At 67.5% G+C, this 42500-nt stretch carries 33 protein-coding genes, 2 tRNA genes, 2 rRNA genes and 2 pseudogenes (1 of these 39 running past the window's edge); 9 read left to right on the forward strand and 30 right to left on the reverse strand.

Annotation, left to right across the window (positions count from 1 at the left end; genetic code table 11):
* Window positions 1–50 precede the first annotated feature (50 nt).
* From ribH to gltX, 7 genes are all read right to left on the reverse strand, one after another.
* Complete coding sequence (gene ribH, locus FBR43_RS14490) at window positions 51–470, reverse strand: 6,7-dimethyl-8-ribityllumazine synthase (protein WP_136943762.1); 420 nt, start codon at window positions 468–470, stop codon at window positions 51–53.
* Window positions 470–1615, reverse strand: a complete 1146-nt coding sequence (gene ribB / locus FBR43_RS14495) for a 3,4-dihydroxy-2-butanone-4-phosphate synthase (RefSeq protein ID WP_249276613.1) — start codon at window positions 1613–1615, stop codon at window positions 470–472. The genes ribH and ribB overlap by 1 nt, the downstream gene beginning before the upstream one ends.
* Window positions 1602–2213 carry a riboflavin synthase gene (locus tag FBR43_RS14500; RefSeq protein WP_136943764.1) on the reverse strand — a complete coding sequence of 204 codons (612 nt, stop codon included), beginning with the start codon at window positions 2211–2213 and terminating at the stop codon, window positions 1602–1604. Before FBR43_RS14500 ends, ribB begins: the two co-directional genes overlap by 14 nt.
* A complete protein-coding gene (ribD, locus tag FBR43_RS14505; RefSeq protein WP_249276614.1) occupies window positions 2213–3208 on the reverse strand; it encodes a bifunctional diaminohydroxyphosphoribosylaminopyrimidine deaminase/5-amino-6-(5-phosphoribosylamino)uracil reductase RibD in 996 nt (331 codons plus the stop codon). The genes FBR43_RS14500 and ribD overlap by 1 nt, the downstream gene beginning before the upstream one ends.
* A 142-nt stretch (window positions 3209–3350) precedes the next feature.
* A complete protein-coding gene (locus tag FBR43_RS14510) occupies window positions 3351–3734 on the reverse strand; it encodes a hypothetical protein (protein WP_249276615.1) in 384 nt (127 codons plus the stop codon).
* 32 nt (window positions 3735–3766) lie between these two features.
* Window positions 3767–4435, reverse strand: a complete 669-nt coding sequence (locus FBR43_RS14515) for an energy transducer TonB (protein ID WP_249276616.1) — start codon at window positions 4433–4435, stop codon at window positions 3767–3769.
* 86 nt (window positions 4436–4521) lie between these two features.
* The gene (gene gltX / locus FBR43_RS14520; protein ID WP_136943765.1) at window positions 4522–5856 is read right to left on the reverse strand and encodes a glutamate--tRNA ligase; all 1335 of its coding nucleotides are present in this window, start codon (window positions 5854–5856) and stop codon (window positions 4522–4524) included.
* Window positions 5857–5957: 101 nt separating this feature from the next.
* Between gltX and FBR43_RS14525 the strand changes: the two genes are divergently transcribed.
* Entirely contained in the window at window positions 5958–6893 is a 936-nt protein-coding gene (locus tag FBR43_RS14525; protein WP_136943766.1) for a ribose-phosphate pyrophosphokinase, read from the forward strand.
* Between the two features lie 45 nt (window positions 6894–6938).
* Here the strand turns inward: FBR43_RS14525 and FBR43_RS14530 are convergent, their stop codons facing one another.
* Genes FBR43_RS14530 through FBR43_RS14550 form a run of 5 tightly spaced genes read right to left on the reverse strand, consistent with a single transcriptional unit; the run spans window position 6939 to window position 12363 of the window.
* On the reverse strand, window positions 6939–7664 hold the full coding sequence (locus FBR43_RS14530) for an SDR family NAD(P)-dependent oxidoreductase (RefSeq protein ID WP_136943767.1): 726 nt from the start codon (window positions 7662–7664) through the stop codon (window positions 6939–6941).
* The gene (dgoD, locus tag FBR43_RS14535; RefSeq protein WP_136943768.1) at window positions 7658–8803 is read right to left on the reverse strand and encodes a galactonate dehydratase; all 1146 of its coding nucleotides are present in this window, start codon (window positions 8801–8803) and stop codon (window positions 7658–7660) included. Before dgoD ends, FBR43_RS14530 begins: the two co-directional genes overlap by 7 nt.
* The gene (gene araH / locus FBR43_RS14540; protein ID WP_136943769.1) at window positions 8796–9794 is read right to left on the reverse strand and encodes an L-arabinose ABC transporter permease AraH; all 999 of its coding nucleotides are present in this window, start codon (window positions 9792–9794) and stop codon (window positions 8796–8798) included. The genes dgoD and araH overlap by 8 nt, the downstream gene beginning before the upstream one ends.
* Window positions 9791–11314, reverse strand: a complete 1524-nt coding sequence (gene araG, locus FBR43_RS14545; RefSeq protein ID WP_136943770.1) for an L-arabinose ABC transporter ATP-binding protein AraG — start codon at window positions 11312–11314, stop codon at window positions 9791–9793. The genes araH and araG overlap by 4 nt, the downstream gene beginning before the upstream one ends.
* Window positions 11311–12363: a substrate-binding domain-containing protein gene (locus FBR43_RS14550; RefSeq protein ID WP_249276617.1), complete on the reverse strand. Its 1053-nt coding sequence runs from the start codon at window positions 12361–12363 to the stop codon at window positions 11311–11313. The genes araG and FBR43_RS14550 overlap by 4 nt, the downstream gene beginning before the upstream one ends.
* Window positions 12364–12398: 35 nt before the next feature.
* Here FBR43_RS14550 and FBR43_RS14555 point away from each other — a divergent pair, with 35 nt between their 5' ends.
* Both FBR43_RS14555 and FBR43_RS14560 read left to right on the forward strand, forming a co-directional pair.
* Window positions 12399–13259, forward strand: coding sequence for an SMP-30/gluconolactonase/LRE family protein (locus FBR43_RS14555; RefSeq protein WP_136943771.1), 861 nt, complete (start codon window positions 12399–12401; stop codon window positions 13257–13259).
* 46 nt (window positions 13260–13305) lie between these two features.
* Entirely contained in the window at window positions 13306–14052 is a 747-nt protein-coding gene (locus tag FBR43_RS14560) for a FadR/GntR family transcriptional regulator (protein ID WP_136943772.1), read from the forward strand.
* 10 nt (window positions 14053–14062) lie between these two features.
* Here the strand turns inward: FBR43_RS14560 and FBR43_RS14565 are convergent, their stop codons facing one another.
* Window positions 14063–15082, reverse strand: a complete 1020-nt coding sequence (locus tag FBR43_RS14565) for an aldose epimerase family protein (RefSeq protein WP_136943773.1) — start codon at window positions 15080–15082, stop codon at window positions 14063–14065.
* Window positions 15083–15154: 72 nt separating this feature from the next.
* Window positions 15155–17980 (reverse strand): TonB-dependent receptor, encoded by a 2826-nt coding sequence (locus FBR43_RS14570; protein WP_136943774.1) that lies wholly within the window; start codon window positions 17978–17980, stop codon window positions 15155–15157.
* 179 nt (window positions 17981–18159) lie between these two features.
* Here FBR43_RS14570 and FBR43_RS14575 point away from each other — a divergent pair, with 179 nt between their 5' ends.
* From FBR43_RS14575 to FBR43_RS14585, 3 genes are read left to right on the forward strand one after another with little or no spacing between them, the layout of a single operon-like run.
* Window positions 18160–20370 carry an alpha-galactosidase gene (locus FBR43_RS14575; RefSeq protein WP_249276618.1) on the forward strand — a complete coding sequence of 737 codons (2211 nt, stop codon included), beginning with the start codon at window positions 18160–18162 and terminating at the stop codon, window positions 20368–20370.
* Complete coding sequence (locus FBR43_RS14580; protein WP_136943775.1) at window positions 20367–21245, forward strand: 2-dehydro-3-deoxygalactonokinase; 879 nt, start codon at window positions 20367–20369, stop codon at window positions 21243–21245. The genes FBR43_RS14575 and FBR43_RS14580 overlap by 4 nt, the downstream gene beginning before the upstream one ends.
* Window positions 21242–21880, forward strand: a complete 639-nt coding sequence (locus tag FBR43_RS14585; protein WP_136943776.1) for a 2-dehydro-3-deoxy-6-phosphogalactonate aldolase — start codon at window positions 21242–21244, stop codon at window positions 21878–21880. The genes FBR43_RS14580 and FBR43_RS14585 overlap by 4 nt, the downstream gene beginning before the upstream one ends.
* 191 nt (window positions 21881–22071) lie before the next feature.
* On the opposite strand, the gene FBR43_RS14590 is transcribed toward FBR43_RS14585, so the two are convergent.
* Window positions 22072–23430, reverse strand: coding sequence for a M24 family metallopeptidase (locus tag FBR43_RS14590; RefSeq protein ID WP_136943777.1), 1359 nt, complete (start codon window positions 23428–23430; stop codon window positions 22072–22074).
* 88 nt (window positions 23431–23518) lie between these two features.
* Between FBR43_RS14590 and FBR43_RS14595 the strand changes: the two genes are divergently transcribed.
* The gene (locus FBR43_RS14595) at window positions 23519–25768 is read left to right on the forward strand and encodes a penicillin acylase family protein (protein WP_136943778.1); all 2250 of its coding nucleotides are present in this window, start codon (window positions 23519–23521) and stop codon (window positions 25766–25768) included.
* Between the two features lie 4 nt (window positions 25769–25772).
* Here the strand turns inward: FBR43_RS14595 and FBR43_RS14600 are convergent, their stop codons facing one another.
* The 3 genes from FBR43_RS14600 to FBR43_RS14610 are packed head-to-tail and all read right to left on the reverse strand — an operon-like array spanning window position 25773 to window position 27468.
* A complete protein-coding gene (locus FBR43_RS14600; protein ID WP_136943779.1) occupies window positions 25773–25970 on the reverse strand; it encodes a Trm112 family protein in 198 nt (65 codons plus the stop codon).
* Complete coding sequence (locus FBR43_RS14605) at window positions 25967–26575, reverse strand: LON peptidase substrate-binding domain-containing protein (protein ID WP_136943780.1); 609 nt, start codon at window positions 26573–26575, stop codon at window positions 25967–25969. The genes FBR43_RS14600 and FBR43_RS14605 overlap by 4 nt, the downstream gene beginning before the upstream one ends.
* Entirely contained in the window at window positions 26572–27468 is an 897-nt protein-coding gene (locus FBR43_RS14610; protein WP_136944259.1) for a tetratricopeptide repeat protein, read from the reverse strand. Before FBR43_RS14610 ends, FBR43_RS14605 begins: the two co-directional genes overlap by 4 nt.
* A 200-nt stretch (window positions 27469–27668) precedes the next feature.
* On the opposite strand from FBR43_RS14610, the gene FBR43_RS14615 reads away from it, so the two are divergent.
* Window positions 27669–27743, forward strand: a tRNA-Gly gene (locus tag FBR43_RS14615).
* A 392-nt stretch (window positions 27744–28135) separates the two neighbouring features.
* On the opposite strand, the gene FBR43_RS16240 is transcribed toward FBR43_RS14615, so the two are convergent.
* The 9 genes and pseudogenes from FBR43_RS16240 to FBR43_RS14645 form a co-directional block, all read right to left on the reverse strand.
* Window positions 28136–28378 (reverse strand): hypothetical protein, encoded by a 243-nt coding sequence (locus FBR43_RS16240; protein WP_169542626.1) that lies wholly within the window; start codon window positions 28376–28378, stop codon window positions 28136–28138.
* A gap of 123 nt (window positions 28379–28501) precedes the next feature.
* Window positions 28502–30562, reverse strand: coding sequence for a 3'-5' exonuclease (locus FBR43_RS14620; RefSeq protein WP_136943781.1), 2061 nt, complete (start codon window positions 30560–30562; stop codon window positions 28502–28504).
* On the reverse strand, window positions 30559–30984 hold the full coding sequence (locus FBR43_RS14625) for a hypothetical protein (RefSeq protein WP_136943782.1): 426 nt from the start codon (window positions 30982–30984) through the stop codon (window positions 30559–30561). Before FBR43_RS14625 ends, FBR43_RS14620 begins: the two co-directional genes overlap by 4 nt.
* A 4-nt stretch (window positions 30985–30988) precedes the next feature.
* A complete protein-coding gene (locus FBR43_RS16340; protein ID WP_212611930.1) occupies window positions 30989–31279 on the reverse strand; it encodes a hypothetical protein in 291 nt (96 codons plus the stop codon).
* A gap of 40 nt (window positions 31280–31319) precedes the next feature.
* Window positions 31320–31925, reverse strand: coding sequence for a hypothetical protein (locus FBR43_RS16345; RefSeq protein ID WP_212611931.1), 606 nt, complete (start codon window positions 31923–31925; stop codon window positions 31320–31322).
* Window positions 31926–32024: 99 nt separating this feature from the next.
* Window positions 32025–33779: a site-specific DNA-methyltransferase gene (locus FBR43_RS16350; protein WP_212611932.1), complete on the reverse strand. Its 1755-nt coding sequence runs from the start codon at window positions 33777–33779 to the stop codon at window positions 32025–32027.
* A 107-nt stretch (window positions 33780–33886) separates the two neighbouring features.
* Window positions 33887–34705 carry a hypothetical protein gene (locus FBR43_RS14635; protein ID WP_136943783.1) on the reverse strand — a complete coding sequence of 273 codons (819 nt, stop codon included), beginning with the start codon at window positions 34703–34705 and terminating at the stop codon, window positions 33887–33889.
* A gap of 201 nt (window positions 34706–34906) precedes the next feature.
* Window positions 34907–37917 (reverse strand): annotated as a pseudogene (locus FBR43_RS16635) (BPTD_3080 family restriction endonuclease).
* Window positions 37914–39026 carry a helix-turn-helix transcriptional regulator gene (locus FBR43_RS14645; protein ID WP_249276619.1) on the reverse strand — a complete coding sequence of 371 codons (1113 nt, stop codon included), beginning with the start codon at window positions 39024–39026 and terminating at the stop codon, window positions 37914–37916. Before FBR43_RS14645 ends, FBR43_RS16635 begins: the two are co-directional and overlap by 4 nt.
* A 223-nt stretch (window positions 39027–39249) precedes the next feature.
* Between FBR43_RS14645 and FBR43_RS16515 the strand changes: the two are divergent.
* Window positions 39250–39708: pseudogene (locus tag FBR43_RS16515) on the forward strand (integrase core domain-containing protein); the annotation flags it as partial.
* A 120-nt stretch (window positions 39709–39828) separates the two neighbouring features.
* Here the strand turns inward: FBR43_RS16515 and FBR43_RS14660 are convergent.
* The 3 genes from FBR43_RS14660 to FBR43_RS14670 form a co-directional block, all read right to left on the reverse strand.
* Window positions 39829–39905 (reverse strand) — tRNA-Met (locus FBR43_RS14660).
* A gap of 68 nt (window positions 39906–39973) precedes the next feature.
* A 5S ribosomal RNA gene (gene rrf, locus FBR43_RS14665) occupies window positions 39974–40088 on the reverse strand.
* Between the two features lie 101 nt (window positions 40089–40189).
* Window positions 40190–42500: ribosomal RNA gene (locus FBR43_RS14670) — 23S ribosomal RNA — on the reverse strand (it continues 479 nt past the right edge of the window).

Here is a 42500-nt window from a genome sequence, read left to right on the forward strand (position 1 = left end):
AGCGGGCCGGCACCGCTGGAACGCGCCGAAGGCGCGGTCCAAAAGGCGCCTCAGCCCCAGCGTTCGCGCAGCGCCAGCATCGCGAGCGCGGCTTTTGCCGCTTCGCCGCCCTTGTCCTTGCGTGCGGGATCGGCGCGTTCGAGCGCCTGCGCCTCGTTCTCGACCGTCAGGATGCCATTGCCGATGGCGAGGCCGTCCATCGCCAGTGCCATCAGTCCGCGCGCGCTTTCGCCCGCGACGATCTCGAAATGATAGGTCTCGCCGCGGATCACCACGCCGAGCCCGACATAGGCGTCGAAGCGATCGCTTTCGGACGCCAGCGCGACGGCGGCGGGGATTTCGAGCGCGCCGGGTACCGTCACCGTTTCGTGGCTGTGGCCCGCCGCCTCGATCGCGGCGCGCGTGCCCGCGAGCAGCAGGTCATTGAGATGCGCGTAGAAGCGCGCCTCGACGATCAGCACATGCGCCATCAGGCGTCTCCCTCGATGTCGATGGGCCGCTCGCCGACGATCGACAGGCCATAGCCGCCCAGCCCCACCAGCGTGTGATGCGTGTTGGTGAGTAGCACCATCTCCTCGACGCCGAGCTCGGTCAGGATCATCGCGCCGACGCCATAGTCGCGCAGCTCCTCCATGTCGGCGGGATCGAGCGTGCCCGATGCCTCGCGCAGCGCGACCGAGAAATTGTCGGGCCGCTGGCGATTGATGACGACGACGACGCCGGCACCTTCGGCGTCGATGATCTCCATCGAGCGGCGCAGCAGCCGCCCGCGCCCGCCCGCCGCCGCGCCGAACACGTCGGGCAGCAGCGACAGCGCGTGCATCCGCACCAGCGTGGGCTTGTCGGGATCGACCTTGCCCTTCACCAGCGCCACCTGCTCGCTGCCGGTGGCCTTGTTCCAGAAGGTGATCGCGCGCCAGTCGCCGCCCCACTGGCTGGTGAAGCTCGCCTCGGCGCGGCGCTCGACCAGATGGTCGTGGCGGCGGCGATAGGCGATGAGATCGCGGATCGTGCCGATCTTGAGGCGATGCGTCTCGGCGAAGCCGACGAGATCGTCAAGCCGCGCCATCGTGCCGTCGTCCTTCATGATCTCGCAGATCACGCCCGAGGGGTTGAGCCCGGCAAGCCGCGCGACGTCGACCGCGGCCTCGGTATGGCCCGCGCGCACCAGCACGCCGCCTTCCTTGGCGACGAGCGGGAACACATGGCCCGGCGTGGTGATGTGCTCGGGGCCTTTCGCGGCGTCGATGGCGACGGCGATGGTACGCGCACGATCGCCTGCCGAGATGCCCGTGGTGACACCCTCGCGCGCCTCGATCGAGACCGTGAAGGCAGTCTGGTGCCGCGTGCCGTTCGACTGCGACATCAAGGGTAGGCCGAGCTGCTCGACGCGCGCCTTGGTCATGGCGAGGCAGATGAGGCCGCGCCCGTGCGTCGCCATGAAGTTGATCGCCGCCGGCGTCGCCATCTGCGCGGGGATCACCAGATCGCCTTCGTTCTCGCGATCCTCGTCGTCGACGAGGATGAACATGCGGCCGTTGCGCGCCTCGTCGATGATCTCTTCGGGCGAGGCGAGGAAGGCGTGGCGCAAGCGCGCGAGTTCAGGCTTTTGCACGAAGCTGCTCCATGCGTTGCAGGTAGCGCGCCAGCACGTCGATCTCGAGATTGACGGCATCGCCGGCGGCGAGTGCACCCAGCGTCGTCACGGCCTGGGTATGCGGGATGAGGTTGATCGCGAAGCGCGTGGTGCCGTCGGGACGATCCTCGACGGTGTTGACCGTCAGCGACACGCCATCGATCGTGATCGACCCCTTGGGCGCGACGAAGGGCGCGATGCCGGCGTCGACCGCGAAGCCGATGCGCTTCGAATCGCCGTCGGGCGTTACGTCGGTCACGTGGCCGACGCCGTCGACATGGCCGGTGACGATGTGCCCGCCCAGCTCGTCGCCGAGCCGCAACGCGCGCTCGAGGTTGAGGCGGCGGCCCTCGGCCCACATGCCCTGCGCGGTGCGCGAGACGCTCTCGGCCGAGACGTCGAACGCGAGGCGGCCGGCGGTCTTGTCGACCACGGTGAGGCACACGCCCGAGCAGGCGACCGACGCGCCGAGATCGATCCGCGCGGTGTCGTAGGCGGTGGCGACATGCACGCGCAGATCGCCGCGATCCTCGATCGCGTCGATCGTGCCGATGTCGGTGACGATTCCGGTGAACATCAGGCGCGCTCGTAGACCTCAAGCCGGTCGCTGCCAAGCATGCGGCTGTCATGCAGCCGCCAGCGGCCATGCGCGGCATCGAGCCGGTCGAGCCCGAGATCGCCGAGCGCCGGGCGCCCGCCGAGCAGGATCGGCGCGCGGTAGAGCAGCAGGCGGTCGACCAGACCGGCGCGCAGGAACGCCGCAGCCGTCTGCGCGCCGCCCTCGACGAGCAGATGGTCGACGCCGGCGAGCGCGCCGATCGCCTCGGGCCCGCGCACCGCTTCCCAGCCGGTAGGCGCCGCCGCGCGGGTGAGGAGCAGGCGGCGGGGCGCGCGGTGCTCGAGCCCGGCGAGCCGCACGTCGAGCCGCGGCGCATCGGCATCATGGGTCGCGCGGCCGACAAGGATCGCTTCGTGCCGCGTCCGCTCGACATGGCCGTGCGCGCGCGCGCGGGCGCCGGTGATCCACCGGCTCTCGCCCGAGGCGAGCGCGATGCAGCCGTCGAGCGAGGTCGCGAGCTTGAGGGTGACGAACGGGCGGCCGTGGCGCTGCCGCGTGAGGAACCCGGCCATCGCGCGCCGCGCCGCATCCTCGCCCACGCCGCGCGTCACCGCGATGCCGGCATCGGCGAGCCGCGTAAATCCCTTGCCGTCGGTACGCGGATCGGGATCGCCGAGCGCGGCGACGACGCGCGCGACGCCGGCGGTAATCAGCGCATCGCTACAGGCGGGGCCGCGCGGCGATACGTGCGCGCAGGGTTCGAGGCTGGTGTAACAGGTCGCGCCCCTCGCGGCATCGCCGGCCTCGGCCAGCGCCATCGCCTCGGCATGCGGGCGACCGCCGGGCTGCGTCCACCCGCGCCCGACGACGTGCCCGTCGCGCACGAGGATGCAGCCGACATTGGGATTAGGCGCACCACGCCCGCGCCCGCGCTCCGAAAGCGCGATCGCCGCCGCCATCCAGCGTGCGTCGTTCGAAACGGTGCCGGCCCGCTCCCCCTCCCGGCCACCCATCAACGATATCCTATGGGTGGCCGGGAGGGGGAGTGACGTGCGCTTGCGCGGTCAGCCATGCCCCCGGCATGGCTGAGAACCGCCCGGCGGGCGGTTCGGCCACGCACGCGCTCGTCACTGGCCGGTACCGTCAAGAAAACGCTCAAAGCCCCCAGCGCGTCATGCTGTCGTCGAGGCGCTTGAAGGCTGCCTGCCGCTCGGCCTCGCGCGCCTTGCGTGCGGCGATGCGCTTGTCGCGCTCGACCTTGTCGACCGCCTGCTTGGCGACGATCTGCGCATCGGTGCGATCGAGCGACCAGCTGTCGAAATACTGGATCTCGCGCTTGTAGACGCGCTCGACGCGCGAATCGACATAGAAGCCCGCGAGCAGCGCGGTGGTGATGCCGAGCGAGATGAAGAAGAAGATGAGTTCGTGGCGCTGGCGCTGCGACAGGAAGAAGCGCAGGTCGCGGATCGCGCGGAAGGGCGAGAAGCGGCTGAAATACGACACGCCGTCAACATAGGGGCGCACTGCGCGACGCGCCACCCCGGCCCGTCGGGGCGGCGCGCGCGTTGGCGTCATTCGAGTTCGAAGCGCACCGTCATCACTTTCCAGCTCTCGATCGCCACGCCGTCGCTGGTGGCGGGGCGGAAGCGCCATGCCGACAGCGCCTGCCGGCGCGTCGCCTCGAACAGTCCATCGGACGCCGCGGCGATGCGCTCGACCGCTTTGACGCGCCCGTCAGCGCCGACGCGCACGCGCACCGTCACCCGGCCGCTGATCTCGGCGCGGCGTTCGGCGGCGGGATAATCGGGCTGGAAGCGGCCGGCGAAGCGCGGATCGATCTCCGCACCCGTCATCACCGGCGCGACGGGCGAGGGCTCGGCCGCCGGCATGGTGGCGTTGCCGATGTTGCCGGTATCGAAGGGAATCGGCGCGGGCGGCAGCGGCGCGAGAATGAGGTCGGTACGGTCGGGTGCAGGCAGATCGACGCGCGGATCGGGCCGGTAGGGCAAGGGCGCCGGCATCGGCTCGACGCGCTCGGTGCGCTCGCGCGGCATCGGTTCGGGCGGGGGCGGCTCGTCGACGGGGATGTTGATCGCCTCGAGCACCGTAGGAGCGACGCCGCTCACGATGGTGGGGCCGGCGAACACCAGTGCGGCGACCACGCCGCCATTGATCGCGAACGCTGCGACGATACCGATCGAGCGCCCGCCCGCATTGGCTTGATACCGATTGGCATACATGGACCATCTCCTGCCCGGCACGACGCCGGACAGGAATGTTACAACATTACTTCATTCGCGCCTAAACATTTCGTTTTGCAATGCAATCACCCTGCCCCGCGCAATCGCGTGACCGCAGCATCGCGGCCGATGAGCGGCAGCAGCGCGGCCATGTCGGGGCCGTGATCCTGCCCGGTGAGCGCGAGGCGCAGCGGCAGGAACAGCGCCCGACCCTTGCGCCCCGTCTCGGCCTTGAGCGCGCCGGTGAGCGCGTGCCAGGGATCGCCCGCCCAGTCGATCGTCTCGGCGGCGCGCGCCGCGGCGTGCAGGAAGGCGCGGTCGTCGTCGCTCGTCGCCGGCGGCTCGACCGGTCCGGCAATCACTTGCCACCACGCCGCCGCATCGCCCACCGTGGAGAGGTTGGGGCGCACCGCATCCCACGCCGCCGCCGTCATGCCGTGCGGCAGCCGGGGCGCCACTGCCTCGAACGGCAGCTGGTGCACGATCCGCGCATTGAGCGCGGCCAACTCGCCCTCGTCGAAGCGCGCGGGCGCGCGGCCGAAGCGCGCGAAGTCGAACGCCGCCGCCAGCGCCATCGGATCGACCACCGGCTCGACGGGATCGCTGGTGCCGATGCGCGCGAGCAGCGCGACCAGCGCCTGCGGCTCGATCCCCGCCTCGCGGAAATGCGCGACGCCGAGCGAACCGAGCCGCTTCGAGAGCTTGCCCTCGGCACCCGTCAGCAGCGCGGCATGGGCGAAGGCGGGGGGGGCGGCGCCCAGCGCCTCGAACATCTGCACCTGCGCGGCGGTATTCGACACATGATCCTCGCCGCGCACCACATCGGTGATGCCCATGTCGATATCGTCGATCACGCTCGGCAGCAGGTAGAGCCACGAACCGTCGGCGCGGCGGACCACGGGGTCGCTCATCGTCGCGGGGTCGAAGCGCTGCGGCCCGCGGATGCGATCGTCCCAGACGATCGGCGCGTCGTGATCGAGGCGGAAGCGCCAGTGCGGTGCGCGGCCTTCGGCAGCGAGGCGCGCATGATCGGCATCGGTCAGCGCCAGCGCGGCGCGATCGTAGATCGGCGGCAGGCCGCGCCCGAGCAGGACCTTGCGGCGCAGGTCGAGCTCCTCGGGCGTCTCGTAGCAGCGATAGACGCGGCCCGCCGCCGCCAGTGCCGCAAAGCGCTCTGCATAGGCATCGAGCCGCGCCGATTGGCGCTCCTCGCCATCGGGCGCAAGGCCGAGCCATGCCAGATCGTCGCGGATCGCCGCCACGAACGCCTCGTCGCTGCGCGCGGCATCGGTATCGTCGATGCGCAGCAGGAACCGCCCGCCGGCCTTGCGCGCCCACATCCAGTTGAGGATCGCGGTGCGCAGGTTGCCGACATGCAGATGGCCGGTGGGACTTGGGGCGAAACGGGTGACGACGTGCATCGCCGCGCTCTACTCCGCGCGCGGCACCGGCTGCAATGCGCTCTTGGCGGCTCGGCCAACGCACCCTAAGGCGGCGCAATCACCATGTGGGAGACGGGCGCGTGAAACTTCTGGCGGGCAATTCGAACCTACCGCTGTCGCGCGCGATCGCCCGCTATCTCGAGCTGCCGCTCACCGAGGCGAGCGTGCGCCGCTTCGCCGACGAGGAGATCTTCGTCGAGATCCTCGAGAATGTGCGCGGCGAGGACGTGTTCGTCGTCCAGTCGACCTCGTTCCCCGCCAACGACAATCTGATGGAACTGCTCATCATGATCGATGCGCTGAAGCGCGCATCGGCCAAGCGGATCACCGCGGTCGTTCCCTATTTCGGCTATGCGCGGCAGGACCGCAAACCGGGGCCGCGCACGCCGATTTCGGCCAAGCTGGTGGCGAACCTCATTACCACCGCGGGTGCCGACCGCGTGCTCTCGGTCGATCTGCATGCCGGGCAGATCCAGGGCTTCTTCGATATCCCCACCGACAATCTCTATGCCGCGCCCGTCATGTCGGCCGATATCCAGACGCGCTTCGGCGACCGCAACCTGATGGTCGTCTCGCCCGACGTGGGCGGCGTGGTGCGCGCACGCGCGCTCGCCAAGCGGCTCGACAACGCCGCACTCGCGATCGTCGACAAGCGCCGCGAGCGGCCGGGCGAATCCGAAGTGATGAACATCATCGGCGATGTCGAGGGGCGGTTCTGCATCCTGATCGACGATATCGTCGATTCGGCGGGCACCTTGTGCAACGCCGCCGCCGCGCTGAAGGCGGCGGGCGCCGAGGGCGTGGTCGCCTATTGCACGCATGGCGTGCTGTCGGGCGGCGCGGTCGCGCGCGTCGAGAAGTCGGTGCTCGAGGAACTCGTCATCACCGATTCGATCGGCAATCACGACGTCATCAAGGACGCCTCGCATATCCGCCACCTGACGATCGCGCCGCTGCTTGCCGAGGCGATCAAGCGCATCGCCGAGGAAGCATCGGTCTCGAGCCTGTTCGACTGAGCCGGGCGGACGTTAAAGGCATTTTCAGCTCCGCTGAAACAGAACCTAGAGCCGCCCCATCCTGCCGCCATCGGCGACGATCGCCTCGCCGGTGATGAAGCGCGCGGCGTCGGAGGCGAGGAACAGCGCGAGTGCGGCGATGTCCTCGGGCGTGCCGATATCGGCGGGATCGACGATTTCGGCGCCCGATTTGATGTTGGGGCTCTCGCGCAGCATCAGCGTGTCGATGGCGCCGGGCAGGATGGCGTTGCAGCGGATGCCGCGGTCGCGCCCCTCGATCGCGGTGGTGCGCGTGAGGCTCACGAGCGCGGCCTTCGATGCCGCATAGGAGCCGACGATCGGCGAAGTACGCTGCGCATGCACCGAAGCGACGTTCACGATGGCGCCGCCGCTCGCCATGTAGCGCATCGCCGCGCCCGTCAGCAGTGCGGGTGCAACCAGATTGACCGCAAGCAGCGCCTGCCAGTCGGCAGCATCGTGCGCGGTGAGCGGCTTGAAGATCATCATGCCAGCGACGTTGACGAGCAGGTCGATGCGGCCGCATCGCGCGACGACGGTATCGACCAGCGATGCCACGCGCGCGGGATCGCCAAGGTCGCAGGCGAGCGCGATGGCACCGTTACCGAGTTCGTGCGCCAGCGCATCGGGGGCGGCGCGATCGGCGAGTGCCACCGCATGGCCTTCGGCCACCAGCGCGCGCGCCACCGCGCTGCCGATGCCCCCGGCCGCGCCCGTCACCAGCGCGACGCGCCGTGCAGCCTCGCCTACCATTCGCGCAGCCCCCCATCGCGTCCGCGCCATACCGGGTTGCGCCAGCGATGGCCCTGCTTCGCCGCTTCGCGCACCTTTGCCTCGTCGATCTCGACGCCGAGCCCCGGCCCTTCGAGCACCGGCACCATGCCGCCTTCGACATGCAGCACGCCGGGGTTGGTCATATAGGTCAAGAGATCGGCATCGGCGTGATTGTAATGGATGCCGATCGACATTTCCTGGATGATGAAATTGGGGCTGGCGGCGGCGACCTGAAAGCAGGCGGCGAGCGCCAGCGGACCGAGCGGGCAATGCGGTGCCAGCGCCACGTCATAGGCCTCGGCCATCGCGGCGATGCGCCGGCATTCGGAGATGCCGCCGGCGTGGCTCAAGTCGGGCTGGGCGATGTCGATCGCCGCAGCCTCGAAGAACGGCTTGAAGTCCCAGCGGCTGTAGAGCCGCTCGCCGAGCGCCAGTGGGGCGCAGGCCTGCGCGGCGAGCTGGGCGATCGCCTCGGGATGCTCGCTCAGCACCGCTTCCTCGATGAACAGCGGGCCATGGGGTTCGAGCGCGCGGATGACCTGGCGCGCCATCGGCTTGTGCACGCGCCCGTGCAGGTCGACGCCGACGTCCATCCCCGTCTCGCGCACGAGCCGCAGCCGTTCCACCGCCTCGGCGATCGACGCCGGGCCGGACAGCCACTCCATGTCCTCGGTGCCGTTCATCTTGACGGCGTCGAAGCCCTGCTCGCGCCGTTCGCGCGCGGCGTCGGCGACGTCGGCGGGGCGGTCGCCGCCGATCCATGCATAGACGCGGATGCGGTCGCGTACACGCCCGCCCAGCAGGTCGGACACGGGCACGCCGAGCAGCCGGCCCTTCAGGTCCCACAGCGCCTGATCGATGCCCGACAGCGCCGACATCAGCACCGGCCCGCCGCGGTAGAAGCCCAGCCGGTAGAGCATCTGCCACATATCCTCGATGCGCGAGGCGTCGGCGCCCACCAGCCGGTCTGCCGCGGCATCGAGCGCGCCCACCACCGCCTCGGCATGGCCTTCGAGGCTGGCTTCGCCCCAGCCCACCGCGCCCTTGTCGGTCTCGATGCGCACGAACACCCAGCGCGGGGGGACGAGAAAGCTCTCGATCGCGGCGATCCTATGCATGGCGCGTCTCGTCTCCCTGAGTGCGGCGGGCAGCGCGCGGCCAGAATGCCAGCCCGCCAAGGCTGCCCGTCTGCCGCATGCGATCGGCGATGACCGCCAGCAGCAGGATTCCGCCGCGCACGACATATTGATAGAAAGTGGGCACGTTGAGCAGGTTGAGCGCGTTCTGCGCCGCGCCCATGATGAGCACGCCGACGATCACGCCCAGGATCGTGCCGACGCCGCCCGACAGCGATACGCCGCCGAGCACGCAGGCCGAAATCACCGCGAGTTCGAGCCCGACGCTGGTATTGGGCTGTCCGCTGGTGATCCGCGCGGCAAGGATGATGCCGGCGAGCCCGGCGACGAGGCCCTGGAGCGTGAACACCGCGATGCGGATGCGCGCGATCGGCACGCCCACCAGCCGCGCCGCCTCGGGATTGCCGCCGATCGCCAGCACGTTGCGGCCAAATACGGTGCGGTTGAGCACGAAGCCGAACACGCCCATGCTCGCGATCATTGCCCAGATCGGCCAGTTGATGCCGAGGAAGCTGCCCGATCCGATCGCGTAGAACGCCTCCGAGGCGATCGCGACCGATTCGCCGCCCGATGTGAGGAAGGCGAGCCCGCGCACCATCTCCATCGTCGCCAGCGTCACGATCAGCGAATTGACCTGCAGTCCCGCCACGATCGCGCCGTTGAGCAAGCCGACGGCCGCGCCGCCCAGCAACCCCGCGACGACGCCGAGCACCACGCTGCCGCTGGCGTTCATCACCACCGCGGCAAGCACGCCCGACAAGGCGACGGTCGAGCCGACCGACAGGTCGACTTCGCGCATCGCCAGCACCAGCATCATCGTCGCGGCGATGGTGCCGACGAGCGTTACCGACAACAGCAGCCCGCGCAGATTCCGGACGCCCAGGAAATCGGGCACCGCCAGCGCGAGCACGGCAACAAGGATGAGAAGCGCAACCGCCGGGCCGGCGCGGCGGAAAATGTCGGACAGGGTCATGCAGCCTCGTCGTCAAGAAAAGGATTGCGCGTGCCGCGTTCGGGCAGCGCCAGGCGCAGCAGGCGATCCGCCGTCGCGTCGGCGCGGTCGACGATGCCGGCGATCCGCCCCTCGCACATCACCACGATGCGATCGGCGACGCCCAGCACTTCGGCCATGTCGCTGGAGGCGAACAGCACGCTGCCGCCGTCCTCGGCGAAGCCGTAGATATGGCCGTAGATCTCGCTGCGCGCGCCGACGTCGATGCCGCGCGTCGGCTCGTCGAGCAGCAGGATGCGCGCGCCCGCCATCAGCCAGCGCGCGATGATCGCCTTTTGCTGGTTGCCACCCGACAGCGTGGCGATGGCGACATCGGGCGACGCGGCCTTGACGCGCATCGTGCCGATCTGCCGCGCAGCCTCGGCGGCTTCGGTCGCGCGGCGCAAGAGCGGCGTCGCGCGCGCGAGGTTGCGCCAGGCGAGCGCCACATTCTCGCGCACCGACGCCACGGGGACGATGCCCTGGTCCTTGCGATCCTCGGGCGCGAGCGCGAGACCGGCGGCGATCGCCGCGCGCGGCTCGCCCGGCGGCAGCGCGCGGCCTTCGACCTCGACATGGCCGGCATGCGGGCGTACCGCGCCGAAGATCAGGCGGAACAGTTCGGAACGCCCCGCCCCCACCAGCCCGAACAATCCCAGCACCTCGCCGCGCGCGACCGCAAGGTCGACGGGCGCGCGCACCCCCGGCCCCGCAAGTCCCGCGACGCGCATCGCGACATCGCCATGCGTCCGCGGGCGATAGGCGTAGATGTCGGCGATCTCGCGCCCCGCCATTGCCGCCAGCAGGCGCGGCTCGTCATCGGCGCTCACATGCTCGGCATCGAGCACATGGCGGCCGTCGCGCAGCACCGTCGCGCTGTCGGCGAGCGCGAACACCTCCTCCATGCGGTGGCTGACATAGATGATCGCCCGCCCCTCGGCGCGCAGGTCGCCGATGATCGCCATCAGCCGCTCGGTTTCGCGCGTGCTGAGGCTGCTCGTCGGCTCGTCGAACGCGATGATGCGCGCGTCGCGCAGCAGCGCACGGCCGATCTCGACCATCTGGCGCCGCCCGATCGAGAGGTCGCCGAGCCGCGTGTCGGGATCGATCGGCTCGCCCAGCCGCGCGAGCACCGCGCGGGCGCGCTCGCGCATGGCGATACGATCGAGCAGCCCATGGCGGCGCGGCAGCGCGCCAAGCAGCAGATTCTCGGCGACCGACAATTCGGGCGCCAGTTGCAGTTCCTGGTGGATGATCGCGATGCCGGCATCCTGGCTCTCGCGCGGCGAGGCGAAGCTGCGTGCCTCGCCCGCCACGGCGAGCGTGCCGCTGTCAGGGCGATACTGGCCGCCGAGGATCTTGAGCAAAGTCGACTTGCCCGCGCCATTCTCGCCGATCAGCGCGCGCACCTCGCCGCCGCGCACCGCGAAGCACACATCGTCGAGCGCGACGACGCCGGGAAAGCGTTTGCCAACGCCGCGATATTCGAGCAGCGCGGTCATGCGATCGCCTCGCGCGCCAGCACCTGCCGGAAATTGTCGCGGCGCATCAGCGTGCCGCTGGTAAGCGTCACGGCGGGCGGGCGGATGCCCTGCGTGATCCAGCGGTACATCGCCGCCGCGGTGTCATAGCCATGCGCGCGCGGCGACAGCAGCACGGTGGCGAAGAAGCCCGTCGCCACCGGCTTGGCGAGATCGGCGACCGCGGCTTCCGACCCGCCGATGCCGACGCCGATGATCTGCGCGGGCGCCATCGACAGGCCCTCAGCGGCGCGCACGCCACCCAGCACGCTCTCGTCGTTCAGCCCGATGATGATCCAGCGATCGATGCCGCCGGCCTGCGTCATCACCGGCGTCGCGGCGGTGAACGCACCTTCGGTATCGGTGGTGCGCTGCGGCGCGTCGAGGATGCGCGTAAAGCCGCGCGCGCGCAGTGCCTCGACCGCGCCGCCGGTGCGTTCGCGCGCGGTTTCGAGACTGTCGAAGGCGAGACGCAGCACGCCCGTTTCAGCGGGTGCCCAGCCGCGCCGCGCGGCCTCGGCAGCGGCAGCATCGCCCGCGAGCCGGCCGATCGCCACCGCCGAGATGCCAACATAGGGCATCGCCTCGATCGGTGCGCCATCGGCGCCCACCAGCCGGTCGTCGACGGCGAGCGCCTTCATCCCCGTATCGGCGGCGTAGCGCGCGATCGCGGGACCGAGACGCGGATCGGGCGCGCAGATGATGAAGCCGTCGGCATAGCGTGCATAGAGCGTGCCCAGCGCCGAGAGAACGCGGTCGCCATCTTCGGCGCCGATCTCGATGAGCGTGAAGCCCAGACGGTCGGCGGCGGCGCGGGCGAAACGCCATTCGTCCTGGAACCATTGTTCCTGCGGCATCTTGACGACGAAGCCGATGCGCACGTCGTCGGGCGCGCGCGTGCAGCCCGGCAGCGCGGCACCGATGCCGAGCGCTGCCGCACGCTGAATCGCCGCTCGCCGCGATACCGGCATGTCTGTGTGTCCCCCCTCGCCCGTGCCGCGCATGATGCGCGGATGAATCGACAAGCCCATCTTTATATCATACTTATTATTTGGAAAGGGTGCTTATGCGCGATGATTATGCGATCCTGGTAGAAGCGGCGAACCGGCTGGGGGAGGGCCCGGCCTGGATGCGGCGCCACGATGCGCTGTTCTGGGTCGATATCGTCGCGCAGCGGCTGTGGCGGCGCGCGGCCTCGACCGGCGAGGTCGCGCATTGGGACATGCCCGCGCCCATCGGCTGGATCGTCGAGCGCGCGGGGCGCGACGATTTCCTCATCGGCCTCAAGAGCGGCGTCGCGGCGCTCGATCTCGATCCGTTCGCGATCCACCCCGTCGCGGCACCCGAGCCCGATCGGCCCGGCAACCGGCTGAACGACGCCAAGGTCGATGCCGCCGGCCGACTGTGGTTCGGATCGAAGGACGATGTCGGCGACGCGCCCTCGGGCGCGCTCTACCGGCTCGATCCCGATGGCGCGCTGTCGCGGCACGACGACGGCTATATCGTCACCAACGGCCCCGCCTTCAGCCCCGACGGGCGCTTTCTCTACCATAACGACAGCGGCCGCGGCCTCGTTTATCGCTATGCGCGCGACGACGATGGCGGCATTTCGGACCGGCAGGTCCTCATCACCTTCGAGGGCGACTGGGGCTATCCCGACGGCATGACGACCGATGCCGAAGGCGGGCTGTGGATTGCGCACTGGGCGGGCAGTCGCGTCAGCCGCTTCGATCCCGACGGGCGGCTCATCCGCAGCTGGGCACTGCCCGCGCGCAACATCACCAGCTGTGCCTTTGGCGGCGAGGCGCTCGACCGGCTGTTCGTGACGTCGGCGAGCCTCGATTCACCCGGCAGCCCGGCCGATGGAGCGCTGTTCGAGATCGACCCCGGCGTTCGCGGATTGCCTGCCACCCCTTATGGCGGGTAATCGATCTTCGCATATCCCGGCGTCCGTATCGGACTGGACTGTCAGCATGGTGGCCAATATCTCGCCAGACGAATTCCGCACCGTCGACGACGGGCGCAACATCACCGCCAGTATCGTCAACGATCTGGGTCGCGCGATCGTGACGCAGACCTATGGCGCCGATCATCCGTTTCCAACCGAGGCCGAATTGTGCCTGCGCTACGGCGCCAGCCGTCCCGTGCTACGCGAGGCGGTGAAGATGTTGACTGCCAAGGGCCTGCTGCTCGCGCGCAAGCGCGCGGGCACTTTCGTGCAGCCCGAGAACAACTGGAACCTGCTCGACCCCGACGTGCTGCGCTGGATGCTCGAGCGCGACTTCTCGATCGACCTGCTCATCGACTTCACCGAGATTCGCATGTCGATCGAGCCGCGTGCCGCGACGCTGGCGGCGCATGGCGCGAGCGGCCCGCAGCGCCGCGCGATCATGGCAGCGATCGAGCAGATGTTCGCCGCCGATCGCGGCGAGGCCGACGCGCTTGAGGCCGATATCGGCTTCCATATCGCGGTACTCGAGGCGAGCAACAACCGCTTCATGCGCCAGTTCACCGACCTCGTCGTCACTACGCTACGCTTCTCGATCCGGCGCACCAACGAGTACAAGGGCGTGCCGCGCGCAAGCGCCAAGGAGCACAAGCGCGTCGCCGACGCCATCGTCGCGGGCGAGCCGGCGCTGGCGGGCGCGCGGATGCGCGAACTGATCGGAGGCGCGCTCGAACTGCTGCTCGTCGCGGGCAACCACCCGTTGCGCCCCTGAGCCGCGGCGCTCAGCCGAAGCGCAGCAGCGTGCGTGAGCGGTAGACGCCGCCCGGATCGAGACGCGTCGAGCGCAGGTGCGGCAGGTTGGCGGCGTCGGGCAGCCCCTCGGCCTCGAGGCACAGTCCCGATCGCGCGCCGAAGCGGGGGCGGCCGGGGCGCGTGGCCAGCCCGCCATCGATCCAGTCGCCCGAATAGAAATGCAACCCCGGCTGGTCGGTCGCGAGGTGCAGCGTGCGGCCGCTGACGGGATCGTGCAGCGTCGCCGCGGGCCGTACGCGCCCTGGCGGTCCGTCGATCAGCAGGCAGTGATTGTAGGCACGCGCGGCATCGATCTGCCTCGGCTCGCGATAGTCGAAGGGCGTGGCGGCGACCTCAACCTCTGCGCCTGTCGGCAGCGCCTCGGCATCGATCGGCAGGAAGCGCTGCGCGGCAATGCCCAGCACATGATCGTCGATCGCGCCCTCGCCGTCGCCGGCAAGGTTGAAATAGGGGTGCGTGACGAGATTGACGTGCGTCGGCCGGTCGGTGCGCGCGCGATAGGCGATCAGCAGCGTGTGCGGATCGAGCAGCGCGAAGGTGGCGGTGGCGGACAGCGCTCCGGGATAACCCTGGTCGCCATCGCCGCTGACCAGCCGCATCCGCACGCCGCGCGCGAGGCGGGTGGCGCGCCAGATGCGGCGGTGGAAGCCATCGGGGCCGCCATGCAGCTGATGCCGGCCCTCGTTCGCCGCCAGCCGGTGCATCACGCCGTCGAGCGCGAAGCGCGCATCGCGGATGCGGTTGGCGACGCGCCCGCAGGTGGCGCCCAGATACGCATCGGGCGCATCGGCGCCGCCCGCCGGATAGCGCGCGGGATCGGCATCACCGAGGATGACGTTGGCCATCGTGCCCGCACGATCGGGCGCCTCGATCGCGAGCAGCGTCGCGCCGAGCGAGGCGAGCGTCACGCGGATGCCGCCGGCGTCGAGCACGAAGCGTTCTGCCTGACGCCCGTCGGGCAACGTCACCGCGTCGCGCGTCACTCTCATCGCTCGCGGCCTCCCGCCTAGAAAAACGGGCGGCCCTCCGTTGCCGGAAAGCCGCCCACCCCCTTTTGGCGTTCAGAAGTTGGTGCGCAAGCCGATCATGATGCGGCGGCCCTGCGTCGATTCGGTAATCAGCCGCTCCTCGAAGCGCGAGAAGCTGCGGAACCGCTCGTCGGTGAGGTTCAGCACCTCGCCGAACACCGAGACATTGTCGTTGATCTTCGCCGAGGTGCTTAGGTCGATCTGGTTGTAGGCGACGATCTGCTCGGGCTGGCTCTGCGGGCCGAAGGTCTGGCGCAGGAACGGCGCGCGCCAGTTGTACGCGCCGCGCAGCATGAAGAAATCATCCTCGTAGAACAGGATGACGTTGGCGGTGTCGGACAGCCCCTCGACGTTGAACGTCTGGTTGCTGAGCGACGGATCGAAGCGGATCGAGCTTTCGACGAGCGTGTAGTTGGCGGTGACGCCCATGTTGCTGAGCGGCCCCGGCAGGAAATCGAACGTCGACTGGACCGAAAATTCGACGCCGTAGACCTCGCCGTCCTGGCTGTTGAACGGCCGGTTGGCGATGAACGGCAGGCCGAAATATTCCTCCTGCTGCTGGCCCGAGATGATGAAGTTCTGGAGCTTCTTGTAGAAGCCGGCGACCGAGGCGTAGCTGGTGCGGCTGAAATAATAGTCGACCGCGGCATCGGCGTTCCAGGCGAGGAACGGGCGCAGGAACGGGTTGCCGCCGCTCACCGTGCTCGAGGCCGGCGGACGGAACACGAAATCCTGTGATAGCCCCAGCCGCGTCAGCGTCGGCCGCGTCAGCGTACGCGAACCCGCAAGGCGCAGCGTCAGCTGGTCGGTCAGGTCGAAACGCAGGTTCAGCGTCGGCAGCAGATAGGTGTACTGGTTGCTTGCCGTCACCGGGATCGTCGGGCTGTAGACGGGCACCGCCGCGGTCGGATCGGCGGGGTTCTGGATCACGTCGAGCAACGTCACCGAGAAGCCGGTGACGAACACATCGGTATGCACCAGCCGCGCGCCCGCCATCGCGGTGAAGCGGCCAAGGCCCAGATCGGCCTCGAACGCGCCTTGCAGATAGGCCGAATAGGTGTTCTCGCGCACCGTGCCCGATCCGCGATCGCGATCGATGGGATCGAGGCTGTTGTTGTTGCCGCGATAGACCGCGAGGAAGCGCTGGCGCGCGGCGATGCGATCGGCCTCGGTGGCGCCCGAATTGACCTGGTTCACCGCTTCGGGTGATCCGTAGAAGGCGACGAGCGCATCGCGGTCATAGGTCAGCCAGCTCAGATTGCGGCCGAGCACGTCGGCGTTGAACTCGCTGAACAGGCTGCTCGGCGCGACCGCCAGATAGCCGCAATAGAAGCAGCCGAGCGGCTCGGGCGATTCGCGCACCTGCGTCGTCTTCTTGCGGTTGGTGTAGAGCACGCCGGCGCGCAGGCTGTCGAGGAAGCCGTCGGTCTCCCATGTCACGTCGATGCTGCCCTGGTTGACCGTATCGCTGTTGCGGCCGCCGCGTTCGGAGCAGCAGTGCAGGCGCGGCGCCGAATTGTCGTTGGTCGGCAGCACGTTGGTCATCGTCGGCAGCCCGTCGGGCCCATCGAGCACGAAGGTGGGCGTGACGCCGATCTGCCGCGTGCCGACGACGTAGAACAGCTGGTCCGAATTGTTGCGCGTGTTCGAATGCGATCCGTCGAAATCGACGGTCAGCGTGTCCGACACGCGCCATTCGGCGTTGAGGCCGAGCTGATAGGTGCGCGCGTTCTGCGGATTGGTGGCAAGGATGTTGTCCGATGCGAGGCCCGCCGTTGCGGTCGCAGGCAGCACGGTGAACTGCGTCGCGGTACGGTTCTCGTTGATCGTCGCGCTCGTGATGCGCGCGGGGTCGACATAATAGCCGAGCTGGTTGGTGACGCTGTCGGTCTTCTGCTGCGTGTAGAGCGCATCGAACTCGAAGCGCAGCGCGTCCGACGCCACATAGTCGACCGCGAAGGTGCCGCCGATGCGCTCGCGATTGTTGCGCGTCGAGGTGAAGTTGAGCGTGCGCGGCAGCGCCACGCCCAGCCCCTGCGCCGAAGGCGTATCGCGCACGCCGTCGCCATTGGTGTCGATATTCTGGTTGATGATCCAGCCGTCGGTCGAGATGTTCGAGAGGCGCGAGATGCGCTTGTCGTAGATGAAGCTGGCGAGCACGCCGAAGCTGCGGTCGGCGTTCGAATTGCTCAGCACGCCCGAGATGATCGGCGTCACTTCGTCCGAGGTATTGTCGTGCACGCCCGCCGCGCTGCCCGCGAAGCGCAGGCCGGCGCGGTCGGTGGGGCGCGCGGTGCGCAGGATCACCGTCGATCCGATGCCGCCTTCCTGCAGCCGCGCTTCGGACGACTTGTAGACTTCGGCGCCGGTGATGAGCTCGGACGACAGGATGTCGAACGAGAAGGAGCGCCCGCCGCCCTCGGTCGAGAGCAGGCGGTTGTTGAGCAGCACGGTGTTGAACTCGGGGCCGAGGCCGCGAACGGTGATACCGCGCCCCTCGCCATTGACGCGATCGATGGCGACGCCGGTGATGCGCTGGAGCGATTCGGCAATGTTGGCATCGGGGAAGTTGCCGATATCCTCGGCCGAGATCGCATCGACCACGCCGATCGTCTCGCGCTTCAGCTCGAGCGCGCGGTCGAGCGACCCGCGAATGCCGGTAACGACGATCTCGCCTTCGGCAGCCTGCGGATCGATCTGGGCGCCGGTCGGCTGCGGCAGCGGATCGGTCTGCGAAGCGGGATTGTCGGCCGGCGGCGTCGCCTCGTCCTTGCCAGCACGCTCGCTCGCCAGCGCCGGCGATGTCAGCAACAGCCCGAACGCCACGCCCGACATCAGCTTCGTCGCGAAAGATTGCATAGTCCGCACCCCCGGTCCTCCCTCACCCAAATCCACGATTTTTCACTCGTGTTCAAATTAAGTATGATATAATTTTGGGGTTGTCGAGAGGGTTCTCGCGCTTCATCGTTCAAAAGTCAGCGCGCCTCACGGCTCCGTCGATCGCGTGGTTTTGGGTTATGTATGATAAAGGGGTTGCGATGAGATCGAAGTCAGCGTGGCTGTCCGCAGCGGCGATCGTCGTGGCCATGGCATCGCCGGCGCATGCCGAATCGGACTATGACGCCGGGCGGCGGCTGTTCCGGCTCGACGGCGGCAACGTCACTTATGCCTTCAAGGTAACCGCCGAAGGCCTGCTGCAATCGGTCTATTGGGGTGCGCGGCTCGGCGAGCGCGACGCGATCGACGGTCCGGTCATCACCGGGCACAGCGGCTTCGACGTGACCGCCAATGTCGTGCCGCAGGAATATGCCGGCCAGGGCGGCGGGCTGTTCGCCGAACCCGCATTGAAGGTCGCGTGGCCCGACGGCAATCGCGACCTCGTGCTGCACTATGCCGCGCACCGGCTGGGCCGCGATTCGATCGAGATCGACCTGCGCGACATCCAGCGCCCGCTCACCGTGACGCTGCGCTACACGATCGATCGCGACACCGGCATCGTCGGGCGATCGGCGGTGATCGCCAATGGCGGCCAAACCGACGTGCGCGTCGATCAGGCCGCTGCCGCGGGCTATACGCTGCCCGTCAATCCCGCCTACCGGTTGCATTATACGACCGGCCGCTGGGCGGCCGAATGGCAGCGGCAGGACCGCCCGCTGACGGCGGGCGCGACGCTGCTCGAAAGCCGGCGCGGATCGACTGGATCGGAGCATAATCCCTGGTTCGCCGTCACCGTCGACGAGCGCACCACCGAGGAGGCCGGGCCCGTATGGTTCGGTGCGCTGGCGTGGAGCGGATCGTTCCGCATCAGCGTCAACACCGATGTCGCCGGGCGCGCGCGCATCGTCGGCGGCTACAACCCGTTCGACTTCGCCTATCGGCTGGCACCGGGCGAGCGGCTCGAGACGCCGGTCTTCTATGCCGGCTATTCGGGCGAGGGGATGGGCGACGCCTCGCGCCGGATGCACCGCTTCCAGCGCGCCGAGATCCTGCCGCGCGAGGATGGTCGGCTGCCGCTGCGCCCCGTGCTCTACAACAGCTGGGAAGCCACCGAGTTCGACGTCGACGAGGCGGGCCAGATGCGGCTCGCCGAACAGGCCGCGCGACTGGGCGTCGAGCGCTTCGTGATGGACGATGGCTGGTTCGGCGCGCGCAACAGCGACCGCGCGGGGCTGGGCGACTGGCAGGTGAACCCCGAAAAATTCCCCAACGGCCTCAAGCCGCTTATCGACAAGGTGAAATCGCTCGACATGGAGTTCGGCCTGTGGGTCGAGCCCGAAATGGTCAATCCCGACAGCGACCTCTACCGCCAGCATCCCGACTGGGTCATCAACTTCGAGGGTCGTCCGCGTACCGAGGGGCGCAACCAGCTGGTGCTCAACCTCGCGCGCACCGACGTGCGCGACCATCTGCTCGGCGTGCTCGACCGGCTGCTCGCCGAGAACGACATCGCCTTCCTCAAATGGGACTATAACCGCAACTGGTCCGAACCCGGCTGGCCGCAGCTGGCGCCGGCCGACCAGCAGCGCATCTACGTCCAATATGTCCGCAACCTCTATTACATCCTCGACGAGCTGCGCCGCCGGCATCCGCGCGTAGAGATCGAGAGCTGCTCGGGCGGCGGCGGGCGCGTCGACATGGGCATCATGGCGCGCACCGACCAGCTATGGACCTCGGACAATACCGATCCCGTCGATCGCCTGCTCATTCAGGACGGCTTCACCCAGGCCTATGCGCCGGCGGTGATGATGGCGTGGGTCACCGACAGTCCGCACTGGGTCAACGGGCGCGAGAGCTCGCTCGCGTTCCGCTTCCTCTCGGCCATGCAGGGCGGGCTGGGGATCGGCACCGACCTTGGCGACTGGAGCGAGGAGGATTTCACCGTCGCGCGCAACTATGTCGCCATTTACAAGCGCATTCGCGCGACGGTGCAGCAGGGCGAGCTCTACCGGCTGCATCGCCCGACCAAGGGCAATGTCCATTCGGCGACCTTCTATGTCGGCGAGGATCAGGCGCAGGCGGTGCTGTTCGTGCTGACGCAGGGCACGCATCTGGGCGATCCGCAGGGGCCGGTGGTGGTGCGCGGCCTCGATGCCGAAGCGCGCTACCGTGTCGAGCGGATGGACGGCGAGCCACTGGTGCCCGGCACGCCCGCCGAGGCAAGCGGCGCGTTCTGGATGGGACGCGGCATCGACGTGCCGCTGCGCGGCGACTTCCAGGGCGCGGGCCTGATCTTCACGCGCGTGCGATGAGCGACGGGCGCTTCATCGCGATCGACTGGGGCACCACCAACCGGCGCGCCTGGCTGATCGAGCGCGGCCAGGTGCTGGCGGCGCACCGCGACGATCGCGGCGTGCGCGCGATGGCGTCGGCCGACTATCCCGCCGCCATCGCCGAGCTGCGCGCGCGCTTCGGCGACATCCGCGTGCTCGCCGCGGGCATGGTGGGGTCGAGCCGCGGCTGGCGCGAGGCGCCCTATGTCCCCTGCCCCGCCGGTGCCGCCGAGTTGGCCGCGCAGCTGCTCGAAGTCGAGCGCGATGTTTGGATCGTCCCCGGCGTCAGCCATCTGGGCGAAGGCCGGGCCGATGTGATGCGCGGCGAGGAAGTGCAGCTCATCGGCGCCGTCGCCGCCGGGCTGGCGCCGCACGACGGCCTGCTCGTGCAGCCGGGCACGCACAGCAAATGGGCATGGATGCAGGGGGGCCGCATCGCGCGCTTCGCGACCGCAATGACGGGCGAACTGTTCGATCTGCTGCGCCGGCACAGCATCCTCGCCGAGATGATGCGCGAGACCCCCGACCCCGACAGCGACGCCTTCGCGCTCGGCGTCGCGCGCGGCGCGGCGGGCGAAAGCCTGCTGCATGCGTTGTTCGACGTGCGCGCGGGCACGTTGCTGGGGCTGCGCGACGCATCGGCGGGCGCCAGCCTTGCCAGCGGATTGCTGATCGGCGCCGAGATCGCGGCCCACCGCGCCGACATGGCAGGCGGCGTGCATCTGCTCGCCGAAGGGCCGCTCGCCGCCGCCTATGCCCGCGCGATCGCGCTTTCGGTCGCGACGGCGCATGTTGTCGATAGCGAAGCGGCGTTCGTAGCGGGAATTTCGATGATCGAGGAGATGCGCCGATGACGCCCGCCCAACGCCTGCAAACCGCGCTTGCGGCCTGCCCGCTCGTCGCCATCCTGCGCGGCGTCACCCCCGACGAAATCGATGGCATCGGCGCCGCGCTGATCGGGGCGGGGTTCGGCATCATCGAAGTGCCGCTCAATTCGCCCGATGCGCTCACGAGCATCGAGCGGCTTGCCCGGCGCGCGGGCGACGCCGCGATCGTCGGCGCGGGCACGGTGCTGACACCGCGCGATGTTGCTGCCGTGCGCGACGCTGGCGGCACGCTGATGGTGTCGCCCAACACCGCGCCGCCCGTGATCGCGGCGGCGGTAGCGGCGGGGATGATCGCACTGCCGGGCTATTTCAGCCCAAGCGAAGCGTTCGCCGCGCTCGATGCGGGCGCGCACGGCCTCAAGCTGTTCCCCGCCGACGGCACCACGCCGACGATGTTGAAGGCGCAGCGCGCGGTGCTGCCGCGCGCCACGCCGGTGCTGGCGGTAGGCGGCATCACGCCACAGACGATGGCGGCATGGCGCGCGGCGGGCGCCGACGGCTTCGGCCTCGGATCGAACCTCTACAAACCCGGCCGCACCGCAGCCGTGGTAGCCGCATCGGCCGCCGAATTCGTCGCCGCCGCCGCGTCGCTGCCCGGCTAGAGCCTGTTTCAGCAAAGCTGAATCACCATTCACCGTTCGTGCTGAGCCTGTCGAAGCACTGTTCTTTCTTCGGGCGTCGTAGAAGGTCGGCACTTCGACAAGCTCAGTGCGAACGGTGATGGGCACGCGAAGTCAGCACGAAAGCGATATAGAGTCGGTCCAGCAAAGCTGAACAGGGCGGCACGATCCAATCAGGCGCGGCACAGCAGTTCGCCATGCCGCAGCCACAGCGGCGCAAGGCACAGCGGCGTCGAGGAGAGCGGCAGCACCGCTTCGGCGACGGGCACGCCGATCACCTCGGTCATGAAGCGCCGCCGCGCCTGCATCCGTGACCACACCGCCGGATGGCGATCGGCGAGCTCGTCGCGCAGCGCTTCGTCGGCGAACACCACGCAATCCTCGCAGTTGAGCGCCCAGCCGTCGCGCATCGGCGTGGGGATGACGTCGACCTGCATGTGCATGCCCGAGCGGATGCGGTCGGCGGAGCCAGGGCGGACGGGGGTATTCGACCATTCCTCATGCCCCGTCAGATGCCCCGGATTGAGCAGCGAGCGCAGCCCCGCCTGCGCCAGCGTATCGACCACCGCATCGTGCAACACGCCGCCCGCCACGCCGATATCGGCGACGGCATACCAGCGCGCCAGCCCCGCGAAATAGCCCTTCGCGACATCGACGAACGCGTCGTTGTCGTCGTCGATCAGACCCGCGCGTGCGGTGAGCGCCCCCCAAAGCCCCACCGCCGTCGAAGCGCCGTCGCCGTGCCCGATGCGGCGATGGCCGGGACTGGCGAGGCCGATCACCGCGCCGCCCGCGGCATTGCCCGTCGCCATCATCGCATGGACGTTCATCGGCTCGCCGCGATAGTGCATGTGCGCTGCCGCCTCGCGCTCGGTCATGCCGGGGCGCGCATGCGCGACGATGTTCCACACCATCTCCGAGCCGCGCGCCGCCGCCGCCTCGAAGATCGCGATCTGGTCGGCATCGATGATCGAGCGATGGCCATGCTCGGGATGCAGCATCACCTGCGTGCGATCGACCACGCTGCCCGCGACGCGCGAAAGTGCGTGCAGATAGGGCGCGGGGACGAAGGCCGGCGGCTCGCCTTCGTCCCACTCCTCGGGCGCCAGATATTTCCAGCCGATCACGCCCACGCTGTCGCCCGCGCCGATGCCCGCCGCGCGCAGCACGTCGGCAAGGCGCGGCGCCTGTGTGCGATCCTGCCCCAGCAGGCTCATCGTCTGCGCGAGCATCACCTCGAGCCCCGGCAGCGGCGATACCGTGGCGTAGGGCACGCATTCGTTGCCGGTTATGAGCACGCGGCGCCGGTGCGGACCCAGCAGCAGCAACGCTTCCTCGAAGCGCGGCTCGAAGCCCGAGAGGAACATGACGTTGGCGAAATGCTCGCGATCGGCATAGGCGCACAGCCAGTCGGTGCCCGCCGCCGCCAGCGCGGCATCGCAGCGCGCCGCATAGCGCCCGGCCGGCAACGCCGATGGCGGCTCGACCGCGCCGAAATCGGGGATCGCGATCGGACGAAGCAAGATGGCCATGGATCGGCAGTCCTTTGTGCGTAGGATGCTGGGGTTGCCCAAACGAATATATATGATTTAAATTGCGCGCAACCTGGGGGAGCTGTCCATGCGTTCAACGATCCGAACCTGCCTTGCCGTGGCTCTGCTCGCGAGCGTGGCGATGCCGGCAGCGGCCCGCCAGCGCGACGATGCGCGCGCGGCCAAGGTTTCGATCGTGCGCGACGGGTTCGGCATCGCCCATATCCACGGGCGCACCGATGCCGATGCGGTGTTCGGCATGATCTACGCGCAGGCCGAGGACGATTTCCCTCGCATCGAGCGCAACTATCTCGTCGCCCTCGGCCGGCTCGCCGAGGCCGAGGGCGAGACGGCGCTGTGGAGCGACCTGCGCCAGCGGCTGTTCATCGATCCAGTGGCGCTGCAGGCCGAGTATCGCGCCAGCCCCGCCTGGCTGCGCGCGTTGATGGACGGCTGGGCGGCGGGCCTCAACCACTATCTGGCGACGCATCCCGAGGTGCGCCCCAAGGTGCTGACGCGCTTCGAGCCGTGGATGGCGCTCGCCTTTTCCGAAGGCAGCATCGGCGGCGATATCGAGCGCGGCGTCGACCTTGCCGACCTCGAGGCATTCTATGGCCGGGCCGAGGCGCGTGCGGGGCGCGAGGCGGCGCTGCTGGCACAGGCCGGGGAGATGATCGAGCCCAAGGGATCGAACGGCATCGCGATCGGCCCGTCGCGCAGCGGCAGCGGCAACGCGTTGTTGTGGATCAACCCGCACACCAGCTTCTTCTTCCGCGCCGAACAGCAGGTGACGAGCGACGAGGGGCTCGACGCCTATGGCGCGGCCACCTGGGGCCAGTTCTTCATCTATCAGGGCTTCAACCGCCGCGTCGGCTGGATGCACACGTCGAGCGGTGTCGACAATATTGATGCCTTCGCCGTCGAGGTGCGCGGCAGCGGCGCCGATGCGCGCTACCGCTATGGGAGCGAATGGCGCCCGCTGCGCCGACAGGAGGTAACGCTGCGCGTGCGGCAGGGCGATGATGGTTTCGCCGAGCGGCGCTTCACCACCTATGCGACACATCACGGCCCGGTGATCCGCCGGCAGGGCGACGGGCGCTGGGTGGCAGTGGCGATGCTCGACAGCCCGCGCGCCGCGCTCGAACAGAGCTATCTGCGCACCAGGGCGACCGATCTCGAAAGCTATCTCGCGGCATCGGATCGCAAGGCCAACAGCTCGAACAACACGATCTTCGCCGCCGCCGACGGCACCATCGCCTATCTGCATCCGCAATTCGTGCCCGTGCGCAGCACCCGCTTCGACTATACGCAGACCGTCGACGGCAGCGATCCCGCGACCGACTGGAAGGGGCTGCATCCGCTCGACCAGTTGCCGCAAGCCGTGCGTCCGACCACCGGCTGGGTGATGAATACCAACAACTGGCCCTGGGGCGCGGCGGGTGCTGACAGCCCGCGCGCCGCCGATTTCCCGCGCTACATGGACCAGTTCGGCGAGAATCCGCGCGGCCGGCACGCGACCAAGCTCTTGTCAGGCGATACGCGCTTCACGCCGCAAACGCTGACGCGCACGGCCTTCAGCACGATGCTGCCGCTGTTCGACGAGCAGATCCCGTACCTTCAACGCGCGCACGCCGCACTGCCCGCCACCGATCCGCGCCGCGCCGCGCTCGCCGCACCGCTGGCATTGCTTACCGGCTGGGATCGGCGCTGGAGCAGGGCGTCGGAGCCGATGTCGCTCGCGGCCTATTGGGGCGAGGCGCTGTGGGCGTCCGAAGGCCCCAAGGCCGCTGCCGCCAACATCCCGCTCTTCACCTACATGGCCACGCGCACCACCGATGCCGCGCGGATCGAGGCGCTCGCCGCCGCCGTGGCGCAGATGACGCGCGACTGGGGAAGCTGGCGTATCGCCTGGGGGCGCATCAACCGCTTCCAGCGCATCGACCCGGCGATCGCGCCACGCTTCGACGATGCCGCGCCGAGCCTGCCCGTGGGCTTCACGACCGGCAATTTCGGGTCGCTCGCGGCGTTCGGCACCGTTCGCCAGCCGGGTGCGCGCTGCTTCTACGGCACCAGCGGCAACAGCTTCGTCTCGGTCGTCGAGTTCACGCCGCAAGGGCCGCGAGCATGGGCGGTGAGTGCGGGCGGGCAGAGCGGCGACCCGACGTCGCCGCATTTCAACGATCAGGCGCGGCGCTATGTGGCGGGCGACCTGCGGCCCGTGCTGCTCGATCGCGAAGCACTGGCAGGTTTCCCCACCTATCGCCCCGGCGACGCACGCCCGGCGCCCAGGCCGGCGGCAGCGGCCCCGCCCGTCACCAGCCGGTGCGGCGAGGACTGACCCGTCAGCCGAGCCGCCGCGCCGCCTCGACGAACAGCTGCGGCACGCCGTCGGTCACCGGATAGGCGAGGCCGGCGGCATCGCTTACCAGTTCGCGCGCATCGGCATCCCAGCGCAGCGGCGTGCGCGTGGCGGGGCAGACAAGCCGCGCGAGCAGCCATTCGTCGAGCAGCGTGCCGTCGGGGGCGTCGGTTCCGCTCATTGCAGCGTGCCCGGCCGGTCATCGCCGTGGCGGCCGAAGAACTGCATCAGCTGCACGATCATCTCGGCGCGGTCGCCCAGCGTCTCGGTCTCGAAAATCGCCTGTTTCGAGGCGATGTCGAACGGCGCGATCTGCGCGATACCGTTGACGAGGCTCTCGTCGTCGAGCCGCGAGACGGCCTCCCAATCCACCGCATAGCCCTGGCTCTCGGCGAAGCGCCGCGATTCGATCTCGAGCGAGGCGCGGCCGCCCAGGCTAAGCGTCTCGCTTTCGGCGGCGGGTTCGAGCTCGGCCTCGACCTGACGGAACGGCGTGGTCACGTCGAGCTCACGCAGGATGACGAAGCGCGACACGCCTTCGAGCACGATGTCGAAACGGCCGTCGGGCAACGCCTCGACATCGACGATGCGCCCCACGCAGCCACGCTCGAACAACGGCGGCGGATCGCCTGGCCCGCGCGGCTGCACCATACCGATGCGCCGGTCACGCGCGAGCGAATCGGAAATCATCGCGCGGTAGCGCGGCTCGAAGATGTGCAGCGGCAAGTGCATCCGCGGGAACAGCAGCGCTCCGCCCAGCGGAAACACCGACAGCCGCGTGCTCATCCGAACAGGATCGCCGACAGGCGACGGCGTTGCGCCGACACCCACGGGTCCTCGAGGCCCACCGCCTCGAACAGCGTCAGCAGCCGCTGGCGCGCCGCACTCTCGTTCCAGTCGCGATCGGCGGCGATCATCGCCAGCAGCGTGTCGGCGGCACCCTGATGATCGCCCGCCGCCATCAGCGCGCCGGCAAGCTCGTACTGCACCGCCTGATCGTCGGGCGCGGCCGCCGCACGCGCGCGCAGATCGGCCAGATCGCCTTCGGGCACCGCATCGCTCGCCAGCGCGATCGCCGCGCGCGCCTGTACGATCGCGGGCGACTTCGCTGCCTCCTCGGGCAGCGCGTCGATCGCTGCCGACGCCTCGTCATGCCGGCCGAGCGCCACCAGCGCGCGCACGCGCCCCGCCGCAACCGCGGGATGCTCGGGCGCCATCTCGGCCAGCTGGTCGAAGATCGACAGCGCACGCTCGCCGTCGCCTTCGGCCAGCACTTCCTCGCCCATCGCGATCAGCGGCTCGAGCTCGGCCTCGGCCGACTGCGCCTCGCCCGTCACCGGCAGCTGACGCAAAATCTGGTCGAGCATCGTGCGCAGCTGCGATTCGGTGCGCGCCTGGCTCAGATCGGCGACGGGCTGGCCCTGGAACATCGCATAGACGGTGGGGACCGAGCGCACCTGGAACTGGCTGGCGATGAACTGGCTCTTGTCGACATCGAGCTTGGCAAGCACCACGCCCTTGGCGGCGTATTCGGCGCTGACCTTGTCGATCACGGGCCCGAGCGCCTTGCACGGCCCGCACCACGTAGCCGTGAAATAGAGCAGCACCAGCTGCGACATCGACGGTTCGACGACGTCGCGGCGAAATGCCTCCACGGCGTCCTTCTCGGCAGGCGACAGCCCCAGCGTGGCCAATGCGGCTTCCTTATATCCAGTGGGAATCGTCGCCCCCATGTGGGCCTTTCGCGCGCACAGGCCAACCCCCCGCGCGCGGCCATATTTTTACGCACATATTTGGGGCTTGCGAGGCTCCGCACCGGGTGCTAGTGGCCGCGCCTCGACACGGCACGGGCGCCTCGCCCCGCCGGTCCAGCGCCAGAGCGGGCGTAGCTCAGGGGTAGAGCACAACCTTGCCAAGGTTGGGGTCGAGGGTTCGAATCCCTTCGCCCGCTCCAGCGGTTTACATCCCGTTAGGGATCGTTGCAAAACCGTCGAAGTCACGGTCCAGCGCCAGGATCGTCTCCAGTATGTCGACCGCAAGCCGCTCGAGGAGTTCTAACTTCTCGATTGCGCGAACAAGCCGTCTTTTCTTCCCCAACTCCCTAAGGCTGGGCTGCGCGGTGCGTCGATGAATACCCGATCGCTTGATGATAGCCTTCGAGCGAGGATCTAGGCGGCTCGTCACGATGCCATCACGAGCTGCGCGGCGAGCGGCAGGCCGATCGGGGCGGATCGGCGACGATTGAGGCGCTGTGGATGCTAACATCCGTGGCTTCGGCGCGTACGGCTGCCGCCAACCCAGAAAATCCCGGCTAGCCCCCCGCCATACGCTTAACGCTTGCCACGCCTACAGTTCGGTTACGTTCACCCGAAAGCCAAATCGCGGGCTCATCACTCCCTCGATCCCGCGTCCAAGGTCCCACAGGATCGTGCGCCCCGATCGCGTTAGCACGCGCACCTCGCGGTCGTGCAGATCGGCCGCCTGCCACTTCGACTGCTGCCGATGCGTCAAGGGCGTCACAGCAAAGTCGCGTCGCCACCGCGCCTGCATCGCCTCATATTGCTGGGCCGAACTTTCGGGCGGTAGCACGGTAGGCTCGGGCTTGGGCTTGGGCCAAGATTGCCTTGGTGCGGCGCGAGGCGACGCGATCGAAACTGTATGCGCGCGAGCCCATTCGCTTGATACGCCGTCGCTTTTTCCGCTGATCGAGCGTCAGAAACGGTCTTGCCCGCTTTCCCCGTCGACCAGATCGTCGAGAAACTCCGACCCCGGCCGGATGCCGGCGAGCAGCAGCCGGTCGCGTGCGCGCGTGGCCGCGACGTAGAGAAGGTGCCGCTCGGTATCCTGCACCGCCTTCAAATCGGCGATGTCGCCGACGCCGGCGAGGCGGTCGGGATCGGGGAGCACGTCCTCATCCAGCGCCATGACGGCGACGCCGCGGAATTCGAGCCCCTTGGCCTCGTGCATCGTCAGCACCGGCACGTCGGCACCCGCAGCCTTTGCGGCGGCACGTGCGCGCGAGAGCTGGCCCTGCCCTCGCACCAGCAGCGCCATCTCGTCGGCGGCGACTCCCTCGGCCAGCGCGGCGCGCAACCAGGCGACGACGGCATCGCGTTCGGCGGCTTCATCCTCGACCAGCGTCACCTGCGGCTCGGGGCCGTCGAAGACCGAGACGGTGCCCGCCCGCACCTCACCGATCCCGTCCTGATCGGCGATCTCGCGGCCCAGCAGCCGGTCGGCGGTGCGGCGGATCTGGTGCGAGGTTCGGTAACAGACCTTTAGCACGACCGCGCGGCCGCGCACGTCGAGCCCGAGCTTTGCCCATGAGAAGGGCAAATGGAAGATTCGCTGGCCAAGATCGCCGGTGAAGAACAGCGCATCCGCCTCCCCCGCCCGCCCGATCGCCGCGAGGAACCGCGCCTGCGCGACCGACAGGTCCTGCGCTTCGTCGACGACGACATGGGTGAAAGGGAGCGGCCGGCCCTGCCCCAGGCGATCGGTCAGCCGCGCATAGATTTCGGCCCAGGTGACGAGCCCGCGCTGGGCGAGCCGGTCGCGCACGAAGGCGAACACCGCCCAGGCGCGCTCGCGCTGCCGGGGGCCGAGGCGGGTCTTGCGGCCGAGGCGCGGCACCGTCGCATAGCCGGCGGCATCGACGATGCCCCAGGCATCGACCAGCTCGTCCCATTCCTCGAACAGGAACGCCGCGTCATGCCCCTCGCCGAGCCCGGCTGCCACCGCCGCGGTGATCGCGGCGCGTACCTGTGACGGCGTGGCGAGGCTCGGCTGTCCGAACGCCTCGGCATAGAGATCATATGCCGCCTGATCGAGCGACCGGACCGTCAGGCGCGCGCGCCGTTCGGGCAGCGCCTCGGTCATCAGCGCCACCTTGTCGGCGAGCGCGGCGGCAAGTGGTTTGGAAAAGGTGGTCAGCAGCACGCGCGCCCCGGCCCGCCCGGCCAGATGCACCGCGCGGTGGAGCGCGACGATCGTCTTGCCCGTGCCCGCCGAACCCGACACCCGCGCGGGGCCGCGCCAGTCCCGGGTTACGGGCGCACGCTGCGCCGGGTGGAGGAACACCGCCCACTCAGCGAACGGCGCGTCGAGCGCGGCGCGCAGTTCCTCGACCCCCGCGACCTCGCGAAAGCGGCGCTGCGCGTCGGGATGCGCGAAGGGATCGGCACCGGGCGCGGCGGGCACGACGACGTGATCTTCGATCCGCCCGCCGGTCGCCACGTCGAGCAGCGCCTCCGCCGCCTCGTCCGGCAACAGGTCGAACAGCTCGTCCACGCTCATCTCGTCCGCCGCGCGCACCGCCGCCAGCCAGTCGCGCGGCACGCCGACGTTCAACAACTCGTCGTCCGACAGCTTTGCAAATGGCCGGTGGGTTGCGGTCGGTCGCGGCGCAGCTTCGCCGACCCTCTCGGTGTAAACGAGATGCTCTACGGTGCGCTCGACGACTTGCACCAGTTGCATCGCGCCGGTCCGCTCGTGCGGGATCAGCCGCCGCCGCTCGGCCCAGCGATAGGCGGCGTCGTGATGGTCGACATAGGCGATCAGCGTGCGTGCCCCGTCCTTGTGCAGAACGAGCCGCAGGTCCTGGCTAACCCGCGCGGTCCAGAATCCCGGCGCCGCCTCCACCCGATGCAGCTGCAGGCCGTTGCCCCCCTCGTCTTGCGCCAGATCGAAGGCCGCGATCTTCACCTGCTTCTGTTCGTTCGCCGTCAGACGGCGGAGCGCTTTGGTGAAGGTCGAGGCGTAGAGAAGAGTCATCGGCGGGCGTTCACCTCAGCGATAAGTCTATCCCGGACGAGTTCGTAGCGCACCGTCAGATCACCGATCGGCGTGACAGCGGACACATATCCGTCCTTCTCTATCACGTCGATTTCGGGCCTCTCGCGATTAAGCAGGAAGCCAAGGCATCCTGCGTCCAGGGAACGCAGCACGCCGTCCGCCGTCTTGAAAAGGTAGGGCACGGGACGCCCAAGCGCCCACCAGATGCCCATAAGCCGTTTCTCGAACTCGTCCGTCCTGCCGTGCTTTCTCGTCGCTACCTTCTTGAGCGCATCCGCGCTGTATAACTCGGGTGAACTGCCCCAGCTTATCGGGTCAGACTGATGCGCGGATGCCGGGAGCAAGATCGGCAAGGTCGGTGCGGCTTCGATTTCGCTGCTGACCACTCGGCGTTTGCCCATGCCCTCAAACCCCCACCACTTTCATCACTTCGTCGCCGAGGTGGTTGATGACCTTGACCGCGACCTTGCCGCCCGCGGGCCTCGGGAACGGGCGGGAGCGGGTGCGTTTGAGGCTTTCCCAGGCGTCGGCGTCGATCTCGGCCTTCAGCGTGGTCTTGAGCGCCTTGTAGGGGTCGTTCGCGCCGGGGAAATAGGCGTGGCGAACGAAGAAGCTCTCATAATCATAGTCGGTGTCGACGAACCACACGGCGATGTCGTCGGCGCCCGAGCTTTCGATCTGGCCGCCCTTGTACATGTCGACCCCGGCGACCTCGATCGAGATGCACGGATTGCCGTCAGGGTCTGGCCCCCTCGTCATGCACCTGGATGTCGGGTTCGCCGAACACGGTGAAGAGGTTGCCGGCACCCGTATTGGCGAGGTCGGGCATGTGGAGGTCGGGGTTGATCCGCGCCTGAAGCACGGTGAGCGCGCCCATATTGGTGAATTCGCCGGCATGCGCGTCGAAGTTGAACGCGGCGGCGATGAGGAGGTCGAAGCCCGCCTCCATCGCCTCGCGCGCGGCGGCGGTCAGGTCGGGGCGCGCGACGGTGCCATATTCGGGGCCGACGAGGATCGCGGCGCGGCGCTCGGGGCTGCCGGCCAGCGTGTCGCCCGCCCCCTCCGACGCCTGGCGCACGGTGCCGGCGGCGCAGAGGAAGCGGCCCGGCCATGGCGCGATCGCGGAGAAGACGAGCCGGTCGGCGCGGTGCGCCTGCTGCACGCCGGATCGCTTCAGGTTGTCGAGCACCATCTGTGCGAAGTCGGCGGTCTCGCTCACCGGGCCTGGCTGGCGACGGCCCTCGGCGGCCTCGAGCTCGTCGAACAGGCTGTCGTCATGGTCGACCGCGGGGACGCGGTGCGGCGACAGGCTCTCGACCGTGAACGGGCCGGCGACGCGCACCCGGCCCTTGTCCTCATAGGGCTGGTCATAGAGATATTCGGTGTCCGCGCGCGCCGCGATCGAGGCGTCGATCTCGCGCTGGCGAGCGATCCGCGCGTCTTACCATTGTTGATGGAGGGAGGGAGCAGTTAGCAGGTCGCAGTTAGCAGGATCGCTCTGTTCGCCCGCTCCCTGCTCGCTGCTCGCTGCTCCCTGCTCCCTTCCCAGCTCGCGCGGGATTTCCCATTCCTGCCACGCGGTGCCGAGCGCCGCGTTCAGGGCCTCGCGCAGCGGTTCGAGCACTGCCTGATACTTTTCCCAGATCGTATCGATCTCGGCATTGTTGGCGATCGACTTGAGCGTGCTGTGCGGCACGCGCTTGTAGACGAAGCCCTGGCGGATGCGGCCATAGGTGGGGGTGTCGGCGGGGACTTGCCTCGTCACCTCCCCCTCCTTCACCTGCCCCTCGCGGCTGTCGGCGAGCAGGTACCAGGGATAGCGCGCACCCATGATCCGCGCGCGGGCGAGCGCCAGCGCGACCCGGCTCGTGTCGATCGTGATCCACCGCCGCCCCCATTGCTCCGCGACAAAGGCGGTGGTGCCCGACCCACAGGTGGGATCGAGCACGAGGTCGCCGGGATCGGTGGTCATCAGGATGCAGCGTTGTATCGCTCTAACCGCGGTTTGAACGACATAAGTCTTTTCGTCGCCAAACCCGCTTTGCCGAGTATCTTCCCAGATATCATTCTGCGGTTTAAATCCAAAATCCTCTATATAACGAAGATAGGTGAGCGTATTACCTATCGCATGTAGACGATCCGCTTTTTCAAGCGCTCGAAGGCCACGCTCATTGGTACTGAAAGTCCGTTTACCAGGCGAGAACATGCGGCCGGCAAAAGCGAACTCTCGCACGTCAGCGGGCTGCGGGGGGCGGGCGCTAGTCAGCGGGTTGGGCCTGTAGGCTTTAGAGCCGATCGGCAACGGTGAAGATCCGATCGCTTCATCACCCGACATCGAGCGCCGGGATCCGTCGGATAATTGTAGAAATCGAATATTCGAGTCTTCTAAATGTGATCTTTCAATATAGAGTGGCCGGTATTTGACAGAACCTCTGTGCTTTCCATACCACAATATAACATCGAAGGTATTGTCCAGAAGTCCGCTTGCTTTCCCGGTGGTCTTCCGAAACACAATCTGGCTACAGAAGTTCTCATCCCCAAACACCTCGTCCATCAGCGCTCTTACGCGGTGCACATTCTCGTCGCCGATCTGGACGAACACGCTGCCGCTGTCGGTGAGCAGGTCGCGCGCGACGGTCAGCCGGTCGCGCAGATAGGTGAGATAGCTGTGGATGCCGTCGCGCCAGGTGTCGCGGAACGCCTTTACCTGTTCGGGTTCGCGCGTCAGGTGGTCGGCCTTGCCGTCCTTCACGTCGCGGCTCGTTGTCGACCACTGGAAGTTCGAGTTGAACTTGATGCCGTAAGGCGGGTCGATATAGATGCACTGGACCCGGCCCTTCAGCCCCTCGCGCTCGGCCAGGCTCGCCATCACCTTGAGCCCGTCGCCCAGGATCATGCGGTTCGACCAATGCTGGTCGTGGGCGTAGAATTCGGTCTTCTGATCGGGCGCGATGCCGTTGAAGTCGGCGAACAGATCGGGCGCCCCCTCCGGCTCGCGCGCGCGGGCGCTGGCGCGCTTCAGGTCTTCGATCAGCGCCTTGGGATGCACCTTTTCCTGAATGTAGAGCGGCGGCGCCTCGACCACGAGGTCGGACCAGTCGGCCACGTCCTTGCCCCGCCACACCAGCTGCGGATCGAGATCGGGGTTGCGCCGCTCATAGGCGACCGCGATCGGCGCCTTCACGTCGGGCGGCACGAACGCCTCGAGCTCCGCCGTCGGCGCATTGCGCCGCGACGCCTCGTCATGGGTGAGCGTGTCGATGCGGAGGGACTTTGCGCGAAGGGGGGGGCTTGGGCATTGGGTCAGCTTTCCAGAAGATCGGGGTTGCTGGCAACGCGCGCGATCCGCCGCTGATGACGCTCGATCGCGATCAGAAGGAACAGGAACATGAGCGAGATGAAGGCACCGACGATATAGGCGGCCGACCACAGGCGCGATGCGCCGATGATATTGTCCTGTTCGATCTCGGCACGCTCGGCGCTCGCCTTGCCCGCATTCTCCTCGCGGCGCTGGGTTAGGAGCGCGAAGAACCGGTCCTGATAAGCGCGGAACAGGTCGGGCGGGCTCGTCACGCCCTTTGGCAGCCGGCTTTCGGTTACGGTGCGCGACTGCGGCACCTTTCGCGTGCCGTAATCGATGCAGGCATCGATGTAGTAGCCATATTCCCTGCAATAGGTTTCGGTGCGCGTGGAGCGGATCGTCCGGGTCACACGCTGCCGCTTCGCCTTCTTGTAAGCGGAGAGGCGGTCGGTCGTCGGCTTGGCCGCGGCGGCGCTGGTCATCGCCTCCAGCAGCGCGTCGAGATCGGCGCGGTCGGTGTCGAAACTGGTCAAACCCTCCCCGACGCTGCTGACCCGGTCGTCTGACCGGACGAAGGCCGCGTCGAACGCCGCGCGATCAAGCGGCTTGTCCGTCGCCTGGCGGAACGGGGCAAACTTGCTTTGGTAGAGCGCGTAATAGCGGCGAACGAAGTCCTTGTAATATTTCCGCGCCGCCGCGCCATCGTCGCCCTTTATGGGGGCTGCGGCGCCGGCCTCGCCAAGCTCGGCATCGATCGCCAGCACATCGTCGCCGGACACCGTGACCGGCGCCGCTTCGACCGAGGATGCGTCGCGCGACACGTGATAGACGCCGCTGGCGATGTACCACGCCGCCCAGATCAGCAGCGCGGTCGCGCCAAGCAAAGCGAGCACGCGCACCGCCGCGAGATAGAATTTCTCAAGCCGGTCGAGCAGCGGAATGGGCCTATGGATGGCAGAATCTTCGGCGAATTCGGTCGTCATATGTCCCCCTTTGCATAGCTATTTCCGCTGGCCGGAGGGTTAGCCCCCCACCCCGTCCGGCCCCACCCCGTCCAACCAAGCCTCGACCTTGGCCGCGAACTCGGTCTCGATCGTCCATACGTCGGTGAATTCGGCGAAGGCCCAGCGGCCGAGCGTGCCGAGCGCGTTGACGCCGGGGACCCAATAGGTCTGCATCGTCGCGGCCTTGTCCTTGGCGTCCTCGCCGCGATAGCCCTTGGTTTCGATGACGAGGTTGAGGGGGTCGTCCTCCCCACGGCCATCGTCGACGCGGACGATGAAGTCGGGGCGATAGCGCCGGACCTCGCCCCCGCAGTGATAGGGGACCTCGAACCCCAGATTATGGTTCTTGACCCAGGCGCGGACGCGCGGATGGCGGTCGAGCACACGGCACATCTCGCCCTCCCACCCGCTGTCGAGCACCGCGTGGCTGACATGGCACCGCTCGCCGGTTTCATAGACCTCGCGGCTCGTGCTGAAGCCGACACCGCGCGTGCTCCCCTCGCGGCTATAGGGTCGAGCATCGCGATCACGCGCCCCTCGCCCCCTTGCGCGCGGGTGATCGCGGCCATGATCCGGTCGGCCACCCAGTCGGCGACGTGGTAGTAGAGGAGCTGCGCGGTCTGCGCCCCGCCCTTGACGACCAGATGCTCGGCCATCCAGCGGCGCACGATCGGCTTCATCTGAAGGATGAGGCCGGCATTGGGCCGCTCGACATCGGCGGTCATGCGCCGGCGCACGATCCATTCGGCCAGGCGAAGCTGGATCGTCGCCATCCGCACGTCGGTCAGATGGTCGAGCGTCAGGTTCGCTTCCTCGCCGATGATGCCGGCGTTGACCGTGCTCGTCGCGCCGACGATGTCGGGCGTGAGCTCGAGCGTGCTGTCGGGGGTGAAGTCGGCGGTGATCCGCGCCTGCCCCAGCTCGGTGCGATAGCCCTCGACCCGGGGGAAGCGGATTTCGCTTCCGTCGCGCGCGGGGCTAATCGCGTGGACGCGGACCATCTTCTGCGGCGGCTTGGGCGGCGCGACGACGGGCTGCGCGGTGAAGTCGAACGGGATGCCCAGCACGTCGGCATATTCGACCGCGAACCGGCCATCGGCCTGGAGCTGGTAGGATTGGCGGCGAAGCGCGCGGCCGATCACCTGCTCGCACAACAACTGGGTCCCGAATGCGCGGACGCCCAGCACGTGGGTGACGGTGTTGGCATCCCACCCCTCGGTCAGCATCGATACCGAGACGACGCAGCGAATATGCTCGCCAAGCGCGCCCTTGCGCCCGACGGTGTTCATCACCTCGCGCAGGATCGCGGCATCGTCGATCCGGTTGGCGGCGGCGCGGTCGCCGGTGCGCTGGATCAGCTCGTCCTTGAACCGCGCGATCTCGGGCGCGGCAGCCGCGCGGAATTCGGGCGAAATCGCCTCGCCGCTTTCGAGCTGGAGGCTATCGATCAGCAGCGTACGCATCTGCGGCAGGGCCGCGCCGTCAGGGTCGAAATTTCGGAACAGCGGGCATTTGCCCTTCATCGGCGTCACGGTGCCGTCGGGATCGACGACCTCGTACCCGGCGATGTAATCATGGACCAGCTTCGAGGTCGCGGTGTTGTTGCACACCACGATGAACACCGGATCGACGCCGATCCCCGCTTCTACCCAAAGGGCGCGGGTCTTCTCGTAATGGCCGTAAAGCGCGTCGATCGCGCTCAGAAGCTCGTTGGGCAGCTTCTGCGGATCGAGGCCTTTCGCGGCGCCGCGCCCCTTCTTGGGCAGCGCCCTGCCCACATGGTCCCACAGATTGCGGAACATCGGCGTGTCGCCGCCGGGCAGGTTGTCCATGATCGGCACGCGCGGCAGCTTGACGATGCCGCACTCGATCGCGTCCATCAGGCTGAAGTCGCTCATCACCCAACCGAACAGCGATCCCTCGCGATAGCCCGACCCGCGCAAGAAGAAGGGCGTGGCCGACAGGTCATAGACCATGCCGACGCCCAGCTCGCGCTTCACCGCCTCCAGCCCCGAGATCCATAGGCGCGCCGCCTCGTTCGCTTCCTTCGCCTCGGCGAGCTCGTCGCCCTTCAGCGCTTCGCCCGGCAGCGGCGGGCGCTCGCGATAGCAATGATACGCCTCGTCGTTGAGGACGACGATGTTCTTAAGGCCCATCAGCTCGCCAGCGACGCGGCGGATCATCGCGCCGTCGCTCTCGGGCCGCGGCCTGGTCGCGAGCGCCGCCTGCTGCACCTTGTTGAGCGGCACCTCGTCCTTCTTCTTGAAGGCGTGGTAATTGGTGATGACGATTTTGGCCTTGCCGAGGTCGGTGGCCATGTCCTCGGGCACGATCTCGCGGCTGCGATAATAGCTGTCGGGATCGCCGGGCTGGAGGACGCGCAGCCGGTCCTTGATGGTGATGCCTGGCGCAACGATCAGGAAACCGCGGCTGAACCGCTTGGCATTGGGATGGCGGACGGCGTTCAGCGCCTGCCAGGCTATCAGCATCGCCATCACTGTCGTCTTGCCCGCGCCCGTCGCCAGCTTGAGCGCAAGCCGCAGCAATTCGGGATTGGAGGCCGCGTTCGCCGCCTCCAGATGCGCCCAGAAACGGCGGCCCTGTGCCGAACTGCGCGGTGCCACCTCGGTCATCCAGATCACCGTCTCGACCGCCTCGACCTGGCAGAAGAAGGGACGCTGGTTCGCGAAGTTGTGCGTCCGCCAGTGGCGAAGTAATCGCGCGGTGGTTGGGGTCACCTGCCACTGGCTCTCGGGCAGCGTGCGCCAGCTGTCGACGGCGGAGCTGATGCCGTTGATCGTCTCGGTCGGGTCGTACACGTCGCCGCCGGCGTCGGCGTACAGATCCTCTATCGCCGCGGCCTTGCCCGTCTTCTTCTTGGGCTTGGGGATCGGCGTGGTCAGATCGCTACGCCGCCGTCCGGGCAGGATGGTGCCGGTCGGCTGCCCGTTCGCGTCGAGCGCCCAATGGCGCGTCGGCGCGTCATAGGGCGTGTTGAGGATCGGAGACTGGAAGAAAGCGTCGCTCACGAAAGGCTCCGATGCCCTTCGCGGGCGATGTGCGGGGTAAGGGAATCGGGGCTGCTGGCCGATCGGTCAGGGTAATCACTCGTCGGCGCTTCATCCGACAGAATCGGACGCAGCGCCGCGGCGGCGGCCGCCAGCCTCTCGCGCATCACGTCCCGCAGTGCCTCGGGCGCTTCGATCGTCACGTCGCCGCCCCAGGTGAAAAGGTGCTCGGCGATCTCGCGCAGGCCCCCGGCGCGGAAGCGGACGATGAAGGCGTCGCCGTCTGCCTCGATGACCTGCGCGGGGTGGAAGCGCCACGCGCGCGCCTGAGCCGCGCTGGCGGGGGCAACGCGCAGGACGATGTCGTGATCGGCCTCTCGCCAGATGCCGAAGCTCTGCTGCTGCCAGGCGTCGAGGTCCCAGTCGTCCGGCGGGCAGCCGACAGCCTCCCCGGCGCGCACGTTGGTCATGCGGTCGAGGCGGAAGGGCACTGGCGGGCGGTCGTGCGCGGGCAGCTTGCCGACGACATAGGTGACCGGGCCATGGATCAGGCCGTAAACGACGATGCGGCGCCAGGCGGGTTCGCTCGCCCCATCGGCGCGATAGTCGAATTCGAGACACTGGGCGGTCAGGATCGCCTGCTGCACCTGCGCCAGTGCTTCCGGATTGGCGGGAGCGAGCGGCCCGGCGACGATCCGCGTGCGCTGGAGCCGGACGAGCGCGTCGAGATCGGGCTCGATCCGGCGCTTCTCGCGGTCGTCGAGCGCACCCTTCACCTTTTGGAGGAGGCTGGCGAGCAGCGTGGCGCGCGACGCCTGCTCGGCGGTGCGTGCCTCGACCTCGGCCTGGAGCGCGGCGACTTCGGTCGCGCTCGGCCGGGTATAGGCGCGGCGCAGCGCACCGGCGATGCGGAACCGCTTGTGGCGGTCGTCCGTCCGCTCCTCAAGGTCGAAGTTCGCCGCGATCACATCGCGCATCCGCTCGGCCGTGCGGCGATTGACGCCGAGCGCCGCCGCCATCTCGTCCAGCGTCAGCCCCTCAACCGCATCGGCGAGCAGATGGACGAGGGCCAGCATCCGGCTCATCTTGCCCATGCGATCGCTCACGCGCAGCTCCTCCTGATCAGCCACGCCCCCGCGACCCATCCCTTTCACAGCATCGCTAGCGGCGAAGCATCGGTAAAGGCCCGAAATTCAGTCCGCTTCTGTATGTTCGCCGCCCCCGCCCAACCCGGCTCGCGCGCGGCCGGGCTTCCGGGACCAACCGGGATAGGATGTGGTGCGTCAGGCGTGTCAGATCGCTGATCGAGCGCCAGCATCTCGGGCAATCGGCAATTCCCAACACAGGCCGCGCAGGCGATCGGCGAGGCCCAACGTCATCGACGACTACAGCCGGGAATGCCTGGCATGCAACGTCGACACCTCGCTGTCAGGGCGGCGTGTCAAGCGTGAGCGCGTCTCCATCGCCGCGCGTCGCGGGCTGCCGTGCATGGTCGTCAGTGACAACGGAACCGAACGGACCGGTCACGCAGTGCTCGCCTAGCGCCAGGACATCGGCGTCGAGTGGGGGCATTACATTGCGCCGGGTAAGCCGCAGCAGAACGCCTTCGTCGAATCGTTCAGTGGTCACTTGCGCGACGAATGTCTGAACGAGCATCTGTTCCCCTCGCTGGCTTCGGCGAGACGGATCATCGAGGCATGGCGGACGGACTACAATACCGTCCGTCTGCACCGCAGCCTCGGCGAGAGGGCGCCCGCTGAGTTTACCAACCGCTCCCGCCAGGGGCATATGAACACCGAAGTTAAGTTATGAGCGGCCTGAAAACGGGGAGCAGGTTGTTTATCAACGTCGCGGCGTTCGGTGATTAGTGCCAGGCGCAGAATGCTCAAAAGCCCCAGTCCTGCGGAACTGGGGCTTTAAGAATTATACCGGTGGTTGCGGGGACAGGATTTGAACCTGTGACCTTCAGGTTATGAGCCTGACGAGCTACCGGGCTGCTCCACCCCGCGCCAAGGTAATGGGACCGCGGATGGCCCCGACATGTGAATGGGTTTTCTCGAACGACACCGCCTGCAATGCCTGGCGACGACCTACTCTTCCAGCGCTTGAGCGTTAGTACCATCGGCGCAGTCCGGTTTCACGGCCGAGTTCGGGATGGGATCGGGTGGGTCACAGACGCTATAGCCACCAAGCAATGGAGGCGGTGTTGTTCGGGTTTTCAAATCGTTGCCGTGCACAAAGGATGTGATCTCATCCAGCAAGACAGCCAGCGCTGTCGTTGATGGTGGGACTCTTCAAGCGCGAAAAGAGCAATTAGGACTGGTTAGCTCCACATGTTACCATGCTTCCACATCCAGCCTATCAAGGTCGTGGTCTACGACCGCTCGATGAAATCTTATCTCGAGGGAGGCTTCCCGCTTAGATGCTTTCAGCGGTTATCCCGTCCATACATAGCTACCCTGCTGCGCTCCTGGCGGAACGACAGGTACACCAGAGGTATGTTCAACCCGGTCCTCTCGTACTAGGGTCAACTCCTCTCAAATTTCGACGCCCACGGCAGATAGGGACCAAACTGTCTCGCGACGTTCTGAACCCAGCTCACGTACCACTTTAATTGGCGAACAGCCAAACCCTTGGGACCTGCTCCAGCCCCAGGATGTGATGAGCCGACATCGAGGTGCCAAACGATTCCGTCGATATGAGCTCTTGGGAATCATCAGCCTGTTATCCCCGGCGTACCTTTTATCCGTTGAGCGATGGCCCTTCCACGAGGGACCACCGGATCACTATGACCGACTTTCGTCTCTGCTCGACTTGTCAGTCTCGCAGTCAGGCTGGCTTATGCCATTGCACTCTAACGATCGGTTTCCAACCGATCTGAGCCAACCTTCGCACGCCTCCGTTACTCTTTAGGAGGCGACCGCCCCAGTCAAACTACCCGCCACAGAGGGTCCCTGCACCGGATAACGGTGCGAGGTTAGACATCAGAAAACAACAGGGTGGTATTTCACCTATGGCTCCACGTCAGCTGGCGCCAACGCTTCAAAGCCTCCCACCTATGCTACACAGTTCTTTCCTAATGCCACTCTGAAGCTGCAGTAAAGGTGCACGGGGTCTTTCCGTCTAACCGCGGGTACTCCGCATCTTCACGGAGAATTCAATTTCGCTGAGCATGTCCTGGAGACAGTGGGGAAGTCGTTACGCCATTCGTGCAGGTCGGAACTTACCCGACAAGGAATTTCGCTACCTTAGGACCGTTATAGTTACGGCCGCCGTTTACCTGGGCTTCATTTCGGAGCTTGCACCCCTCCACTTAACCTTCAGGCACCGGGCAGGCGTCAGGCCCTATACGTCGTCTTGAAGCCGACTTAGCAGAGCCCTGTGTTTTTGCTAAACAGTCGCTACCCCCTGGCCTGTGCCCCCCATAAGTGCTTGCGCATATATGGGGCCTCCTTCTTCCGAAGGTACGGAGGCAATTTGCCGAGTTCCTTCAGGACACTTCTCTCAAGCGCCTTGGTATACTCTACCAGACCACCTGTGTCGGTTTCGGGTACGGTCTATACGGTGGGGCTATTTCCTGGGACGACTTCGAAGCACGATCAATCCGATAAGATCGTACAACACACGCCATCCGTCACACACCACCAGGCCCACGAATATTAACGTGGTTCCCATCGACTACCCCCTTCGGGCTCGTCTTAGGGGCCGGCTCACCCTGCTCAGATTAGCTTTAAGCAGGAACCCTTGGTCTTTCGGCGAGAGGGCATCTCACCCTCTTTATCGCTACTCATGTCTGCATTCGCACTTCCGATACCTCCACGGTCGGTTACCCTTCCGCTTCGCAGGCGTACGGAACGCTCCGCTACCGCTCGACTAATGTCGAACCCAAAGCTTCGGTGCACGTCTTGAGCCCCGTTACATTTTCGCCGCAGGATCTCTTGTTTAGACCAGTGAGCTGTTACGCTTTCTTTAAAGGATGGCTGCTTCTAAGCCAACCTCCTGGTTGTTTTGGAAATCCCACATGCTTTCCCACTTAGACGTGACTTGGGGACCTTAGCTGTTGGTCAGGGCTGTTTCCCTTTTGACGACGGACCTTAGCACCCGCCGTCTGTCTCCCGAGTAGTACTCCTGGGTATTCGGAGTTTGGTTAGGTTTGGTACAGCTCGCGCCGCCCTAGCCCATCCAGTGCTCTACCCCCCAGGGTATTCGCTCGAGGCTCTACCTCAATAGATTTCGCGGAGAACCAGCTATTTCCCGGCTTGATTGGCCTTTCACCCCTAAACACAACTCATCCGATAATTTTTCAACATTAATCGGTTCGGTCCTCCAGTGGGTGTTACCCCACCTTCAACCTGGTCATGCCTAGATCGCCGGGTTTCGGGTCTAATGCATCGAACTCATTCGCCCTATTCAGACTCGCTTTCGCTTCGCCTACACCTAACGGCTTAAGCTTGCTCGATACACTAAGTCACAGACCCATTATGCAAGAGGTACGCGGTCACATCTCAAGGATGCTCCCACTGCTTGTAGGCAACCGGTTTCAGGTACTGTTTCACTCCCCTCATCGGGGTGCTTTTCACCTTTCCCTCACGGTACTAGTTCGC

The organism is Sphingomonas baiyangensis, from assembly GCF_005144715.1.
Classification (GTDB): Bacteria; Pseudomonadota; Alphaproteobacteria; order Sphingomonadales; family Sphingomonadaceae; genus Sphingomonas; species Sphingomonas baiyangensis.

What these genes read in the sequence shown, in the direction of transcription:
- ribH (WP_136943762.1), bottom strand. Translation starts at nt 470, where the DNA reads ATGGCGCATGTGCTGATCGTCGAGGCGCGCTTCTACGCGCATCTCAAT.
- araG (WP_136943770.1), bottom strand. Translation starts at nt 11,314, where the DNA reads ATGACCGCGCTGCTCGAATATCGCGGCGTTGGCAAACGCTTTCCCGGC.
- FBR43_RS14600 (WP_136943779.1), bottom strand. Translation starts at nt 25,970, where the DNA reads ATGAGCGGAACCGACGCCCCCGACGGCACGCTGCTCGACGAATGGCTG.
- FBR43_RS14515 (WP_249276616.1), bottom strand. Translation starts at nt 4,435, where the DNA reads ATGTATGCCAATCGGTATCAAGCCAATGCGGGCGGGCGCTCGATCGGT.
- FBR43_RS14565 (WP_136943773.1), bottom strand. Translation starts at nt 15,082, where the DNA reads ATGAGAGTGACGCGCGACGCGGTGACGTTGCCCGACGGGCGTCAGGCA.
- FBR43_RS14580 (WP_136943775.1), top strand. Translation starts at nt 20,367, where the DNA reads ATGAGCGACGGGCGCTTCATCGCGATCGACTGGGGCACCACCAACCGG.
- FBR43_RS14530 (WP_136943767.1), bottom strand. Translation starts at nt 7,664, where the DNA reads ATGGTAGGCGAGGCTGCACGGCGCGTCGCGCTGGTGACGGGCGCGGCC.
- FBR43_RS14595 (WP_136943778.1), top strand. Translation starts at nt 23,519, where the DNA reads ATGCGTTCAACGATCCGAACCTGCCTTGCCGTGGCTCTGCTCGCGAGC.
- dgoD (WP_136943768.1), bottom strand. Translation starts at nt 8,803, where the DNA reads ATGCATAGGATCGCCGCGATCGAGAGCTTTCTCGTCCCCCCGCGCTGG.
- FBR43_RS16340 (WP_212611930.1), bottom strand. Translation starts at nt 31,279, where the DNA reads ATGTACAAGGGCGGCCAGATCGAAAGCTCGGGCGCCGACGACATCGCC.
- FBR43_RS14590 (WP_136943777.1), bottom strand. Translation starts at nt 23,430, where the DNA reads ATGGCCATCTTGCTTCGTCCGATCGCGATCCCCGATTTCGGCGCGGTC.
- FBR43_RS14575 (WP_249276618.1), top strand. Translation starts at nt 18,160, where the DNA reads ATGAGATCGAAGTCAGCGTGGCTGTCCGCAGCGGCGATCGTCGTGGCC.
- ribD (WP_249276614.1), bottom strand. Translation starts at nt 3,208, where the DNA reads ATGGGTGGCCGGGAGGGGGAGCGGGCCGGCACCGTTTCGAACGACGCA.
- FBR43_RS14620 (WP_136943781.1), bottom strand. Translation starts at nt 30,562, where the DNA reads ATGACTCTTCTCTACGCCTCGACCTTCACCAAAGCGCTCCGCCGTCTG.
- FBR43_RS14605 (WP_136943780.1), bottom strand. Translation starts at nt 26,575, where the DNA reads ATGAGCACGCGGCTGTCGGTGTTTCCGCTGGGCGGAGCGCTGCTGTTC.
- FBR43_RS14625 (WP_136943782.1), bottom strand. Translation starts at nt 30,984, where the DNA reads ATGGGCAAACGCCGAGTGGTCAGCAGCGAAATCGAAGCCGCACCGACC.
- FBR43_RS14570 (WP_136943774.1), bottom strand. Translation starts at nt 17,980, where the DNA reads ATGCAATCTTTCGCGACGAAGCTGATGTCGGGCGTGGCGTTCGGGCTG.
- FBR43_RS14585 (WP_136943776.1), top strand. Translation starts at nt 21,242, where the DNA reads ATGACGCCCGCCCAACGCCTGCAAACCGCGCTTGCGGCCTGCCCGCTC.
- FBR43_RS14560 (WP_136943772.1), top strand. Translation starts at nt 13,306, where the DNA reads ATGGTGGCCAATATCTCGCCAGACGAATTCCGCACCGTCGACGACGGG.
- FBR43_RS14500 (WP_136943764.1), bottom strand. Translation starts at nt 2,213, where the DNA reads ATGTTCACCGGAATCGTCACCGACATCGGCACGATCGACGCGATCGAG.
- FBR43_RS14550 (WP_249276617.1), bottom strand. Translation starts at nt 12,363, where the DNA reads ATGGGCTTGTCGATTCATCCGCGCATCATGCGCGGCACGGGCGAGGGG.
- araH (WP_136943769.1), bottom strand. Translation starts at nt 9,794, where the DNA reads ATGACCCTGTCCGACATTTTCCGCCGCGCCGGCCCGGCGGTTGCGCTT.
- FBR43_RS14555 (WP_136943771.1), top strand. Translation starts at nt 12,399, where the DNA reads ATGCGCGATGATTATGCGATCCTGGTAGAAGCGGCGAACCGGCTGGGG.
- gltX (WP_136943765.1), bottom strand. Translation starts at nt 5,856, where the DNA reads ATGCACGTCGTCACCCGTTTCGCCCCAAGTCCCACCGGCCATCTGCAT.